Raw genomic sequence first — 57,671 nt, forward strand, 5'->3', positions numbered from 1 at the left:
GACCGCGCAGGAGGTCATGGCGAAGGCGTGGCTCGGCGGCTGGGAGGTCCGCAAGATCGCCATCCAGGGCATCGAGATCACCGACAAGGGTGTGACGAAGGTCGACTGCCCCGACAAGTACATGACCGTCCGCACCAACCCGGCCACCGGCGCCACCGAGTACCTCGGCGTGGTCGGCGAGGACTACAGCGTCGTGCAGAACGAGCAGGTCGCCGAAACCCTCAACCTCCTCGTGGACGAGTCCGGCGCGCATTTCGAGACCGCGGGCTCGATGCGCAAAGGCCGCTCGGTGTTCGTGACGATGAAGCTGCCCACCGCGATGCAGATTGCCGGCATCGACGACATGGACCTGTATTTGGCCGCGAACACGAGCCACGACGGGACCGCATCGCTGCGCCTGGACGCGACCCCGGTGCGGATCGTCTGCCGGAACACGCAGCGGACGGCCTACCAGCAATCGCGCGGCTCGTACACGTTCCGGCACACCTCCAACGTCAGCTCGAAGATCGCGGAGGCGCGGCAGGCGCTCGGGCTGATGTGGCGCGCGTTCGAGGCGTTCGAGACCGAAGCCGAGAAGATGATCAACGAGGCGTTGACCATGGGCGAGTTCGAGAAGATCGTCGCCGAGCTGTGGCCGCTCGCCGACGACGCCTCCGACGTGGCGAAAAACAACGCCAAGCAGCGCACCGCCACGTTGCGGTACCTGATCCGGGACGCGGACACCCAGGCGGCGATCAAGGGCACCCGGTGGGCCGGCTACCAGGCCGTCACCGAGTACCTCGACCACTTCGCCCCGGCCAAGACCGACGTAGCGCGGGCGACGCGGGCGCTGACCGGTGCCGGCGCCGAGTTGAAGGCCCGCGCGTTCGAGCTGCTGGCCGTCTGAGATGGCCCGGCACGAGGGCCGGCGCGGGGACACCCCGCCCGGCCCCGGCGCGGGGGAACACCCCGCCGCCGGGACCGCACCCGTACCGACCCCGTCCGCCGTCGCGCCCACCGTGACGGCCACGCACCCGCCAGCGATCACGGTCGAGGCGATGATCGCCCTGGCCAACGAGGTGTGCGGCCTGTACGCGCGGGCCGAGGTCGCCCGCGCGATGGCCGCACATGCGGCCAGCGAGGCCGAACAAGTCACCTTGACCGCCCACGCCGGGGAATGGGACGACCTGGTCAACGACCGGTGGACGGCGCTGGTCGCCGCGATCCAGACCGCACTGCCGGACACGGCCCGCATCGAGCCGTTCATGCCGGTCCGGCCGCTCAGTAACGGCCACGTCGAGCTGCACGCCCACGACACCTCGGCCCGCCGCCTGGTCGTGCTGCTCACTGGTGTGCAAGCGCTCGCCGTGGGCGCGCACTTGACCGCCTACGGGGCGGTCAGCCTCGACCGCACCGGCCAGAAACTCGACCGCGGCCTGCCGTCCGCGAGACCGGCATCGCCGTTCACCACGGCCGCGTCGATCGATTCCGCTGAACCGACGGCTGCCCGGCCATGACCGCCGCCGCGTCGGCCGTGCCGCCCGGGACTTCTTTCCCGGTCGTACGGCCCTCGGCAACCCCTTCTCCAAGACACGCTTTGGAGCACCAGGATGACTCCTGATCCACTGTTCGACCTCGCCGCCGAGTTCGCGCAGGCCACCGGCAACGCCGAACGCCATACCGCCTACGCGGCCTGCGCCACCGGCGACGAACACATATCGCAGACCGAGAAGGCCGCTACCTGGACCGCCCTCGCGGCCCGCCGACGTGAGGAACTGCGCGCCGCTTTGCGCGAGACGCTGCACGGCACAGTGCGCGCCGTTCCCGACCAGGCGCTACCCGTCGCCACCTGGCAACGCGGCCGGGTCGAGGTCCGCGCCGTCACCACCGACGGCGCCCGCACGGTGCGGGTGCGATACACCCCGGGGCAGGCCCTGGAAACCGGAGCCGCGCTGATCGCCTGCGCGGCCGCCACGGACGAACGGATCGGCGGCACGCTCACCCGCACTCTCGCCGCGCTCCCATCCCACCTCGACACCGAGCCCACCCCAACCGCGCCCGTCGGCGAGGAGCCGACCGCCGACAGGCCCACCGGCGCGGGGAGGGAGGTCAGGGATGCGTAGCCTTCCGCGAGGCTGGCGCGGGCCGAGACCGTACCCCCGCCTCGACCTGACCGGCGTCCGCCTCCCCGACCTCGTTCTGGTCGGTACCGAGGGCCGCGCGGCCATGGTGAAGATCGCGCGGGAGCACGGTTACCTGCATCGCACCGTGACTCCGGCGTTGACCCGTTTCGGCCGGGTGTACGTCATCCAGTTCGGCGGTAACCCGCAGGCCGGCACCGTCGTGCTCGCCACCAAAGATGGCCGCGACGTGGTCGTGAAGCTGCCGGTCGACGTGCGGTTCCGCATCGTGCCCGTCACCCGCACCGAGGCCATGCTCGCCGGCATCGCGGCCGAGTACCCGTCCGGCACCCCGACCGCAGCGCTGGCCGAGGCGTTGTCGGCCGTGCTGCACGTGTGCGACCGGCAGTACGCCACCGGCCAAACCACGCTTCCGGTCCAGGTGGTGACCGAGGCCCTCGCCACGCCACTGAACGCCTTGTTGCGCCCGTGGGACGACGAGGCGGACGCCGCCGCGGCCGAGTCCGTCACCTCGTGAAGGAGACCTGCTGATGCTTGCTTACCCGCCGCACCCCGACGAGCCGATCACGGCCGTCTGCGCGGCCACCTACTACGCCGACCTGATCCCAGCCTTCGCCTTCATCTTCCGCGTAGAGAACACCGGAACCCGGTTCACCGTCTACGCCACTGAGCAACACCGCTGGCTGATCAACAGCACCTACACGCTGACCATCGCCGAACACAACTCCGAACCCGGCCGCGTGCCGCTGCGGCTGTCCACCGACGAGGCCGGCTTCCTGCACCACTGCCTCGGCCTGCTCGCGCAGCGCTGGCAGGACGCGATCACCGAAGCCGAGGCCGGCGCGCAACACCCGGCGACTGACGAGCCAGCGAGCCCGGGGCACCTGAACATCGAGCCCACCCCGGCCGGCTACCAAGCGATCGCCGGAAGGTTCCGCGACGAGCTACACCGGGTCCAGGACCTGTTGCGCCGCCTCGACCAACTCCAGCCCACCACACCGGACACCGGGACGCAGACGGCGACCGACGCGGATGCAGGTGCCTCATGACCACCGTCGACCCGGCACGCATGCTTACCCGCCAGGTCCGGGAGTTGGCGGTCAGACGAGCACGGCTGCGGCGCCGTCGCGCCGAGGTCACCGGCAATCCAGCCCACCTCGACTGTCTGGACGCGGCGATCAGCCGGCTCGGCGACGAGATCGACCACCGGCGGGACCACCGGGCCATCGTCGCCTCCACCGGCAGCTACCAGCCGTGGACACAGCACCACTTCCAACTCGGGGACTTCGCCCGGATCGGCGGCGCCTGGTACCCGGTACTGCACGCCGGCTGGGCGGCGCTGACCGTGCCGCCCCTGGACCTGCTCGGCGAACGCCGCCACCACCCCAACCCGGAACACGGGATCGACACGCAAAGCGTCGCCTATGCCCGGGTATACGGGCGCCGCCGCGCCGGCCGGGTACTGCACACCCCGCCGCCGCCCGAGGACGCGGCCTGTACCTGCCGCGTCACCATCCCGACCTTCAACCCGGAGTTCGTGCCTGAGCAGGACGCCGGCCCGTGCACCCGGCCGCCGGTGGCGCGGCTGACCATCCGCCACGACGGCACCGCATGCGGCTGCCACGGCCTGTGCCTGCTCGCCGACGCCGATGCCGGGTCGCGTCCGCCCTGGGTCGAGGTCGTCCTGCTCTGCGACGCCCACGAGCAAACCGCGGTGAGCGCCGCGACCGCAACGGCCGCGATCACCTTTCGAGGACCTGACGTGACCCCTGACCCGATGCACCGAGAACCGGCCACCCCACCTGCTGACCGAACGGAGTCCACAATGGATCTGAACGACACCGCGCGGGTGCGCCGGCCGCGCGACGCCGTGGAGTACCGCCTCGGCACCGTCACCGATATCACCTACGCGCCGCACTCCACCGACATCCGGCGGCTGCGCCTGCGGTTCCCGACCGGCGACGAGCGCACCTACACCGCTGACGAGATCACCCCGTCCACGCGTGACGACGACCGGGCCGCCCTGGAAACGGCGTTCATCGACGCGTGCGCGGTACTGCGGTACGCCTGCCGCATCGCGCACGACTACGACGAGGCGCTCAGTACCGACCTCATCGGGCTCCTTCTGGCCCTCTACGAGGCGGCCCGGACCCGGATCGGTTTGACCCTCGACCCCGTACGCGTGCCCGAGTACGGCAACCACGCGCCGGCTGTCACCCCGCCGCAGGGGCAGCCATGACCACCAGCCCAAACCCCGCCGAGATCCCACCGGTCGAGGTGATGTACTGCCGGCGCTGCCGCCGCGCGGTCAACACCCACACCGGGCCGAGCGGCGTCACGTATGTGCACGCGGTCGAGGTACGCGGCGAAACCGTCGATCACCGCCCCGACCCGGCACCGGTCACCGAGATCGCCGATCCGCTGATCGAGTGTGACTTCTGCTCCGCACCGGACGCGGCGTGGATCTATCGGTGCGCCGACCAACGCACCGACGTGCGTAGAGTCACCGCCCGAGTGGTCGACGCCGCCGACTACCAGGACCGGCACCACGCTGCGCGGACCCGCCGCACCGAGACCGAACACGGCATCACACAGGCATGGGGCGAACGCTGGTCAGCCTGCCAGGGATGTGCGGAGCGGATCGAGGCGCGGGACCTGTACGGGCTGATCCGCCGGGTGGTCGAGGCGATGCCAGCCAAGCTCACCCGAGGCAACCGCCTCGTCCGGGTCCGCGGTCACCTGCACGCCACCTACACCGCCGTGTTCGACACCCTCGCCCCCGGCCGAGGCCGCATCGAGCCCGGCCACCCGCTCGGCGTGTGGCCAGTCCCTCCGGACATGCAGCCGGACGGTACGCCATGACCGCGCGGAGGCATCCCGCGTACATGCATGCGAAGGCAGTCCACCATGCCGGCCCGGTGTGTGGAGCCGACGACGGCCCGCTCACCCGTGTGACCGAGGACCCGCACCTCGTCACGTGTCCCGACTGTCCCGACCTGGCGTGGATCGAGGCCCTGCCGGACGACGCGACCGCCGGTGACCCTCGGGTGATCGAGTTGCTGCGCGAGGCGAAGCGGGGCGCGTTCCGCAAGATCGACGGGGTGGTCGTGGACGCCACCACCGCCGCCGCGATCCTAACCGTGTACGACGCGTTGAAACCGGCCGCCCGGACCAAGTTCGCCGCGCTGCGGATCGACCGGATGGCCCAGGTGGCGTGGCGGCTGCTGCGCCCGTACCTGTAACCGGAGCAGTGTGAAGCAGGGGTCGGGGCGGTGGCCGGCGGGCACACCCGAGGGGGTGCGCGCAAGCCCCGCTGGCCACCTCGCCCGCTTTCCGGGTCAACCCGCGGACCGCAACGAAGCCGCACGTCCCGGAGCCGGGCGTGTCGCCGATCCTACGGCCAGACAGGTTTTCTGCGCGCCGCTACGCGGCCGAGGGCCGGACAACGGGCGGGGCGGCACGTCGGCCGCGCAGCGGCGCGGACCTTCGGAGAGGATGTCTGCGTGGCCAGACGCTCCATCGACGGACGGACGGCGCTGGACCGGTCCGGTGTGGCCGCTCACCTGCGCGTCGCGTACACGACGGTCAACAACTGGCACCGCCACCGCACCCGATTCGGCTTCCCCGACGGGTTCACCCACGACGGTGCGGAGTGGTTCTGGCTCGATGACATCGACCGCTTCCACACCGCACACCTGAAGGCGAAACGCGCGGTGCTCACCAAGGTCGACCGGCGCGGGCGGCCCGACGACCTGGTCGGCTCCGGGACAGCGGCGACGATCCTGGGCTACCGCTCGTACCGCAACCTGCCCGACACCCTCTACGACCAGCCCGACCGCATCCAACAGCTAACCGACGGGCGGGTCCGCCGCCTATGGTTTCGGCGCACCGTGTGGGCGGTCGCGGACGCCCGCACCGGCCGGCAGTCCACCGGCCGCACCCCCGGCACCACCGGCGCCCGCAAACCCCACCCCTACGCCGACGACCCCCGCCTCCAAGCCGCCCTCGCACTCCTGACCGAGGTAGGCACCAACGGCCAGAACCCGCGCGGCCTCGGCGTCGAACTCGCCCGGCGGCTCGGACTCGGCGAACGCACCGCGCAACGCCTCCTGACACAAGCCCGCCTCATCGCCAACCGGCCGCCAGACAGCCCGCCACAGGCCACTATCCCGCCAACCGGCACCACCCATCCCACACCCGCCGCCCGTACGGCTACAGCACGGTCCCGCCGGATGTCCGAACAACCCGGCGGCTGACCGTAGGCGCTGGCAGCAGGGCCGCATTTTCGTCGCAGAAACCTTGACCGAATCGTCCGGATCGGCTTGATCCGACCGTCGAGGTAGGCATCAATGTTTACGACGGCAGCACCCCTGGAATCGGCTGCCTCCCGCTTGCCGGAACCGGTGCACCACCAACAGATCGGCGGAAGGAGTGTCCACAGTGGCACATCTGCTCGAACCTCTCACCGTCAGGATCGGGCGTCGGCGTGTCGAGGCGTCGCCGTGACCGCCGGAGGGGACGCCGTGGGCCTACACCGGTTCGGATTGATCCTCGACCGCCCGCCGGACCGCTCACAGGCCGCCTCGGTGGTGGACACCCATCCGGATCTCGACGTGCGTCCCTCCCGGCAGATGGTGACCGCGCGGCGCCGCAGCCCCAGCATGGCCGCCGCCGTCGTGTCGGCCATCGTTGACCTGGAAGCGTTCGACCTGCACCCGGCCCGGGTGTGCGCCGATGACTGGGTCACCCTCGCTGACATCGGCGAGCGGATCGGCCGGTCTCGGGAGATGGTCCGCCAGTGGTCGACCGGCCAGCAGGGACCGGGAGGCTTCCCGCCACCGGTCAATCCGGGCCGGGACACCAAGTTCTACTCCTGGACCGAGGTCGCACTCTGGCTTCGCGCCCACCGCGATTTCTACCTGCCCCGCCCAGATGGCCTGCTGGTGGTGGCGAACCTGCTCCTACAAGCCAAGCGACTCGCGCCGCTCGTCCGTGACAAGCAAACCCTGACCGGCCTGCTCAGCCCCTACCAGCCAGGTCACGGCGTCCAGCCGCCACGCGCAAGGGAAGGACTGACCACGCGATGAAGGCAGAGGTGTACCACAACGTTGCGGTCGACGACGGCGGGCGTCATCTCGGACTCCTCGATGGCTACCTGCCGGGGCATCCGGTGACGCTCGTCTTCTCCACCGAGATCCCGGAGTGTAACGACCTGGACGCGTGTGAGCAGCTCTACCGGCTACTCAACGTCGGTCACGACCCGGACTTCGGCGAGCCCGACCCCCGCGCCACGCAGTACCGGGCACGCGGCAACCGGTCGCTGTCCATGGGCGATGTCGCCTGCATCGACGGACGCTGCTACGCCTGCGCCCGCTTCGGCTGGCAACGACTGGACCACGAGCCGTCGATCGTGCACGTGACCGGCATAGCCGGCACGACCCCGATCGCCGAAGAGGTTTAACCCGTGCACGGCGAACAGCCGCTGCCATCATCCACAGTGGAGTGTGTCTCAATATCGGCGCGCCAACGTTCAAGAGGGAGTAGAAGATGGCCGTGCAGACGCTGGCGGAGTTCATCGCCACGTACGGCAACCCGGACAAGCCGCTGCCGGTGATCGAGGCCGGTCCCGAGGCGGCGCAGTGGCCCACGATTCTGGTCAAGGCTGGCGACAAAGCCGCCATCCTGCAGTTCATGAACGTCGGTGCCGACAGCGACGGCCAGCACCTGTGCATCGACGTGCACGCCTTCGTCGCCGGACGGACAGCGCGGGCCAGCGTGTTCGGCATGGAGTCCGGGCGGCGCCTGGAAGGCTTCGCCGACACCGACGCCGCCGGGACCTCGCACGGCGTGCCGGCGGCCCGCCTCGTCGCCGTGCTCATCGGCGCGCAAGCCGAGACGGGCAGGCAATGACATGGCCGACCTGACTCGCCTGCACGAGCAGATCACCACCGTTGAGCGCCAACTCGCCGCCATGAGAAGTCAATCGGCCGAGGGCACCAGCACGCGGCGCATGGCCGCCCGGCGGGCCGAGGTCGCCAAGCAGCAGCGCTACCTCGACGGGCTCCGCGAAGCGCTCACACTCCTCACCACCGACGGCCCGAACCAGGCGGTCATCGAGATATCCGCGCACCCGTCGACCTGGGCTACCGTGCTCCGGCTGGCCATCACCGGCAAGACGGCCGATCAGACCACCATCGAGCGCGGCGTGAACAGCGGCACCATCCGGCTCAGCGAGGCCGCAGCATGGAGCGCCGACAACAACCGCGCCATCGAGCCGATCATCCAGGCCGTGCAGGCGGCCTGCCAGGCCAAACCCCACTGGCGACGATTGTTCCCGGACGCGCTGTTCAACAACCTCGCGGACGCGGACGAGTGTGCGGCCGACAGTTGACAACACCGGTGCGACCACCGCCACCGCGCCCCGAGCCGAAAGGGCGGACGCCGGCACCGCGGAGTGCGGTGCAGTAGGCGCGCACGAAGGCGCCGCCGGTCACGCTTGACCGGCGGCGCCGCACCCCCTTGTGGAATCAGTCGTCGTCTTCGTCGCGGTCCTGCGGCGCGGCTGCGACGGCCGGGACTTCGAGCAGGTAGAGCAGGGCGCCGTTGATGTCAGTGTCTCGGCTGGCGGCGGTGCGGGCTAGCACGTCGTACGCCTCGTCACTGATCTCGATCTGCCGGGTCGCGGGTGTGGGGTTGGTCATCGCGTTTCCTCCATGGCCGGTTCGGGTCCTGCCCGGGGAATTCCGGGCACCCGCGCCTATCCACGTCCACCTCCGCGCGCCGATCAAGCCGGCCCGGCCGGCACATCGCCGGGCGGGGTCGAGGCGCGCGGCGGTTCTGTCCCACGGGGAGTGATCGTGGTAGGTGCCCTGTCGGTGGTGTCGGAGGCCCCGCAGAAGTGCGGCGGCGAAGGCGCGGGCCTGGTCCGGGCTGAGGCTCAGCTGGAGCGGGAGGTCGGTGGGACAGTGACCTCCACGTATGGGCCTTCCAGGTCGGCTGGGTCGGTGCCGATCCAGCCTGGTGCCTTGGCCCAGAACGCGGTCCGCACCAGGGCGGGCAGCGCGCGGGGTGCGGCGCCCGCGCCGCACCCGGCGGCAGCGGCAACTTGTGCACGGGCGGCCTCTTCAAAGGTGTGAGCCGGATGAGGGCTGCGACGCAACGTTAGGCCGGTGTGGTGGGACGGGAAGCGTCGGCTGAGGGCGCCTCCTGGCGTAGCGCGGCCAGCAGCTCGGACACGCGGTTGTTGCGGATGGAGTGGCCGTTGCGGCGCAGCCTGTGGGCGAGAGCGTCCCGGCTGACCGTGTGGCCTTCCTGGACAAGCTCGTCACGGGCGGCGCGCGCAGCCGGTAGCAATGGCACGAGGTCCGCGGCCAGTTCCGCGCCTTGGTCCCGCTCGTGTCTCACGTCGTCGTACTCGTCGTCAGGGGTGGTGTCGTCGTAGTCGGCGTCTACATCGTTCCTGTCGAGTGCGGTGCCGAGAACGTCCCGGTCGGCAACCGTTTCCGGGTCCGCCACATGGCGGCCGTCGTGAGCAGTGGCCATCTGGGGCTCGGGCGACCCGGCCGGTGAGGCATTACCGTCGGGGACCGGCGTCAGCTCGGTCGGCTCGCCGGGTGCTGGTTGGCCTGATGGTGGCGTGGTCGGTGCGGGCGCCGGGGCGGTGATGGCCGGGGCCAGCCGGTCGGCCCACGCGCCGTAGTTCACCCGGGCCGCGAGTTCGGCGGCGAGCCGGTCCAGGTCGAGGGTGCGGACAGCGATCTCGGCCATCCGCGGGTCACGCTGGTCGGCGCGGATCACCTGTTCGACGGCGTGGGCGATGGCGGGGCGTCGTTTCTCGGCGCGGGTCGCCAGTTCGGCGGCGCGCAACGACTCGAACAACCCCAATGGCCGCCACCGGCCGCTGTCGACGTCAACGCGGCCTTCGCGGGCCAGTTCCGCGGCTCGGGCGGTCCAGATCGGATGACGCATCCGCCGCCACAGCCCGTAGTCCGGTGCGGGGTCGGCGAGTTTCCCCGCCGCGCGCAGGGCGTCTCGGCGGCGGGCGGCCGAGTGCAGCAGCCACAGCGCGTATGCCGAGCCGGACAGCACCCCGAACCCGGCCGACCAGTACAGGTGCGGCCAGTGCCCGGCTACCAGGATGCCGACCGCCATCATGGCGACGAGGGCGGAGAAGGTCCGGAACCCGTAGGCCCGTTCGCCGAGCCGCATCCGCTGGTCGGCCATCGCGGAGAGGGTCATGGCCAGCAGCTCCAGACACAGAGCGAAGGGCAATACCGCCGCAACTCTCCCTATCGCCGGCACGCCCGGTGGCCAGGGCGCGTGGGTGACCGCGACCCACGTTTGGCCGATCACCGCACCGGTCGCGGCCACGGAGTAGAACCAGTACGCCAACCGTGCCGGCGACCAACTCGGCCGCGCCTCGGCGGACGGCATCGGCACGGCGGCAGCTTCCCGATCGTGCGGCTTGATCGCCGTCTGGGACACAGCCGTCATCCCCTCTCGGCGCCCTGGTCAGTGCCGCCGGCGAGCCGCAGCAGGTCTTCGCCGCGCAGCTGGGCCGGGTTCATGGCCGTGCTCGGCTGGTCGGGGCGGCAGGCCGTAGTTGGCGTTCGGCGACGCGGCGGGTGGCCTGCGACGGTTCGGCATCGCCGAGGTCGGCCAGCCGCTCCTCCAAGCGGCGCAGGGTGCGCCGGACGGCGTCGGGCCGGTGCTGCCGGCCGTGGATGCGCATGATCCGCTGGTAAAGCTCCTCATTGACCGGGTCCAGCTCGACCGCGGTCTCCAGGGCCGCGACGGCCTGGTCTGGGTGGTCGGGCTCGAGGACTTCGGCGATGCGCGCGTACACGGTGAGGGTCTGGTGCCGGTAGGCGGTGGCGTAGTCGACAACCCAGGTGCGGTCGTGGCCGTCGGCGAAGTCGCCGCCGTACAAGTCGGCGGCTTGCCGCAGCGCGGCGAGCGCCGCCGTGTCGTCGTCGGCGGTGTTCGCCGTGTCGATGGCGGTGAGCATCTGCCACAGGTCCACGGCCACGGTTTCGGGGTCGAGGCGGTACCGGCCGGTGGTTTGGTCGTAGACGATGAACATTGGCTCGTCGTGGCCGGTTGCGGCGCGTAGCACTCGCCGTGTGGTGGTGATGTCGGTGCGGACCCGTTTCACGGCGATGTCTTTGTCGGTGTCGGGGTGCAGGGCGGCGGCGAGCTGGTCGAGGGTGCGCCCGGCCGGGTGCGCGGCCAGCAGCGCGAGGGCGGTGTATGAGCCGCTGCGCATCCCGGTGGCGATCGGCCCGGTGTCGCTGGTGACGGTGACCGGGCCGAGGACCCGCAGCTGGACCAGGGCGGAGCCGTCGCGCGGCTGGACGGGTACCGGCTCGCCCGGCTCTGTAGATGCCAGTGCCGGCTCGGCGGGCGGGTCGTCGATGTCGGTGCCGGCTTCCGGGCGGGCCAGCGCGTCGGTGAGCATGCCGAGGACTCCGGCGAGGTCGGCTGCGCCGATGGTGGACAGCTGCCGGACCGGGTTCGGCTCCTGGCTCGTGACGGCGCCGTCGGAGTCGACTTCGACGGTGGGCAAGCCGTTCAGGGCGCCGATGATGACCGGGTGCAGGTCCAGGGCGGCGCGGTGCGTGGCGACCGCGCGGAGCCGGCCGGCGTGCCGGTCGGTGGCCTCGATCAGTAGCACGTACGGCGGCTGCGTCTCGGCGTGGTCGGTGCGGGCGTTGAGATCGGCAATGGTGTCGGCGGCCAAGGTGTTTAGTAGCCGCCGTCGGCTGATCATCTCCTCCTCGGCATGTGTTACGGCGGCGGCGGTGTCGGCCAGGACGATGAGTCGTTCTCCGTCGTAGGTGGTGCCGCCGGGGTCCAATCCGATGGCCGGAGCGCCTTCGGGCAGCAGCCGGGCCAGCAGGTCGCCGGTGGTCGCCACGACGGGGCGGGCGTCGACCGTGTCGGCTGCGCCGGTGGCCAGGGTGGCGGCGAGCACAGCGCGGGCGGCTGGGACGGCTCCCGCACCGTGTAGGGCGAGGCCGGCACCGGGAAGGTCGAACAGGCTGATCTCGGCGCCGCCGGCGCCGTGGCCGATCGGGGCCGGCACGGCCGGTCCGGAGGGCTGGTAGTCGGCGCCAGTGCGGTTGAGGTGGCGGCGGCCGATCCCCTCCACGCGGGCCAGGGATGGCGGCACTGGGGCTGGCTGCGGCGTGGTGCTCGCGGGCGTAGGGAAGGTCAGCTGGGCGCGGCGGCGCCGCTGCAGGCGCAGGATGGCTGCGACGGTCGCGATAGCGGCGGCCAAGCCGAGGCTGACCCACCCCTGGACCGGCAACGTGATCCCAGCCTCGTTGCGGCCGTCGCGCTGCGGCTGGGTGTCGGCGTCACCGGTCGCGGCACTGCGTGACGGGGTGTCTGCCGGCGACGGGGTCGATGCTGAAGCGGGGGCCCTGGAGTGTTCGACGCGGAGGTGTGAGGGGCTGGCGTGGGGTGACCGATGCCGTCCGAGTTTCGCGGCCCGGCCGGGTCCGGTGGGGGAGCGGCCGGTCGGGGAGGCTGGGCGGGCACGGCAGCGGCTGGTGGTGTGGCGTCGGCGGGAAGGCGCAGGTCCCAGCCGGGGTAGATGAGGTCGCAGTCGCGTAGCGTGCCGCCCACGGTCGGGAAGTGACGGTGGCGGTTCAGGCGGCAGATTTCCGGCCACCGGTCCGGGCTGCCCAGCCATTGACGGGCGATGGAGGAGAGGGTGTCTTTCGGTTTGACGACGTACCGGTAGCTGGTGGCGCCAACGTGGACGGTCATCGGCGCCTGCCGCACCGCCGTGGTGTCACGGACGCTGGTCGCGGTGAGCAGGTTGTCGGTCAGGGTGACGGCCGGGCTACCGGTGTCCGCCACTGCGGTGTCGGTGGAGCTGACCGCGGCGGCGCCCATGAGGGTGGCGGTGAGTACTTGCGCCGGTTGCGGTACCTGCAGTCGGGGCAGCCGGCGACGTCGGATAACCCAGCGGCAGGCTTCGACGGCCGCGATGGCGACCAGGATTAGCCAGGTTAGCCAGATCAGCGCCACGACCGTGGCGGTGATCGAGCGGTCGGCGAGCGGCTCGGCCACCCATGCGGCGAGGTCAGTACGGGACGGCATCCGGTGCGGCCAAGGCCAGCCGACCAGGCGGACCAGCACGACCGGGATGCCGACCAGCAGCAGGACGGTCCAACCGTCGATGGGTGCTGACCGACGCATCCCAACCTCCCCGCCCAAATAGCCATTGTGGGATGGCTTCGACGGTAGGGCCGAACCCTGCCAGCAGGACAAGAGGTTGCGGCCTCACACGACCTGACACAAACCTCACACGACCTCACAACTGCTGGTCAGAGACCTGTCATGGGTTGGGTGGCGGCGAGGTGTTGGGCGTGCTCGACGACAAGCGCGGCGGCCGTGTCGTGGTGGCCGGCGCCGGTCAACGCGTGGACGGCTCGCTGATGCACATGCTCGTTGACCGGATCCACTACCTGCGCGGCGGTGTGCCACAGCGTTGCTGCCTCGTGGGGATGGTCGGTGGCCAGCCGGGCATAGGTGTTGATCACCAGGCGGCGCAGCCGTTCGCGGAGCGGGGTCAGCCACGGCCACGGTTGCCCTGCGGCAAGCTCACCCCGGTACAAGCCGACGACCTCCCGCAACGCGGCCTCCGGCAGCGCCTGGCGCGGGAGCCGTGGTCGTCCGTCGTGCTGCGGCCAGAAGCCGGGCAAAGTCGGTGTCGGTGATGGTGTGGTCCAGCTGGTACCGGTCGCCGCCATGGGTGATGGCCTCACGGCCGCCGGTAGCGGTGTGCAGGGTTTGGCGCAGGTGGCTGACGGCGGTGTAGAAACTGCCGGCGGCGGCGTGCGGGCGCCGATGCGGCCAGATCGCCTTGCACAGCTCGTCGGTGGTGGCACCGGCCGGATGCACGGCCAGGTACACCAGAATCTGCATGGCCGCTGTCCGGCGGAAGGTCACCGGCCGCTGGGCGGCGATGACGGTGACCGGGCCGAGCAGAGACAGCCGAATCAGCGCCCCCTCGCAGCGGCCTGCCGACTCGGGGAGGGCGGTGGCGGTGCAGGCGCGGCCGGATCCTCCCGGATTTGCAGGGCGGCAAGGGTGAGCAGGTCGTTGGTGGCGGTGCTGGTGAGCGTGGCCAGCCGGCCCGGCCGGGTGTCGATGCTGCCGTCGGTGTCGATGTGCCAGGTGGTGCCGTGTGGCCAAGGGCCCAGGATCAGCCCGGTCAGGTTGTGCGCGGCGCCGAGGGTGAGCAGCGCCGCCAGCCGCCGCACCAGACCGGGATCATCGGGTATGGCGGTGAGGATGGTGACCGGGCGTCCCGGATGGTCGACCGCCATCGCATCCATGGCCGCGCACGCCTCGGCCAGACCGTCCGCCACGTGCAGCCCTGGTATTCGTGTCTGGACTGTGTCGGCACCGCCGATCAACACCTCTAGGTCGTCGTTGGTGGTGACGACCCGTGGATGACCGGACCGGTGGGTCAGCAGCAGCGAGACCAGGGCGCCACGGGCGGCGGCGGCCGCACCCGGACCGGTCAGGCCCACGCCCCGTGCGGGCAGCTCGAACACCGCTGCGACCGGGCTGGTGGCCGGAGCGGCGTCGGCGAGGGTGGCCTGCACCGCGGCGACGGTCGCCGGTAGCGGCGTTACACCGGCGTCATCGGTGTCAGGGTGGTAGAGGCGGCGGCGCCGCCACCACACCGCTGCCGCCGCCGCGTTGACCGCGTCCGCGACCGAGATCGGTAGCCACCCGCCATCGGGCAGCTCCACCCCGACTGCCTCGCGCGCCATACGGCTGCTCGTCGGTGCGGTGTCGTCCAGAGTGGACGCAGCGGCCGGCGGCGCAGCATCGGTCGCCGTTGTGGAGGTGGTGACGGCGATGGCGCCGAGCATCCCACCGGTAAGCCCTTGGATAGCAGTGGGCAGCGGCAGGCGGGGAAGCCGACGCAGCCACCGCGCTGCGCGTCGTGCCCGGACCCACGCCTCGGCGAGCGCCGCGTAGAGCAGCCCGGCCCAGATCAGCCACGCCACCAACGCGATCGCGGCGTACACGTTGTCCTCGGCGAGCGGCTCGGCCACCAGCGCCGCCAGGTCCCGGCGGGCCGGCAGCGGGTTCCCGACCATGACGACCAGCACCACCGGGACGCCGACCAGGAGCACGGCGAGCCAAAACCCGCTCCATAACCGTTTGATCATTGGCCGTTCACCGGGTCCCGACCAGTCGAACCCACGGCGGGCGGGTCATGTGCCGGGAAGCCAGCGCTGCGGGGGCCGCTGCCACAACTGCCACACCCTCTGCAACCACCACAACGTGACCGCGGCGATGTAGGCGGCGGCGAGCACGCCGATCGTCCGGTAGTCGGTCAGCGCGGCGGTCACCGCACCGACCGGCCCGGCCAGTACCAGCCGCCACAGCCACGGCCGCACCATCGTCCACGCGATCCCGACGCCGACCAGCAGGCCACCGAAGCGTTCCACCAGGTTCGGCAACATGTGGTCGCCGTAGTAGGCGTTGACATGATCGACCAGCAGCATCCCGACCGCGACCGGGATCGTTGCGATGACGGGAAACCCCAGCCAGCTGTGCCAGCCCTGCGCCGGCCGCCGTCCCCACCGGGCCACCAGCGCCGCGACCGCCACCACCGTGGCCACCAGTGGGACGATCGGCAGCAGTGTCCACCGCAGGAACGGTTCGACAGGCGCCCCGAAAATCAGCGACGGGCCGACCGCGTACACCCCCGCCACAGCGGCCCCCAACCCGGCAGCCACCAACAGCCCACCGGCAAGCTGACTCGCGTCCGAACCCGCCGGGGTACGGGGATGCGTCGGCATCGGTAACACCGAGGCGATCATCGTGGCGGCGGACAAACACGCGACCACCATCAACAACGCCGCCTCCCCGATCACCCGCCCAGCCAGAGGCATACTCGCCCCACCCCCGACCATAAACACCCCCGCTAACCGGTCCGGGGCCAAATCGGCGGCGGCGACCGCCTCCACCACCAGCCGTGCCGCCCGCTCCAGCACCGGCCGCGCCACCGCCTGCACCTGCCCGGCCGTCCACACCACCGGCGGCGAACCCACCGTCACCGTCGGATGTATCGAGGCGGCCTCCTTCGCCGCCCGCACCGCCGCCACCACCGGCCACCGCCCACCACCAAGCGCCTGGGGGTCTGGGCGATGACCGTCCAGGTGGGCAACGAGCAACTCATCGATCCGAGAGCCACCGCCGTGCTCATCGGCCAACGTGGACAAGATCTCGAACCCGGTCGGGCCGCGGCGCAGCACACTCGCCTCGACCCCACCACCCAGATCACAGACCGCCAGGTAGGAACCCACGGGCAGCCGCACCTCGCTCGCCAGCAAATGCTGGCCCACCGCGACCGGCGCCGGCACCAATGTCACATCCTCCAAACCGGCCAACCGTGCGGCGTGCCGCAGCCGCGTCGACCGGCGCGGTCCCCAGCCGGCCGGCACCACCAGCCGAACGTCCCGCACCGGGCCCCCCGCAACCCGGTTCGCCTCGTCCACCACCAGCCGCAGAATCGCCGCCACCAACTCCGCGGACGATATCTGCACGCCCGACACCAGCAGCCGATCCTCACCCCCACCGTGCACCGGCCCAGGAACTAACCCGTCCGGTGTGGACTGCGCCGCCAGCCACGCCCCCTCACCCGCGGTAATCCGACCATCCGCTGAAACGTGGACCGCACTCGACAACCACGGCCACCCACCCCACTGCAATGGCAACCAGCCGTCATCCCACGCCAAAACGGCCACGGTCGTGACCGAACCGCAGTCCACCGTCAGCCGTAGCTCCCCGTAACGCATAGATCACAGTCATACCACTATGGGCAGAGAGCGTCACCCCACCAACCGACGCGGGGTACGGAGAGACTGCTCATGACCATGAACGAGCGCTGCCGGTCGCTGGCTGGAGCATCTTCTGGCGCTCCATTTGGACGGCAATCTCTGGCCGGCATCGTTGGGGCAGTCCAGGACGTAGGTACACAACGCGAGGACCGCGGCGCCGTGCGAATGTCGCGGAATCCGGTGCCGAGCGATTGCCAGGCGTGCTGCCACGACTCACGTGGTCAAAGGGGTTTGTACTCGCTGTGCGGGGTAGCGAGCGCCCAAACGGCCTCGAAAGCTGTTCGGCAGAGCTGCACCGCCGCCGGGTCGGTTGTTAGCTGCCGCTCGGCCACGTCCCCGACGCCGTTGAAGACTGTGAACAGTAGGGTCTCGTCGTCAAAGAGCCAGAAGTCGTTGCCAGGCAGCGCGATGTTCGATGCCAGGCGACGCGGCAGCCAGCGGACATCTTCACCGGCCGCGACGATGTGAGCGGTGCCAGCCCACTCATAGCGGATGTACTCCGTTACAGGCTCGGAGACGACGCGTGCACGGCGCACCGTTCGGCTGTCCTGGGTGACGCTGCGGATGAGGTCGGTCCAGGGCCGGACATCCGCAGCCTCGGCCTTCAGGTCGCGGTAGCCCAGCTTCTTGAACTTGTCGAAGCGCTCTGCGTCACCCGCGACGCTGTAGAAGTCGCGCAGCTCCAGGTGTACGGCCTCGCTCTTGCAGACGGCCAGCAGCAGATCGCGTTCAACAGCGGTAACCAGTCGCACCGTGCCCTCCAGGAGTACTGTCAACGCAGCCTTGGAAAAGCTTGACGGCGTTCTCGTGCTCAGCCGTGGCCGTCTGCGTCGCCCATCATCGTTGGCCAGGCGTGCCTGGCTTCCGTGAGGTCGCGCATCGTTTCCGTGATCAGCGCCCGTGCCTCAGGCCCGTGTACGGCTTCGTCTTGTAGCCGCCGGAAGGCTTCCGCGAAAAGCCTGATCTCCTGCGGCTGCGTCACCTTGATTTCCGCGCTCGTCGTTTCGATGACAGCCAGGTCGTCGTCGAACAGGAAGAATCCTTCGCCGGGCCACATGCGGCGAACCGTGCCCGGAGGAATCACGCCGAGTGAAACGCGGGGTAGCGTGGCAACCGCGAGCAGGCGGTCGAGCTGTCCGAGCATGACGTCGACCCCACCGAAGATCGTTCGCAGCGCCCATGCCTCTACCACGAAGAGAAACCGCCGTTCGCTCTGGTAAAGGAACCGCTGTCGGTTCATGCGTGCCTCGACAGCGGCGGATATGTCGCCGTCTGTGCCATAGAAGTCGGCGGCGATCCGCAGTACCGCCTCACAGTAGCCCGCCGTCTGAAGGATGCCTGGCACGACAATCGATTCATAGGAGCGTACGACGTTCGCTCGTTGATGATGCCGGTCGAACGTCTCCTGCATCCGTTTTAGCCCGCCCCGAAGTTGCCGTTTCCACTCCAGCCACATGCCCTCGATACCGCGAAGCGTGGCGATCAGTTCCAGCGCCTGGTCCTCGACGCGGCACGCCCTGCACCAGCGCCGGATGTCGTCCTCTGAAGGGCTCTGATTGGCGTGCTCGATACGGGATATTTTGCTGACGTGGAGGCCTGTGGCAGCAGCCAGGGCGCGCCCGGAGAGATTCGCGTCTTTGCGAATCTCACGCAGGCGCGCTCCAAAGGCTTGTTTGGCCTGGTGAACCTGGGGTGACATGCGGCGGGCTATGCAGTAGGCCGATAGTCGCGGTGCGGGATGCCGAGCTGCCACACGGCCATGAACGCAGAGCTGCACAGGTTGATGTCAGCGGCGTTGGTGGAGGTCTCGATGCCGGTTGACGCCCCGTTCCCGGAGTAGTGCATCCACACAACGAGCGCGCCGTCGATGACGTAGGCATCGTTGCCGGGTAAGGCAATTGATGAGACCAGCCGCCGCGGAATCCACCGGATGTCTTCGCCGGCGTCCACAAGTGGCTGTGTCGTGGTGTAGGCCCAACGCTGATACTCGCTCAGCGGTTCAGATACCACCAGCGCACGGCGGAACTTCTTCCCACGCGCGGCACCCCGCCGCAGCGTGTCGCACCAGCCTTGTAGCCACTCCAGATCGTCCGGCTCACCGACCTTCCACTTCGCCAGCTGAGGGATTTCTGCTTCCGTCCCGTAAACGTCACGCATCTCCAGGTGGAGGACCTCGCGCTCGAAGTCCTCGAAAAGGGCGTCGAATTCCGCACGACTCAGGTCCGCCACCTAGCGCTCCGCGTCCTGACCCTCGGAGAAGAACGGGATCATTCGATCAGGGATCTCAACGGCGGATTCACCTTCGGGGATGTTCATCTCAGCCAGCACATCAGGATCGGTGATGTTCCAACCCTGCACCAGCCACGATTCGCGGTCGGTGCGGTACAGCGTCGGCGAGCCGTTCGGGCGGGAGTCGGGGTCTTGGGCGATCTTGCGGATACGCATCGGTGGCACCTTCCTCACACTGCGGCCTGCGTTTTTGCGCAGATTGCACGGACGGCATCGAGTGTTGGGCCTCTTTCCGGCTTGGTCAAGGGGCGTTGCAGGAGATTGCATCCATATAGCATCGGGTGGTGACAGCCGGTTCGTCCCTCGCCGGGCGGCCTAGCAACTGCGGGCATCACGCCTGAACTGGGCGAACATAGCACTCAGAGGCAAAAGGCTAGCCGCTGATCAGTACGCATCTGGCTGACCGACGTCCTGCAATCTTATGCAATTTCCTTTTCTTCGGGTTCGGTCCTACTGGATGGTGGAGCGACCGGGGCGCTTGTCTGCCGTACCCCAACGGCGATTGCTCGGTCTCGGCGCATTGGAAGGCCCGGCTGGATGTGACGAGGCTTCCGTCGGGCTGGGCGTTTGCGAAAGGAGAAACGTGTCCTGGCTGCGAACCACCGAGCCGTCGCTGCGTTCCTGCTGGTTGGGCCGACAGCTGCGTGAGCTGCGACTGGGCTCCGGCGTTTCGCTTCGGTATGCCGAGGGTGTGACCGGCGTGCCGTGGGGGCAGATCAAGGCTGCTGAGCAGGGGACGCATGTGCTTCAGGTGGGTCGGGTTGGTGCGTTGTTGGCGTTGTACGGCGTGGGCGACAGCGCGACGCGTGAGCTGCTGCTGGAGTTGGCGCGCGACGTGCGGTGCCTGCACCGGTGGGAGTTCCGCGCGGATGCGCCGCCGTTAACTGAGGCCGTGCTGGACTACCTGTGGCTGGAGTCGCATGCCCGGCACATCAGGTCGTATGACCCCACCGTGGTGCCTGACCTGTTGCAGCTGCCGGAGTATGCCGAAGCGGTCGCTCAGCAGTCCACTAGTCCGGTGGCGTGGCAGGGCTGGGCGTGTACCGAGCGGCAGCAGATGCTTGACGGCCCGCCGCAAATGCTTCACACCGTCGTGGCCGAAGCGGCGCTGCGCCGCCCGCCAGGTCGTTCGGCCGCAGTGCTGCGACAGCAGCTCTACCACCTAACCGAGCTCACCGCGATGCCGAACATCACGGTGCAGGTGCTGCCGGCCAGCGTCCCGCCTCTACCCGGAGTCGACGGCTCGTTCGCCTCCTTCGACCTCGGGCCGCCCTACGGGTTGGTCGCAGCGGTCCACGACTTGGCCGATCCGGTCATCCACGAGTTGGAGGGTGCCGAGCGGTACGCCGGCGTGTTCGAGCAGTTGTCTGTGGCGGCGTTGGACGAAGCCACGTCCGCCGCCCTGATCACCGAGGCCGCGAAGCGGTCATCCAACAGAGAGGAGTAAGGCGATGCCGACTGTGCGGGAGCAGTTCGTGCAGAGCATGCGTGCGCAGTGGTTGGGCGCCCGGATGCGGGATCTACGCCAGGAACGCGGCCTGACGCTGAAGTACGTCTCGGCGTACCTCGGTGTGGAGTTTTCCACTCTCGCCCGCTATGAGCGGGCTGAGTGGCCGTTCCGCCGCGACCACGTCGTCGCACTGCTGGACGTCTACCACGTCTACGACGAGGCCGAGCGTCAGGTGCTGGTGACGTTGGCGCACGAGGCGTGGCGGATCCACCAATGGGAGCAGGACGGCTTCTTGGGCCCGGCCAGCCTGACCGTGGTCGATCACTGGTGGGTGCAGCAGCGCGCCGTGGAACTACACGTCTACGCCACCATGTTCGTCCCGCCGCTGCTGCAGACGCGCGACTACGCCGAGGCGGTCATCCAAGCCGCCGCGGGAACCTCACCATTGCCGATGTCGAAGGTGGACACACTGGTGCGTCAGTGCGTTGACCGGCAGCAGGTCCTGGACGACAAGCCGCCGAAGCGTCTGGAGGTGTTCCTGGAGGAACATGTGCTGCGCAAGCCGGTCGGTGGTCGGGCGGTGCTTCGCGCACAGCTGGAACACCTGGCGGGCGTCGTCGAAGGCCGGCCACACGTCAAGATTTGGCTCGTGCCAGCGGCCGGCTGGCACCCGGGCATGTACGGCGCCTTCACCACCTGCGTTATGCAAAGGCCCTATCCGTCGATCGTGCTCCTGGAACACCTCGGCGGACGCCTCGCCCTCGAAGCCCACGCCGCAACAGCGTACGAAAAGGCGCTCGACCGTATCCGCGAGATCGCCCTCGACCCGTACGAGTCGATCAACCAGATCGCCAAGACCGTTGAAGAGTTGGCCTGAAAGGGGAGGACGCCATGGAGGTGTACGACTTCTGCTTGATCCTGGCCAGTCCGCCGGAACAGCGGCGTATCGCGCAGGTGCGTGGCGTTGAGCCGCATCTCACCGACCAGCCGGACAAACGCCAAGTCATCGCGCGCCGAGAAGCGCCCAGCCTCGCCGAGGCCGTCGTCTCCGTCATCCAGGAGCTGGAGGCGGTCAACCTCGCACCCGTCCGAGTCTGCGACAACGACTGGCTCACCCTCGCCGACATCGCAACCCGAATCGGAAAGTCCAGAGAGATTGTCCGGCTGTGGTCCATCGGCAAGCAGGGACCAGGCGCATTCCCACCACCGCTCAACCCCGGCTGCGACACCCGGTTCTACTCCTGGACCGAAGTGTCCCACTGGCTACGGCGACGCCTGGGCTACCAACTTCCAGATCCAGGACCGGATCTCGTCGTGGCGAACCTCCTGCTACAGGCCCGGCGGCAAGCGTCCCGGCTCCTCGACCCCCAGGCCCTCAGCGTTCTACTCACCTCGTATATGGCGGCAAGCCCGACCGGCGTCGTCCAGCCACGGCCGTACGCCGTCGGCGATCAGAGCTGGCCAAGCCGGCCGGCGGTTCGGGCGCGTGCGGCCGCGTAGGGCGATGACTCCCTCCGCGTTGAGAGCGAGCCGTGGATCAGCAGCTCACATCAGCGCTGGTCACCGCAGTCACGAAAGGTTGGCAGGGCTTGGCCGTCTGGAGACCGTCCGACCCGCGGAGCGCCGCCATCACGAGCCTGGGTGAGCGTACGGCGACTGCGGCACTCGTGTCGACGCAGGCAAGATGGCGGTGTTGGGGGTCTTGAGCCAACACTGCTCCGCCGGGAGGGTCAGCCCATGACCCAGACGATTCCCTACGTGCGGGACCTCCGCATGACAGCGGCAACGATCGCGGCGCAGCACATCAAGGCCAGCTGGCACGACCGTGGCAAAGCCATCCCACACGCCGTGGCTGAGGCTGCCCTCGACGCTGTCGCGCCCATGCTCGTCGACGCCTACCGCATTGAGAAGGTGATCGCAGACGCCGACGAACATGCAAAACACGACCCGTACCGATACCTTGCGGAGCAACAGCGTAAAGGCGAGCTGAGGCTTCAAACACTGCAGGCCGACGAGGACGACTCACCCGCCAGACCGTAACCGACGTAGAGCAGCAACACGCGGCTCCTCGATGATCACCGGGGAGCCGCCCATGAGCCTCTCCCCGGAGCCCGGAGGACGAGCCCCATGTGGCGCGCACTACCAGAATCAACTGCCTGTGCGGTGCTATCACCGCCGACCAAGTCAACGCCTCCGTCGTGGCGAGGAGCGAGGAGCGAGGGACTGTACTACGAACGTTTGACGCGTGATCCTCTCCCTGGGCGGGCGTGCTCACACGTGCGTCTGCTGATCGATGGCTGCCTCGTAGAAGGCGTCCGCGAGCGCCATGATGACCGCGCGGATCGATCTCCCTAACCTCCTCCGCGGTCAACACAGCCCTGAGCTTGGAAGATCTGCCCGGACTGCGACGAGTGCGCCTCAGCGGCGATCACCGCGAGCCGCCGCTCCTTCAACGCCGAGTCGGCCCGGATCTCGCCGAGGGCGAACGGAAAGGTCTGCACCGTCACCGCGACAATCAATTCCCCATTCTTCAACGCGGGCCGCCAGCAACCCGGATTTCAACCTCGTCCCTGCTTTGCGGACGTCCTCCGGGCTGATCGTGGCCACACAATCTTCCCCGAGCCGTCGATCTGCCGGATCGCATCCTGGAGTTGCCCGTCGAGTACGTTGCGGTCCACGACTACGATCACCGAGTCGAAGACCTTCTCGTCGGTCAGGTGCAGCCACGCCAGCCGGTGCGCGGTCCAGGCGACGGACCAGCATAGCCCTGTACGTGCGGGCTTTCGCCGCGGCTGCCGTTCCGTTCTGTCGGGATCGGATCAGCTTGACAAGGCGCGTCACTCTGCGCTTGGACTACGGGATGACGGCAAGGTACCTGAGCAGCGAGATTCCCAGGCTGGGCTGTGGTTCTTGGTGGACTGCAGTCCTACTCGGAGTTCATCCTATGTGGAACGCCAACCCACGCCCTCGCTGATCAGGACCTGTGCCGCCCGCCCAGGATGAAATGCCTCTATGCTGACTGCCTGGGTTGAGGGGTGATTCGGTTGGCTAGAGAGAACCGTGTGAGACGGGGCACAAGCTCCGGTGATGGACGACCTAGTGGGAAAGAATCAGTGAGCCACGCCATGACCAAACCGCTGATGCTTACCCGATACCAGGCGTGGTTGACCAGTCGACAAGGCTCGGCGATCGGGGAAAAGCACGAAGCGTTTTTTACGAAGGGCCTCGTTGTACTCGATGCAAATGTCTTGCTAGACCTGTACCGCTACACAAGGGAGCCGCGCAATCAGGTGCTCGCCGCCCTCCGCATGGTCGCCCACCGGCAGCTACTTTGGTTGCCCCACCAGGTCGGCCTAGAATTCGTGCGAAATCGCGCCAAGGCAGTTGAGGGACGACTAAGTCGCCTTCGCGCGGTGGGTGGAATTGTGGACGAGCGCTTCCGGTCGGCGGCGAGGCAAATCGTTGAAGCCCGGGATGAGGTAGTCGGCCTACTCCGAGACATGGCCCACGACGATACCACTGCCGATGGTCTCGTTCGTCGAATCGACGAAGGTATTGTAGTGTCCGCAATGAAGGACTGGCGTAAGGAACTCTCGGACCATCTGGCCGTACTCAGGAACGCCGAGAATGTAACCCCGCAGCACATCGCCGCTAACGACCCTCTAGTCCCTGAGATAGCGGCACTCTTTGGGAACCGAATCGGTGATCCTCTTGATGAAGAGGAAACTCAACGACTGGTCCGTCACGCCGTGAATTTTCGATTTCCGAACCGGATTCCTCCCGGCTTTGCCGACCAAGGCAAGGGTACCGACCTTGCCAAGGCGGGCGACTATTTGTTGTGGGAGGAGATTATCCGACATACCGCAACTCTTCCCACGCCTCGCCGCGTACTCTTTGTCTCCCGAGATACAAAAGAGGATTGGTACGAACAGAACGATAAGGGTAAACCTCTTCGTCCATTACCCGCATTATATGATGAAATGCTAGCTCGATCAAAAGCCGAACTATTGATTCTCACACCAAAAGAGTTCCTGCATGGTGCTCAGATGTTTCTTGGCGCTCAACTGGAAGCTGGTACTTACGAGGAGGTGGACCGAGTTTCTGACGAGGTCGATCGGCAGCCGCGACCGATACAACCGGTAGAGCCAGACATGCTGTTGGCTAGCTTCTCCGAAGCCGAACCGTACACGTTCGAAACTGTGGCTAACGCTCCTAGTTCGCCGGGCGTGCACATCGTTCTTGTTGGGGACGTTATCGTTTATGTCGGATCAACGGGCCACCTGCGACGGCGGCTCCGGCAACATCTTACTGGCCATCGGGGTTCGTCTGTATTGCATGACCGGGTTGGCCAACTTCTTGACACTCCGGAAAGTGCTGCTACGCCCGCGGATGTGGCGGCCTGGTTAGGTCGGTGTACGGTCGGTTGGTACGAGACGGATGAGCCTGCGATAGCGAAGGAAGCGCTCGTCGTGGCGCTAAACCCCCGTTTTAACCGTTAAGGGCGACGCACGAGCTCGCGAGCTGCTCCAGTTGGCGACGCACGAGCTCGCGAGCTGCTCCAGTTGGCGACGCACGAGCTCGCGAGCTGCTCCAGTTGGCGACGCACGAGCTCGCGAGCTGCTCCAGTTGGCGACGCACGAGCTCGCGAGCTGCTCCAGTTGGCGACGCACGAGCTCGCGAGCTGCTCCAGTTGGCGACGCACGAGCTCGCGAGCTGCTCCAGTTGGCGACGCACGAGCTCGCGAGCTGCTCCAGTTGGCGACGCACGAGCTCGCGAGCTGCTCCAGTTGGCGACGCACGAGCTCGCGAGCTGCTCCAGTTGGCGACGCACGAGCTCGCGAGCTGCTCCAGTTGGCGACGCACGAGCTCGCGAGCTGCTCCAGCTGGCGACGCGGCGTCCTCGATGAGACTTGCGTGGGGGCACGGGGAGCACCAGGTCGCCACCTGAGCTGAGCGGACAGTTGACTCCAAGATGCGCTACGGGTCTGCCCGAACATCTACTCGTCACATGCAGGCAGTGGATGGGTGGAACGGCGTCGACCTCCCCGACGGGCCATAGGCAACTGTCGTACGCGGGTACTAATTTGACCACGGGTTGGTGACGGTCCTCAGGGTGCTGCTGGTCAGGGCTTGGGTCTGCTGCCGTGCTGGCAACTGTCACCGTGGCGAACTCGATCTGCGGCAGTTTCTTGGGTAACGTCACGCACGGTGGTGCCGAAAACTACACCCCTGTAGTTCGCGTTGCGGCATCAGTTTCTCATAGGGGGTTCCAGCGATGGGCGAGTCGAAGGCAGTAGTCCTGCTCAGCGGAGGTCTGGACTCGACGACAGTGTTGGCCGTTGCCGCCAGCATGGGCTTCGAACCTTATGCCCTAAGTTTCCGCTATGGACAACGTCACACGGTTGAGTTGGAGGCGGCGAGTCGTGTCGCGCGGGCCCACGGGGTGCGTCGTCACGTGATCGCCGACATCGACCTACGTGTGTTTGGCGGCTCGGCGCTTACCGACGAGGCCATCAGCGTGCCGCACCACGGCAGCGTCGAAGAGCTCAACTCCGACATCCCGGTGACTTACGTTCCGGCTCGTAACACCATTTTCCTGTCGTTCGCGTTGGCTTGGGCGGAGACGCTCGGCGCGTCGGACGTGTTCATCGGCGTGAACGCCCTGGACTACAGCGGCTACCCCGACTGCCGTCCCGAGTACATCGAGGCCTATGAGCGGATGGCGAATCTGGCTACCAAGGCCGGAGTCGAAGGAACGCAGCAGTTGAAGATCCACACGCCGTTGATCAGTCTGACGAAGGCAGAGACGATCAAGCTGGGTATGGAACTCGGCGTGGATTACTCGCTGACCCACAGCTGCTATGACCCGGTCGGCGACCGTGCCTGCGGAACGTGTGACTCCTGCCTGCTGCGCGCCCGCGGTTTCGCCGAGTTGGGGTACACGGATCCGGCGCTCGTTCCGGCCAGTTGACGTGTACCGCGTCAAGGAGATCTTCTACACCCTGCAGGGTGAGGGGAGCCACGCCGGCCGCCCCTCGGTGTTCTGTCGATTCACGAACTGCAACCTGTGGACCGGTCGAGAGCACGAGCGCTACCGCGCCATCTGCCAGTTCTGCGACACAGACTTCGTCGGCACCGACGGACCTGGCGGCGGGCGGTTCGCCACCGCCGACGACCTCGCCGCCGCGGTCACGAAAGCCTGGCAGGGCCTTGAGCACCCACGCGCGCGGCGTTACGTCGTGTGCACTGGTGGTGAGCCACTGCTGCAACTCGATCAGCCAGCGGTGGATGCACTCCATGCGGAAGGGTTTGAGGTCGCCATCGAGACCAACGGCACCCGCATCGCGCCGGCCGGCATCGACTGGATCTGCGTGAGCCCGAAAGCGGGAGCCGATCTTGTCTTGACCGCCGGCGATGACTTGAAGCTGGTGTACCCGCAGCCGGGAGCGATGCCCGAGCAGTTCGAGCACCTGGCCTTCAGCAGGTTCCTTCTACAACCGATGGACGGGCCCGACCGGGAAGCGAACACCGCCGCAGCGGTCCGGTACTGCCTGGAACATCCCCAATGGCAGTTGAGCCTGCAAACCCACAAGTACCTGGGAATCGCATAGTGGAAATCTTTCGCGAGTTCACCTTCGAAGCGGCACACCGGCTGCCGCGTGTGCCTGAGGGCCACAAGTGCGCTCGCCTACATGGCCACTCCTACCGGCTCGAGGTCCACATCCGTGGCGAGGTCGACCCGACGGCGGGCTGGATCATGGACTTCGGCGAACTCAAGGCAACGGTGAAGCCGGTCATCGACCAACTCGACCACTACTACCTCAACGAGGTGCCCGGGCTGGAGAACCCCACGAGCGAGAACCTCGCCCGCTGGGCCTGGGGGAAGCTGGCCGACGCCCTGCCTCTATCAGCGATCGTCGTGCGCGAGACGTGTACCTCCGGCTGCGTTTACCGAGGTGAATCATGACCCTGATCGACGTTCAGGCACTTGCTGACACCCGCGGCGTCACGCTCGACGAGGTCGGCGTTGAGGGCCTTCGGTATCCCGTGCTGGTCTGCGACGGGCAAGGCAACAAACGCGACACAGTCGCAACGCTGGCAATGTCCGTCGACGTCGCCAGCGACGTCAAGGGCGCGCACCTGAGCCGATTCGTTGAGGTGCTCCACGCCTGGCGCGACCAACTCAGCGCCGCCAGCCTCGTGCTCATGGCCGATGACCTCCGTCATCGGATGGGCAGCAACCGAGCCACCATCGCGGCGTCATTCGTCTACTTCCTTGAACGACAGGCACCGGCAACCGGAGCCATGTCCTTTATGGACTATCCATGCACCGTCTCTGCAATCGCCGGTCCCGGTGGCGCCGTGATCCGGCTACAAGCGGAGGTCGCGGTCACCAGCGTCTGCCCGTGTAGCAAAGCCATCAGTGACCGCGGCGCGCACAACCAGCGCGGCCGCATCACGATCGACGTCGAGTTGGCCGACCCCGACAGCGACATCTGGTTGGATGACCTGATTGGCATCGCTGAGCAGTCAGCGTCCTCGCCGCTGTACGCGCTGCTGAAGAGGCCCGATGAGCGACACGTGACGATGGCCGCTTACGACAATCCGGTGTTCGTCGAGGACATGGCCCGCAATGTGATTGTCGCCATCCGCGATGACAAGCGTGTTGCTTGCGGTCGCGTCCGGGTCGTCAACGACGAGAGCATCCACAATCACGCTGCGTTCACCCAGGTTTCCTGGACCCGGCAGCGATGAGGACGCCGCGATGACCAACGCTGCCGACGAGCCCGTACACATTGTGGTTACCTGCACCAACCGCAAGCGATATCCTGTGCCGCCACAGTTGCGCATCAGCAACCTTGCCCACTTACGACCGGGCACCAGGTTCAACGAATGGACCGCGCGGCTCGCCGACAGTTCCCACTCTCGGTACCCGGCTGCGGACCTCTACGCCGGAGAACACTGGCAGGTAGCCCAGAAGCTGACCGAGGCCCTCGCAGCCAAGACGGCGGTGTTGTGGATCGCGTCAGCCGGCTACGGCCTCGTCGCGGCAGACACAGCAGTCTGCGCCTACGGGGCCACGTTCTCTGCCTCGGCCCCCGACGCGGTCGGTGCCAGCCTCGCTGACGTCACCGACTGGTGGCGTCGACTTGGACAGTGGCCAGGACCAGCACGTGAATCTCCGCGGACATTCGCCGACCTGGCACGTCGCAACCCGCAGGCAACGATCGTTGCGGTACTGTCCGAGGCCTACCAGCGGGCGTGTGTCGATGACTTGCTAACCGCGGCGGCGGTCCTCGGCCCCGAGGCTCTATCCGTGGTGGGACCGCCGGACGCCCAACCCCGGCTAACTGATTTGCTGGTGCCGGTTACCGCGCCGATGCGTCACACCGTCGGTGGAAGCCTGCAGGCACTCAACGTCCGCGTCGCCAGGCACCTGCTGGAGCACAGCGTCGGTCTTCAGCGCGCACCGTTGCGTGAAGCTGCCGTCGCCACTATCCCCCGAGGCCACCGACCCCTCGGGCGGCTGGGGAGCGTATGTCCGATACCGAGCTCCGTGCGTACATCCAGATGCAGGCGCACACCAGCGCCACCAACCTGCTGCGCCAACTGCGTGCCACCGGCCGCTCTTGCGAACAGGGCAGATTCGGGCTCCTGCACGCGCAGATATGTCGCGCCGATGGATGTCAGCGGGTGAGCCGATCATGACTAGCAAGGCGGAGTTGGTGCGGCGCGCGCTGAGGCTGGAACAGACGGGTGGGCACCCGCTGTACCTCTTTACGCTCACCGCCGCCGAAGTACTACAGGTCGCGGACGTGTCGAGGGTCAGCCGCGACGAGGCCGGCACACTTATCGGCTACCAGCGCCCCGAGGTACAAAGCCACGTCCAGGACATCATCGACTACCTCGACAGCGACCCCGTCATCTTCCCCAACGCCATCATCTTGGCCCTGTCCTCGAAGGCAAAGTTCGTCTCCAGCCGCGGTCCCAACGTCGGCGACGGACTCGCCACCTCCGGCACCCTCACCCTGCCGCTACCCACGAACGACCGGCGGAAGCCGGCGTGGATCGTGGATGGCCAACAACGCGCCCTGGCATTGTCTCGCGCCACCCGCACGGATCTCCCGGTTCCCATCACCGCGTTCGTCGCTGACACCGTCAGCCTTCAACGTGACCAGTTTCTGCGGGTCAACAACACCAAGCCTCTGCCACGCAGCCTCGTCACCGAACTCCTGCCAGAGGTTGACAGCCCGCTCCCGACACACCTGACGGTCCGCAAAGCCCCCTCCTACCTGTGCGACCGACTCAACAACGACCAGGACTCACCCTTCTACCGCATGATCAAACGTGCATCTACCAGCAAGAAGGACGCCGCCAGAGCCGTGATTGCCGACAACAGCGTCGTCCAGATGCTTCAAGAGAGCTACCGGCACGGCTGCCTCTACCCATACCGCAACCTCAGCACCGGGGACACCGACGTCGACGGCATACACCACGCCTTGTGCATCTACTGGGGAGCCGTCCGCGACGCGTTCCCCGAGGCCTGGGGGAAACCCCCACCAACAGCCGGCTCATGCACGGCGCCGGCATCCGGGCAATGGGTCGCCTCATGGACCAAGTGCTCGGCACCATCGACGTACACCAACCCGGCTCCGCGGCCGAGATCCGCAAGCACCTCGACCTGGTCGCTCCACACTGCCGCTGGACGTCAGGCACATGGGACGAGAGCGGCCTGCGCTGGGACGCGGTCGAAAACGTCCACCGACACATCGAGAAGCTGTCGAACTACCTCATCCGCGTCTACCTCACCGCGAGGACCCAGCTGCGATGAAGTTCTTTTTTCCCGACAGCCAAGACCAGGTCGATCCCAGCTTCGACTTCATCACCGAAGAACGCGACCCCTTCCGGGTCCGCCAACGCGACGACCTATACGCCCACGAAGTCCTGCAGCCCGCACCGTTCGACGGGCTCCTCGTGTCGAAAGCGATCGTGGACGGCACCGCCGCTGCCAGCACCGGCAAGTACACCGTTGCTCAGCGTCACCGCCTCTACCGGCAAGGCGCTCAGGCTTTCTTCCGGCTCAACACCGGCAGCACCCAACTGAAGATCATGGGTGACTGTGGTGCGTTCTCCTACGTCAACGAGGAATATCCGCCCTACACCGTTGACGAGGTGATCGACTTCTACGACGGCTGCGGCTTCGACTACGGCATCGCCGTGGATCACGTCATTTTCCAATACGAACCGACCGTGGTCCGAACCGACCCCCGCGCGGCCGAATGGGTACGACGCCAAGAGATCACCCTGACGCTGGCTGCGGACTTTTGGAAACGGTGCAGCGCCCGGGACGTCCACTTCACGCCGGTCGGTGTCGCCCAAGGGTGGAGCCCAGAATCCTACGCAGACGCCATCACTACCCTGCAGCGCATTGGCTACAAACGCATCGCCCTTGGCGGCATGGTCCCACTCAAGACGTACGAGATACTTGCCTGCCTCCGCGCTATTGACAACGTCCGCAACCGAAACACCCAACTCCACCTGCTCGGCGTCAGCCGCTACGAAGACATCCCCACATTCACCAGTCACGGGGTCACCAGTTTCGACAGCACATCACCGTTCCGGCAGGCGTTCAAAGACGACAAGGACAACTACTACACCCCTAAGCGCAACTACATCGCGCTACGAGTACCGCAAGTCGACGGTAACGCCAAACTCAAAAAGCGCATCCAGTCCGGCGAGATCCAGCAAGACCAGGCCCTGCGCCTGGAGCGCACGGCATTGCAACTACTGCGCCAGTACGACACAGGTCAAGTCGACGCCGATCCCGTCCTGGAGGCACTGCAGGCCTACAGCGCGGTGTGGGACGGCAAGTCCGACCGCACCGCCCAGTACCGCCAAACCCTCGAGGACCGCCCCTGGCGCACATGCGGCTGTACAATCTGCGGCACTGTCGGCGTCGAAGTGATCATCTTCCGCGGATCGGAACGCAACAAACGACGTGGTTTCCACAACCTGTATGTTTTCGGACAACGCCTACGTGCCCAACTGGGGAAGGACGACTCGTGACCCGCATACGTGCCACGGCCCGCGCTGCTGACAAAAACACGCCCGCCGGCGGCGCCGTCCAGCTTCTCCGCGTGCCAGCGTTGGAAATCCGACAAGGACCAACGCGGAGGCTCTATACCTTCGCCATCGACGGTAAAAAGGTTCCGCAATTTGCCGCTGTGTCTCGGGTTCGTCGTGACGAACAGAAGCAGTTGCACGGTTACCAGCGCCCCGAAGTCCTCAACCATGTCGCCGCCATCCGCCGCTACATCGAATCCGACGACAACCCGCTGCTCCCCAACGCGATCGTGATCGCCTTTGACGAGCGGGTGAAGTTTGTGCCTGCCACGACTCCTGGGAATGAGCCCGAAGGTACGGGCTATGTGCGTACAGGCACGCTCCAGGTCCCGATCAATCACCTATGGGAAGACGTAGACAAGCCCGGCTTTATCGTCGATGGGCAGCAACGCTGCGCGGCAATCCGCGACGCCAGCGTCGATGCCTTCCCGATCTGCGTAACTGCATTCATCACAGGAGAGCACGCCGACCAACGATCCCAGTTCATCCTAGTCAACTCGACCAAGCCGCTGCCGAAGGGTCTCATACACGAGCTCCTACCCACCGCCTCCGGAGCGCTGCCCACGCCACTGCGGGTACGGCAACTGCCCGCCACTGTGCTAGAGCGCCTCAATTACGACGAGCGTTCCCCGCTCCAGCACATGATCCAAACGCCAACCAATCCAACCGGGGTCATAAAAGATAACTCGGTCCTCAAGATGGTTGAGAACAGCATCTCCGACGGAGTGCTTTACCGGTTCCGCGGGGACGACGCACTTCCGAACGTTGGACTCATGTTCACCGTCCTGGCCAACTTCTGGACCGCGGTCCGGGACGTTTTCGGAGAGGAAGCCTGGAACAAGCCGCCACGCAAGTCGCGGCTCATGCACGGTGCGGGCGTCATCAGTATGGGCTTCCTCATGGATGCCATCGCTGACCACCATGGGCCGGGCGAGGACCTGCCCGACGCCAACGAGTTCGCCGCCGCCCTCAAGACCGTTAAAGACGACTGCCGCTGGACCGGTGGCACCTGGGACTTCGGCGACGGCGTCGTATGGCGCTGGAACGACATCCAAAACACTCCCCGTGATATCCAGCGAGTGACCGACTTCCTGTTGGGGCGGTACCGTGCGAGCCTCACCACTGGAAACGGGCGCAAGGCGAAGCGCCGACGGTAGCCAACGCGACCCCACGGCGAACAACTGCAAGAGGGATGGGCTACCCTCGGCAGCTTCGTAGTCCACCAGTGGAGCGCGCCTGTTGTGCTGTCGGCATTTGGCGGCTGAGAGGGCGTCGGATGGCGGCAGCCACGTAACGAGGGGGATCTCCCAAGCAAGGGGCCGGATTCCCCATTGGCGGCTGACCGATCGACCCATCCGGCCCGGCGGCAACCCGCAGCTCATGCGCATCAAAGGTTTCACTGAGTCATATCGACGGCGCCCTTTGCCGGTGCCGCAACGACGAGGCCTGCCCCCTCACGGGCCAGGGGTCCACGTTGTTTATGCAAGGGCCTGGGGTGCGAGGGGTCTTCCGGCCGGCTGGAACAAGCGACGTGCAAGTCACCGCTGGCGCATGGTGCCGGGCGAGTTTTTCCATGGACTACCTGACGGACGCGATTCGCTGGCGCCCGCCGCTGGACCGAGGGGAATGGATCTTCAGTCGCGGGCCGTGCATGGATGGAACGGCATCCGGAACACACGACCCGTGACCGCCTTTCCCGCACGACTACCGTGCCATCGCCCCGTAAGTAGCGAGCGCTGCAGGGCCGAGAAGGTAGGCGAGAGGTATCCAGTCCAGCGTATGGCGCGACGCCGGTCCGGAGGTGCCTGGCCTCCGTTTGTGTCTATTTCCCGACTGACCTATCCATTTGGCCCACACGAGATCCTCTTTAGTTTACTCGCAAGGGGCTGTCGGTGGGGTGAAGAATGTCGGTGGCGGTAGATATCCTGCGTGTGTGGCTCCTCGCATCCCTTCGACGACATTGGCGATCGGCCAGTTCGTGGAACATGCTTGCGTGCCTGGGACCGCCCAGGTTGGGGAGCGCGTCGGCGGCCGGGTACGGGTCGACGCGTTCGAGTCGGTGGCTTCGTCGGTCGCCGCGTCGTGGTGGGTGCCGGCCGAGGAGTGTCAGCCGGTGCGCCTGCTAGAACAAACGCGGGTGTACTGGCACGATCCCGACACCGGCCGCTGGTCGGCCGGACGGGTGATCGGCGGCGGTCCGGATCTGTACTTCGTGCGCATCCCGAACCGTGACCGCGACTTCCAGGTGCCGCAGGAGGACCTGCGGGTGCGGTGGGATCGCCCGATCCAGTCTCCGGTGGAGGTCCTGACTGCAGGCGCTCACGAGTCGCCTTACTTCCGGGATGCACGGTTGCCCATGCTCGGTAGCCTCGTGGCACAGCGGGCAGCTTGCGCCAGCTTACCGGCATTTCTCTCCGCAGGCGTCGAGATCTACATGCACCAGGTTCAGGCGGCCCTGACCGTGCTCAGCGACCCGGTCCAGCGGTACCTGCTGGCCGACGAGGTAGGACTCGGCAAAACCATCGAAGCTGGCCTGATCATTCGACAGCGTCTGCTCGACCAGCCTGCGTCTCGGATCCTCGTCGTCGCGCCCGACGTGCTGCGCCGGCAGTGGCAGGCCGAATTGAAGACCAAGTTCTACATCGACGACTTTCCGGCCGCCACCGTGCGGATCACCAGCCATGAAACCCCCGACCGGTGGACGGAATACCACGGCTTCGACCTCGTCATCGTGGACGAGGCACACCGCCTATGCCGCACCGACGACCCGAACCAGAGCCCATACCGCGACATGACGCTACTGGCCCACTCGACGCCGCGGCTGCTGCTGTTGTCGGCCACCCCGACCACCGCCCGCCCCGAAACGCACCTTGCCCTGCTACACCTGCTTGACCCCGACCTCTACCGATGGCAGGACCGTGCCCAGTTCACCACCCGGTTTGAGGATCGCAGAACGCTGGCGAGGGCCGTCCATAGTCTCGATGCGGACTTCGAACCACTGATACCCAGCGCCATCGACGAGATCGCGGCACTGATCCCGGAAGACACTGCCTTCAGGCGGCTCGCTGACGACGTGACTGGACTGCTCACAGCCGATGGGGACCTGCAGGATGAGACCCTCCGAGCCGTGCTGCGCGTGCGGGTGGATGGCCTTCGTGCGCACATCAGCGAGACCTACCGGCTACACCGCCGCGTCATCCGGCACCGCCGCCACAACGTCCTCGCCGCCAGCGCCGACACCGAGGCGCTACCGTTCGAAGTCACCGGACGTCGCCGACCGGACCCTATCGCCATGCCAGCCGGGCGCGCCATGCGTGCTTGTGACGTCCTGCTGTGGTGGCAACAGCAGGTGAGCCACTGGCTGCTGGATCAGGGCGCAGAGCAGTACGCCAGCGCCTACGGCCGGATCCTGGCCGTCCTGTCCTCGCGCGTTGACGACCTGAGCCAGGACCTGCACGATGCGCTGCGCTGGCGGGTGCACCGCGACGAGGCCGCCGCCACCCGCGCCGGCCTCACTGCCGACGAGCGTTACCTCCTCGCCTCGCCCGTAATCCTGGCAGCGGACGAACTCGCTCTCGACAAGCTCGCCGACGACCGCAGCGAAACCGAGTTCGACCCGCGCCCGCTGACGCGTGCGGCGGCCCAACACCTGCGAACAGTGATCTTCTGCGGCGCCGGTAGCCTCGCGAGCCGACTCGCGAGCTGCTTCAACGGCCGGGCCAGCCTCAACATCCACGAGCATTCTCAATCGCGCAGCGCAGTAGACAACGCCGCCGCCGTCGACCAGTGGCGCGCACACGGCGGCGTCCTCGTGGCCGACGATAGCGCCGAGGACGGGGTGAACTTGCAGGACGCGGACGCCGTCATCCACGTAAGGCTGCCCTGGTCACCGAACCGGTGCGAGCAGCGACTCGGCCGGGTCGACCGGTTCGCCGGGGTCTTCGGCGCGGTGCGGCAGCCGGCACCGCAGTTCGTAGTGCAGGTCGGAGTCGACGACCAAGACTTCACGGCGGGCTGGTCCACGCTGCTCACCCACTCCATCGGGATCTTCGACGACTCGGTCTCCGCCCTACAGGAAGCCTTGGACGGGGTCGCCGAGTCGATTTGGGAAGCGGCCCTGTGCGATGGCCCTGCCGCTATGCTCCGCGCCGCAGGTAGCGTGACCGAGACCCTCACCCGTGAGCGGCGGGACATCGACGGTATGGACATGCTTGAGGCTGTGCACGAGGCTGCGCTCGGTCGCAGCGTTGCGGAGTCCACGAACGCCCTGGAAGCCGAATGGCGGCAACACGAGCGAGCGATGCGCGGCTACGCCGGCGACAACCCGGGCGGGCTACGCTTCCGCTGTCGGCCTCGCGTGGACGTCCAGCATGCTCTCCGGTTCGAGCGTGGTGCGCTACTGGTGTCCCCCCGGCTGCTGTCACTAAGCGGGCATGCTGTGCCCGCAGCGGCGATGGAGGGAACCTTCAACCGCAACACGGCGCTTCGCCACCCTGAGCTTCGACTCCTGCGGTTGGGTAACCCGTTCGTCGACGTGCTGGCCCGCGTGGTCACCGTTGACGACCGTGGGCAGGCAACCGCGTACTGGCGGCGCGGGTATCGCAGTGACGCCCCGCAGCCACACTTCGGCCTGGACTTCCTGGTCGAGGCCGACATCGATCCGGCGCTAGAGACAGTTGCGGACCGAGCCGATGCCCAGCGGGCACTGCGCCGGCAGGCCGACGTGATTTTCCCGCCGTTCCTGCAGCGCGTCTGGTTGCCGGCAGGTAGCGAGGTCGCCATCGTGGACGGACCGTTGCTGGGGTGGCTCGACGCCCGCTACAGCCCTGAGCGCGGAGACGTCAACCTCAGCGACGCCCGAGTCAACGCCCTGTGGGAATGCTTCGGCGGCCCCGAGGCGTTCGCCGCCGCCGCTCGGCAAGCCGAACAGCACGGACGGATCGAACTGAGCCGCTCGGCAGACCTGCTCGCGCGCGGGCAGCAGGCGCGGGCGGAGGCAGAGCGGGCTCTGGCGATTCGGCAGGCGCAAGCCCGGGCCAGGCAAAGAGCGGGCCACCTACTGTCCGATACCGAGAGTTATCTCGACGATGTCAATGCGACCGCCGCGCTGGTCGCCGGGCTTGGTCGGCCCCGGATGCGGCTGATGGCGGTCACTTGTCTCGTCGGTGGCAGATTGCCGTCGGAGCCGCCGAGTGTCTGACGCCTGGGCCGACGCGCAAGCATTGTGGTCGCTGTGGCCCGACGCTGATGCCGCCAACTCCACGGATGGCACGGTTATCCGGCTCCGCGACGCCCTGAGCGGTCTGGCCAGCGGTGAGACGGGTTGGCGTGACGCGGCGACCCTTACCCGCCAGATCCTGCTGGAGCAGCAGGCACGCCGCCACGGCATTTGGCCCCTGGAGGTCCCCACCGGCCCGCCGTTGCCCAGTCGAGAACAGTGGGAGCAGGCTGGCTGCCAGGCGTTGACCACACCGTCCGGGCTGTCGCTGACCGCCCAGGCATGGCATCCGCGCACTCCATCGGCGGAAGTGAACCGGGCCGTCGATCAGGAGATGACCGAGGTCTACGCCGGACAAGCAGCCACGCCGCCGTCGCATCCCGCCGATCCCTTCTGGACGCGAACCCTCGGCCCGCGCTACCAGCACTACACCTCCGTTGGACAACGCGAAGCAGCGCGCTCCATCGTGACGGCGTCACCGGGCAGTTGCCTCATCGTTTGCCTGCCCACTGGACAGGGCAAGACCGAGCTGGCCTGGGTGGCAGCGCTACCCGCGACACGCCAGCGTGGTGTGGCCGTCATCGTCGTGCCCACCGTCGTGCTAGCCATGGACATGGAGCGCCGACTCCGCGGATTGCTGGCCGAACGCAGTGAGCAGGCCAGCCCCAGTGGACACTACGCCTACACCGGTGGCCTCGCCGACGACGTCAAGCAGGCCATCCGCCGAGACATCCGACAGGGCCGCCAGCGAGTTGTCATCGCAGCACCCGAGGCATTGCTGGGTGGCCTCAACTCCGCCCTTGAAACCGCAGCGCGTCAAGGCCATCTCACTCACCTCATCATCGACGAGGCACACCTTGTCGAACAGTGGGGCAACGAATTCCGCCCCGAGTTCCAGGCCATCGCCGGACAACGCCGCACCTGGATCACACTCGCGCCGCCGGGGCGCGCGCCGGTCACCCTGGCCATGAGCGCCACCTTGACCCGCCAGCAGATCCACACTCTCCAGCACCTATTCGGTACAGCAGGAGAAAGCGAACTGGTATGGGCCGCTCAGACCCGGCGCGAGCCCAGCTACTTCATCGACGAGTACGAGACGGAAGCCGCTCGCAACGCAGCAGTCCTGCAAGCCGTCAGCGCCTTGCCCCGACCGATGATCCTCTACACCACACGTAGGCGGGACGCGCAGGCATGGGCACAGCGGCTGCGCGATGCCGGCTTCCGCCGCCTGGTCGTAGTCACCGGCGACCTCGATGACACCGCGCGCCGCGACGCCGTGATGGGTTGGCGTGGCGAAGACGCCGACGGCCGCCTAGCGCGCACCCGCTACGACATCGTCGTGGGCACGTCTGCCTTTGGACTCGGGCTGGACATGGCCAACGTCCGCACCGTTATCCACGCCTGCGTACCGGAAACCCTCGACCGCTACTACCAGGAAGTCGGCCGCGGCGGCCGAGACCGCCGCCCCGCGATCGCCTACCTCGCCAGCGCACCCACCGACTACCCGCTCGCCACCAGAATCAACCGAGAGGTGGTGATCAGCGCAGACAAAGGGTGGGACCGGTGGGGCAGCATGCGCCGATCGGCGAACAACCTGGGCCACGGCACCTACGACATCAACCTCGACACCCTACCGACCTACATTCCGGAGGAGTCCGGCCACAACCGCCAATGGAATGTGCGCACACTCAACCTGATGGTGCAGGCCAGGTTGATCGCTCTAGAAACGCCGCAACCCCCGACGCGGCAGCCCGAAGAACCCGAGGAACAGTGGCAGCGGCGGCTCGACGAATACCACGAGCGCTCAGACGACCGCGTCATCGCGCATGTGCACGACGGGCGCACCAACGACCACGCCTTCTGGCACCAGACCTTTGAGACGCAACGGCGGCTCGTGACAACAGAACAGACGGCGGCGTTGGCCTACCTACGTCGGGTGATCAAGGGCGACCAGTGCGTCGGTGAGATCCTTGCCGACTACTACCGGTTATCGTGGCGTGGCGGCACCCTCCTCACCACCATCAACTGTCGGGGCTGCCCGGCGTGCCGACGGCGCATGCCCTCGCGAAACGCTGGCGGCAACTACCGCAGTGCCAGCGAGCCACTGCCGGGCATGGCGTGCTGGCCGAACCAGCCCGACCCTCTCAAACACCTTCGGGGCTCGAGCAGTTGGATGAGCCTGTGGTGGCGCGACGCCGCCATTCGCGAGGACCTTCTGCCGCAGTTGCTGACACAACTCGCCCGCCGCGGCATGTCGGTGATCGTCGGACCCGGCGCAAGCACGGAGCTGACCGTGGAGGTACAACGCGGTGCTTGGCCGATGCCCGTCATCGTGGACAGCGACGTCAGTTTGGTCGACGGCTATGGCGGACCGCTGATCTGGGTCAGTGACGGGCGACCAAGCCTTCCGCAGGAAGTCCAGGCCCGGTTATCGGCCCGAGCGCCGACGTATCTCGTGCACCCGCGCGAGCTGCCGGATCCCGAACGTCCCCACCTGCGGCTGTGTCAAACCTGCGACGTGTCCCTGCCGATCACGACCGTAATCGGAGCGCTGTAAATGCCGCTGCTCAACGATCCGGCTTCCTTTCCCACCGCTATGTGGATCGTCACCCGGTACCTCCTGGGCCGCCCTGGACGACGGTTGAACCGTCAGACCCTCAAAGCCACGGTAAGCCCGGCCAGCCTGCTCCCTCCAGGCAAGCACGACAACGACACGACCTTCGACTACGCCGTGAAGACCCTCATCGACCTCGGTATCGTCGCCGAAGACGGGGAGCAGTTCGCGCTCACCGACGTGGCGAAGAGCCTCAAGCCAGATGATGTAGCCGCTTTCGACGATCTTCTACGCCGGCAGGCGCTGGCCCCCATTCGGAACGAGAACATCGCAGACAGCGCCAACCAAACGGGCCCCAAAGATCTCGTCCGAGCGCTGTCATGGTTCCTCACCCTGGATCCGTATACGGCAAAGAGCCACGACGACATCGTTCAAGAGCAACGTGGAGCGTTCACCGAGAACCTTGGCACCCCCTCGTCAACGACTTCCGATGGAATCGGTTCACGTACTGGGCCCCCGCACTGGGCTTCGTTGCACCACCGCTCATCCCACCCGAAGGGACGAGAAGTCAAACGCTAGCCCCGACTGCACGACCGCAGTGCGGCGAACAATGCAAGCCAAATGGTCGCCCGGCACGCGCCTACCCGCACGTGACGCGGTCGCCGCCGTCATCGACGAGTTGCCCGTCCTGCCGGGCGGGCGCTACAGCGTGGCACTCGGCCTGGAAGCCGACGCTCCCGACGTGTCCGCGACACTATCCTTTGCGCTGCTCTGCGCCGACGAGTACGGATGGCTGCAACTGCATCGCCGCTCCGACGCTGACGACGAAGTCCTGCTCGTCGACCCCGACCAAGCAAACGGGACCCGGCGGGTGACGCACCTAGACATCCTGGAGCCCATCGATGAGTGACTTCCGGCAGTATTTGTGCTGGTCCCCCCTCACCGCAGGGCACACCATCAACACCGAGGCGGTTTCACCGTCTCGGGCCGTCTTCTTCGCCACCCACGCACCACTGCGTATCCGGCGGCGCCACCCCGAGGGCCGCGCCGACGCCCGCACTACCGAGGTCACCGAAGAAGAGGTTTGCAGCGACTTCTTGAACCGGCCGACCGCCAACGGAGTCCTGTTCATGCCAGTTGTGGGCGAGTCGGGCGCCGGCAAGTCTCACCTGGTGCGATGGGTCCATGAGAAGACGCCTGAAACCCCCACACGATCTATCGTCTACTTGCCCAAGACCAGCACCAGCCTCCGCGCCGTCGTCCGGACCTTGCTCGATAAACCCGACATCGACAGCCCCGAAATTGCTCGGCTGCGCGCCGACGTGGATCGGATGAGCACCGAACTGGACCAAGCCGCCCTCGAACGCCGGCTGATTAACGAACTCTCTGAAGCAGTGAGCACTGCGGAACCCAAACCAGGCCATGCCAGGATGCTTGCAGGACCTAATCGGCTTGCCGCCGTGCTGCTCGATCCCTACATTCGTGACTACCTGCTACAACCCGGCAAACTAATCCCACGCCTAGCCGCCGCGCTCCTGTCAGACCAGCACGACGGACTCAACGACCGGCCGTCCCACTTCACTATCGATGATCTTCCCCTTGATGTGGCCGATATCAAGCTGGCCTCGGACAAGGCTCGCCAGGTGTTGGGACATTTATATGGAAAACCTGAGTTGCAACCCGTCGCGGCAGAGATCCTCACCGAACAGTTGCCGACGGCTGTCACTGGGGCATGGAACATTGGCGGTGGGCGCCTTCAGGAGGCGATGCTCGAAGTTAGGCGACAGTACGCCCTCCAAGGCAAGGAACTGCTACTCCTCATCGAGGACTTTGTGGTCCTACAAGGCGTTCAACGGGACCTTCTCGACGCCCTTATCGAGGTTGGTATACGCGACGGCAAGACCGTGCTCGCCCCCGTACGCACGCTGATGGCCGTCACCCCGGGCTACTTCGACCGACTCGAGGAAACCGTCCTAACACGTGCAAAGGCAGCAACGCCCTACATCTACGATCTCGACGCTGTCTTCGATGTGTCAGAACGAGGAGAAGCGGAGGTTGCCGCCTTTGTGGGGCGCTACCTCAACGCAGCCAGGGTGGGCCGCGAGCGGATCGAGGAGGTCGGCGTCGGGGCGGGTGCCGACGTTCCCAACCAATGCGACGATTGCCCGTACAAGCAGCCTTGTCATTCGACGTTTGGCGTCTCGACCGCTGGACACGGGCTATATCCGTTTAACTGGTCTGCGCTGCGGCGGGCAATACGCGCGCGGCCAGCACACAAGAGTCCAAAGTCTTTCAACCCTCGCGCCGTTATCGGTGAAGTCATTCGACCAGTACTTTTGGAACACGCCGAGTCGCTCGCGGCGGGAACGTTCCCAGATGCGAGATTCCGCGAAGACTACCCTACCGCAACGGGATTGGGAGAAACATTCCTTTACGGCGCTGTCAAAACACAGATCGACGAACTTGATCCAACCGGTAGTGAGCGCCGGCAGACCCTCTTGGAGTTTTGGGGCGACGCTCCCAAGGAACTCGTCAATCTTCCACCCGACCTACATCACGCCTTCGGTATCAGCCTACTTGACCTCGCCGAGCGACCAGATCGGATCATCCGCGAACCGCAGCGTCCAGCCGCCGGCAGATCAGCTACCGAACCCGCGGCGGCCACGCATCCCTCGGGACTGGATTCGCTGCCGCCTCGGGTGCGTAAAATGTGCGACGACCTAGAGAACTGGCAAGGCGGCGAAGGAAAGCTACTGCAAGGCACGGCGCTGGAGTTGCGAAGGATCATCAAGCAGGCGGTGGTGAGCCAGTGCGCGTGGAATGAGCCGGTGATGGCTGAGCCACTGGCCGCACAACTGGATAAAGCGTGGCCATCACGCTCCACAGTGGTGTCGATCAAGGATGCCGAGGGAGAAGGCATGGTCGGCACCACCGACGCACCGATCAAGTTCGACCGAAACGCGCGCAATGCCACCTTCTTTCAGCAACTACTCTTGGCTGCCAACGGCATGACCGTCGGGAACGCGGGTGCCATCCGGCGCCTGCACCGCATCGCGAGCCGGCATCAGCGAGACCTGCAGCGCGCCGTAGTCCGGGCCAGGTCATTCTCCGACGAGGATCTCGTCACCGCCATGCGCGCCTCTCTGCTAGGCGCTGTTCTCTCTGGCCGTGCATGGCCAGAGATGGCAAGTCCTGAATTGCTTGACGCTGTCCTCGACGACGGCGCCTCGTGGAAACGCAGCGACGTGGACGGCTGCGTTGCGCCGTGGGTGGGGTTGTGGGAGGCCCACCGGGCTGCACGCCTCGAGCTCGTTGCGAGGCTCCGCGAGAGCGTTGGCTATCGCCGCGGTACCCGAGGAGACGTACGCGTGGTGGACGCGGCCCGGGTTGTGCCGTTGCTTGCTCGAGCGGCCGAGGAGTGGGTCTGGCGACCCGACCGGTTGCCGGAATGGGTAGCTAAGGAGGCCGTAGCCGGATTCGCCAAATTCGCCGGCCTCGTCGAGGCGCAGGCCGCGCGGCTACGCGAGGAGCTTGGTGACATCCGGCGCGGACTTCCCACTGGCGTTAGTGGCAGCGACACCATGACCGCGGTCGAGCAGGCGCTTGACGACGGCCTTCGCGAAGGGCTCGGACCCGACGATCTCGCAGCCTTCCGCAACGTCGTTGAGGCCGCTCGTCGCTGCGACTGGCGTCGAATTGATCGACTCGAACGTCATTTGGGCCAAATCGAGTCGGAAGCCGATACAGATGCCCGGTACCGGGCCACGCTGAAGCTGGTGACAGCCTACAGAGGACACGATCTGGCAGTCATCCGTGAGTTCCTGACCGCAAGCGACACCTGGCTGACGCAACAACTTGCCACAGCCAAACAGCGGGCTGGCGGATCTGGCGCGATCGCCGCCGTGCGGGTGCAGGAGTTCCTCCGTCGCTGGAGCGCCCTTGGTGGAGGTGTGCAGTGAACCCCGGATCGGTGTTGGACAAGGCCCGGGATTTGAGCGCCCAAGCGGAAAGACTCCGAGTTGGCGCAGCGGGGGAGGAGAACGCCAAACGGATCCTGACCAGGCTGGACGAACTTAACGCCCTCCTTGACGAGGTCGAAGCGGCATCGGGTGCATCGGATCGCCTTCGTGAACAGGCCGTGGACTTGCCTCCAGTTCGACTCGACCAAGGACGTGAGGCGCTCGAACGGTCGGCCGGGGACGCCGGGCTGCCCACCGTGCGAGCCCTCACAGCCGCAAAGGAGAAAATTGAGGCGGTCCGCCGCGACGTGCAGCTCAGCCTGTCGCAGGCGTGGTCACAATGGACTACCGCGCGAATGGCGGAACTAGCACTGCACCGCATGGTCATGCTTCCCCCCGTGGAGCGGCGCACGGAGGAAGCGCGGTTGGGTAGACTGAATAAGCTCAGCAAGGTCGGCAAGAACGATGTCCCCTCTCGCTCCGACGTGGTCGAGTTCGTCGCGGTCTACGCTGGGCTTAAGGAAGATCTTGATGCGCTCAAGGATCCGGCACCCGAACTGCAAACGCTGCTGACTCGCCTCGGGCAGCGGACGACGCTGGCCCACCTGTCGGACGACGACATCGCGCTGCTGCGTCGGTACGAGGTCGCCGATCAGATCGAAGTACAAAGGAGAAGTGGGTGACACAGCGGCGTGACGGTCGCTTCCTGTCAAGGATTCTCGATGACTTGGAAGACCTTGAACTGCCGCTACTGACGTGGGGCGTCACCACGGGCAGTTTGGCTCACGACGAGGTCATGACCGTTATCGCCGAACGGCTCGGCGACGCGGACGCACCCACCGACACCAGCGTCGACCAGGTCCGCGAGGCTCTGCTCGACGCCGCGCTGCTGTTCTCGGTGCCCAACACATCTCCGAAGCGCTACCGCACACGCATGGGCGAGACGGTCCGGCTCACCAGCCGACTCCGGCAACTGTTTTCACTGCGTCAGCCCGCCGCTCCACCGCCACGGTGGTGGCTGAACGGCCGGACACTTGTCGCCGACTTCCGGCTGCAGGTCAGCCGGCGCCGCTACCCGAGTCGCAACGTCCCAGTCGACGCCGCGCTGACCACACTCGCCGGGCTACCGGCCTGGTCCGACCACGACGCCGCCATCGCCCGAGCACAGTTGGGCGACCTGGCCTTGGCCCGCTTCCAGGTCGACGGCACGACAGCGATCATGAGCGCTATCAGAGCCGGCCGCAACGCCGGAGTCATCGTCGGCGCGGGCACCGGTAGTGGAAAGACGCTGACCTTCTACCTACCGGCCTTCCTGGCGATGGCAGGCCGTGCCTGGGCAGGTGGCACCGGCGTGCACACCCTTGCCCTGTACCCCCGCATCGAACTGCTCCGCGACCAGCTCCGTGAGGCAGTCAAGGCCGCGATGCGCGTCAACGCTGCCCAGGAGCAGCGCGGCGCTCGCCCCCTGCGGATCGGCGTCCTCTACGGCGACACCCCCCAAAGCCTCCAGCAACTCGAGTCCGGCACCGCGGCACATCTCAGGCGCGGCTGGGCCGAGCGTGGCACCGACCTGCTCTGCCCCTACCTGAGATGCCCCGCATGCGGCGGAGAACTGGTGTGGAGCAGGCAGGACCGCGGGGACAACCGCGAGCGGATCCAGTGCACCACGGCGTCGTGCGGCACCACGATCTCTGATCTGGTCCTCACCCGCGACACGCTTCGGCAGTCGCCACCCGACCTGTTGTTCACTACCACGGAAATGCTCAACCGCAACTCCACCGATCCCGGCCTCGGGCCCCTGCTCGGCTGGTTCGGACCACGGCGGCCCAGCCTCGTCCTGCTCGATGAGGCCCACACCTACACCGGAATGCACGGCGCCCAGGTGGGCCTGCTGCTACGCCGATGGCGCCACGCATTGCGTGCCCCGGTGACGATCGTCGGGCTCAGCGCCACCCTCCGCGACGCCGCCGCGTTCTTCGGGCAACTCACCGGTCTGCCCGACGCGTCGGTGGACTACATCACCCCCGGGGCTAACGATTTCGAGGAGGAAGGACGGGAGTACGCCATCGCGCTCCGCTCCGACCCGGTGTCCGGCGCGAGCCAACTGTCCACGTCAATACAGACCGCAATGCTCTACGGCCGAGTCTTGGACCTGCCCGGCCGCGAGTTCCAGCACGGGTCGAGGGGGTTCCTCTTCACAGACGACCTCGACGTGACCAACCGCTTCTACGACGACCTGCGCGACGCCGAAGGGCAGCAGGGCGGCCGAAGCACACGTCGAGCCGGCAACGTGCTGGCAGGGCTGCGGTCGCCCGACGCGCAGCACTGGAGCGAAAGGTACACCGACGGCCAGTCGTGGGATCTCGTTAAGCAAATCGGCCGAGACCTCGACCCGATGGCCACTGTCGGCGAACTCCAGATCGGACGCACCTCCTCGCAGGACGCCGGCGTCGACCAACACGCCGATCTCATCGTCGCCACCGCGTCACTCGAGGTTGGATACGACGACGACCGCGTTGGACTCGTCCTTCAACACAAGGCCCCGCATGACGCCGCCGCGTTCATCCAACGCCGCGGCCGGGCAGGCCGCCGCCGCGGCACACGGCCCTGGACTGTGGTGACCCTGTCCGACTACGGCCGGGACCGACTGGCCTACCAGGCATACGATTCGCTGTTCTCACCCGAGCTCACCGCCACCCGCTTGCCCATCGGCAACCGCTTCGTCCTGAAGATCCAGGGCACGCAGGCCATGCTTGACTGGCTCGCCGCCATGCTGCGCCAGCACCACGTCGATGTGCGCCGTGTACTGACCGCGCCCGTGCCCGGCGGCCGGCCGATACCGGACCACTACGTCACCCCGCTGGCCAACCTTCTGGAGCAGTTGCTCACCGACGCGGCGCTGCAAGACAATCTGATCAACCATCTGCGTCGCGCTCTCGACATCAGCCAGGACGAAGCCCAAGCTCTGCTATGGGAACAGCCCCGTGCGCTCCTGCTGGGAGTCGTGCCAACCGCGCTACGCCGACTGCGCTCGGCCTGGAGGCCCGCAGCAGCCGTCGATCCTGGCGCGCACCCGAGAAGCCTGTTGCCCGAGTTCCTCACCGGAACACTGTATGAACCACTCAACGTTCCCGAGGTTACCCTCGAAATGCCATTCACCGACGAGGAGGAAACCCTCTCGATCGAACGGGCACTTCGCGAAGCCGTGCCCGGCAAGGTCAGCCGCCGCTACGGATACCGTCGAAGCGACGACAGAACCTGGGTAGCGCTACCCGACGCATCCGCAGGCGGAAACCTCGACATCGGAAGGTTCGTCACCGCATTCACCCCACAAGGTGTCTGGAGCCCAGACGGCCACCCACCGGTCCAGGTGCTACGACCCCACGTGATCGCTCTGCGTCGACCACCAGCCGATATCGACACCCGATCACAGGGCATCCCGAACTGGGCCTCTCAGGTGCTCGCACCTACCAGCGGCATGTTCGCGGCCGATGTCCCGCAGCCCTCCGCCTGGGGCACACGCATCAGTTCCGTCGGGTTCGCTACCAGCGCCGCCGGCAACTCGGCAGAAGTCCGACGCATGACGATCGGCGCCGAATGCGATACCACGTACACGCGCCCGAACCGTACTGAAGCCAGCAGCGTCCGCTACACCTTCGACGGCCAACCAGCCGCCCTCGGGTTCCGCCTCACCGTCGACGCGGTCAGCTTTCGTCTCGCACCCCTTGACTTGCAACGCGACACGGTCATCAACTACCTGCGCTCACCGCAGTGGCGCCTACTCGCATTCACGACAGCCCTTGCTGAGGACACTGAACTCGACCAAGTCGCGAACACCTTCCAACGCACCTGGCTGAGCTTGGTCTACACCACCGCGTACGCACTCGCCGCCACACAACCTCACCGCGCCGACCAGAGCAGCGAAACAATTCACTCCGCGCTACGCGGCGGAGCGTGGCGAGCCGACATCGACGAGATCTTGCGTGTGCTGTACCGAGACGCCACCCCTGGCAGCACCGCGCCCGAGCGGCTCGTCACCACACTGACCGAACTCAGCCACGACGCCAGGGTCATCGAGCGGTTGGACCACCATGGACGGTTGCTGTGGGCGGCCGACGTCACCGCCAGCAGCGCAAACCTCGCCCGCAGGGTCTACCAGGACACCATCGCCGCCGCGATCCTCGCCGCGGCGCAACGCGCCTGCCCCGATGCCCAGGACCGCGACCTCATCGTTGACATCCAGGGAACGGCCCAACCCGACGCTGCCGCTACGATCTGGCTCAGCGAGACCTCACTCGGCGGCCTAGGCATCGTTGAGCAGTTCGCCATCTACTACGCGCAAGATCCGCGCCGTTTCTGGGCGCTCGTCGACAGCGCACTCGGCCCCAGCGACTACGAACACGTGCACGAGTCACTTGTACGCCTGCTCGAGCACGTCGTCACCCACCCCACCGGTGCGGCAGCGCAGGCCATGGACTCGCTCCGCCAGGCGCGATCAGCGCACGACGCGGACGCCGCCCTGCGCCAGTTGCGTGAGGCGTGGACCGCGCTCGACGGTTACCCCCGCCATCAGGCGGTCGCCGCCCTCTCCGCGCGACTGCTGCGACCAGGCAGCACCCGCGCCACGGACACCACCACCCTGGCCCTGGTACGGGAATGGGATGCGCTACAGGAGCGACTCGGTATCGAGATCGACGCCACGACATTGGCGTACCTGGTCGGTGCCGGCCGGATGACCCTGCCCGGTCTGAGCGGGCCAAACCTCACCGCCGACCAGGTCTTCAGCCTGCTGTGGCCCCGCGGCAACCGTGCCCGCGCCCAGCACCTGCAGCACTACCAGCCCTACGCCGGGCCACCGCTGATCGACCGGCTTCTGGTCCAGGCCGCCCACGACGAACGGCTGCCCACCGTCGAAGTCACAGACCCGGAATGGTTGAAGCAGTACACCACCGAAGTCGGTAAACGTGGCGCCCTAACTCTCGTCGCACCGGCTAGTCACGCACGCGAGTTCAGGGCCGCCCTGCAGGCCGTACCCGCGGTCGCGATCGACCGAGACGTGCTGCGGGTATATGGGGAGGTCACCACCGTGGTCCGCGATGCCGGCCAACTCCGGGCGAATATCGAGATCCGCGAGGCACTACAGTGATGCTGGAACGAGTAGTGCGTACCGGCCGGACCACAGGGTTACGCATCGACAAGATCCTGACCACCGTCCTCGTCGCCGAACTTGTGTCGCCCAGCAGGATCCTGTGGCTGGTTTCGCCGTGGATCAGCGATGTCAACGCCATCGACAACACCACCGGCGGATACGACAGCGTCTTCATCGAGGCAACCAACCGCATGTATCAACTGTCAGAGGTGCTCGCACTGCTGACCCACAGCGGTGCGACCTTAAATGTCGTCACCCGTCCCGATGCCCACAACGACACCTTCCTGCGCCGCCTGCGGCGCCTAGCAAAGGCCGAGAACGTGTACGTCGTCCAGGACGACGACGTACACGAAAAGACCTTCTGTGGCGACGACTGGCTACTCACTGGATCGATGAACCTGACGGTCCGCGGGATGCAGATCAACGATGAGGCGGTCACCTACAAGATCAACGACCAGGTCGCCGCGAATACACGAGTTGACCTGCGTCGACGCTTCGGAGCCGACGCATGAACACCGAACCCAACGTCGGCGACTACGGCCACGCAGTCGACATCTTCATCGAAGCCTTCTTCGGCCCCGCCAATCCGGTGTGGTCGGATCGCGACCCGAACTCGGCCATCGGCCGCCGCCTAGCCCCGTACCTTCAGGTCCTTCGCCACGGCGCCGGCGTTCCCATCGTCCTGCCGCGACAAAACCCGCAAACGCGCCAGTGGGCCGCGTACGTCATCCCGCGGGATGCCCGTCACGCCGGCGCAGTGTCCGAACTGCTTCAAGCATTCGTCGGTCCCACCTACGCGCGGTTCGATGGCCTACCGACACAGTTGGCTGACGAGGACCCAATCGATCAGGCCGTCGTCCGTTTCGCTGGCCACCGCCTCATCTTCGTCATCGAAAGCCCACGGGCTGTCGAAAAGAGGATGTGGGACGCCCTACGCCTAATGCAGCAGACCCTCGCCGTGCGGCCACACCGATCCTGGCACGCACCGGTCCCGGTAGGTCGACTCCTGGCACAGTTCGAGATCGCGCTGGCCTCAGGTGCCAACGCCGCCTCCGCCGAGGTCCTCGACCAGCTCACCGCAACCGGGGGGCTGAACGCCAACAACCTTAGCCATCTGAGGATCAAGCGGCTCGCACGACTTGGGAGAAGCAGCGAGCTACTGCGGTTGCCCGATCTTGTCGACGTCGCCACCACACGGCCACCCGTCCCAGTGCGTAACGCGATCCTCGGCGCGGTGTACGCAACGGCACTCGCTGAACCCCTGTCCACCGGCGACCTGCAAACGGCCAGAATGCGTCTCATCGAGGCAGGAACCCTGGTGCCGGCGCTGATGGAAGGAGCCCTTACCGACCTCAGCCCAGAATCTCTGACGGTGCTCGCCATGGCCGCCTGGATCGCCGACAGTACCCCGATCGGCGAGTTCCTCCGCCAGAGCCCAGAAATGCTCGCCGCGGTGGAGCGGTTGGCTCCCGGCCTCGCTATTCACTACCGGGAGCCCTTAACAGCCCTAGAAGCCGACGGCCTGCCAGATGGCGACCAGGCCGAACCTGATACCCCAGCCCTCCCCAAGTCCTGGCTAGCGTGCATCACCAGCCTCGCCGGGCAGGAAGCAAACCGCGAGATCATCGACCAGGAGTTGTGGCGCTCCTGGCCCGCTGCGGCCGACGCCGACGCCGACATCGCCGCCGCCCTCGAGCAACTCGATGACGAAGCGGCGGGACACGCCTGGCACCTGGTCGGCGCCTTCGTCGATTCGGATCAGTACCGACGACCAGCCGCCAAAACGGCCCGCGAGTTCCTCAGCAACGCCCTCACACATGATCGCTTCAGCCCAGGTGATCTCGCCGGCATCGTTGCGCTGGCGGAGATATTCCTCCGGGCCAGCCCAGACGCTTCGACCTATGCGCGGCTGCTCGACGACCTGGCCGCCGAAGCAACCCGGTGGGTCGGACCCGACCGCGCCACAGTTGTGCTCGACCTCGCCGACCTCCTAGCCAGCGCCCCCTACCCGGACGAAGAGGCGAGGCTTCGGCTTGCCTACCAACTTCTACGGCCACTGTCTGACCATCCCAAGCGGCTCGATGCCGATCAGTTGACCTTCGCGGCACGGCTGAGTGCAGAACTGGGCGCAACACTGACCTGGCCTCGGCAGGATGATCACGGCACGATCAACCTTCTACCGGACGTACCGACACAAGAACTGCTGCTGTACTCCCTCGACGAAAAGGTCCTCGATCGTGTGCGCGCAGAACTCCAACTGCAAGCCCCCAAGTCACCGTGACCGCAAGTCACGACCACGTCGGCAGCCGGCAGTTCAAACAATGGATCCGCAAGGCCGACGCCATCGTCATGGCCACCCGATGCGCCACCCACGCCGCGACCGGATTCATCCGCGCCCACTGCAGGCCAGACGCCATAGTGCGGGAAGCCGACGGCAGTGGATCAGCATCGCTGCTACGCGCTGCCACGCTAGCCATCACTCGCCGACAGACCGAATAGCCAAGTGTCGATGTCGGCGGGCTCTGAGGCTGCCGGATGCGTCAGCCAACCCAACACAGTCCAGTGGATTCGACTCCACGCGCTATACGAAAGATGGTGCTCCTAGGCACGCCTGTGGCGCGGTAGGTAGTGTAAGTGCATGACCTGCTACTTCCGATTTGGTGAAGGGGTGCTCAAATGGGAGACGTTGCCGCAAACCATTCGAACTCTTCCGAAGTGCCGCTTGCATGGCTTGCGGATGCACCGCTTTTCATAGATTCGGAGCAAAGTTTCGGCCTTCTATGATGCCGTCGTAATGCCCGAGAGTGAAACTGATAAAATATCGATCTCCACCAAAGATATGAAGCTTAGCAAGACGAGCGTAACCGGTAAGGCGGGGTTGCGATTGGGAACGTCCGCCTTGCTTGCGACCATCTTCCCGTTTCTTGATGCCCGAGCAAATGTGGAGGGTACGCGCGGTAAAGAGCGCTCCACTCAAGAGGAAAGAGGCGATGTCATTGAACTTCGTCCGATCAAGACCCCCCATCGTCAGTTGATCCAGCTTGCGTTGCACTACTCGGCGAATCTCCCCGACAGGGTTTGCTCCATCGGGGCTGACGACTATGGGCCTGTGCTTGACGCAGCCTATGTTACTCAGTTACCCCGTGCCCTCGTGTTCTTCGAGGTTCCTGCCGGGCTGCCAATTATTCCTCTTGCAGTCGAGCATGCTAACGGAAAAGTTGTCACGCTGTTCGACGAGTTGGCTGGAGGAATTTCTAAGACGGTTCGGACCTTGCCGCCGACGTATCCGGCAGAAGATGATTCGAACGCTACTCGTGAATACTGGAAATGGTATTCCAACAACTACAAGCCCATCGTCGCAATGAATGTGCTCGAGTCTGGTATCGGGGAGGGTGGGTTGCCGCGATGGGTAGACTATCGGCTACCGATGACCGAGCATGAATCTCTTCACCTTTCGGTACGTGGTCGCGGGCGATACGAAACCGGAATCTATGCGTACTCCACCGTGCTTAGGGGACACGAACATGGCTTGCGCGTCGTCGGTACGTTGAAACGCGGTCCGGGACTGAATATCCTGGCAATCTTTGAAAACTAGGCCTGTCGACGTCGGTCAACTGGTGGGGCAGTTTTTTCTGCTCGTCGGCATCCATTCTTCGCATGCCTGTACCTCGCAGCTCTCCGCCCGGGCGAGGCGCCGGGTATCGGCAACGTGCCTTCAGTCTCCCCGCTGAGGGCTGGGGCCATCGCATGGTAGAGAAGTCTCGGTCGGCGGCAGGCAAGCGCTACACCGACAGCGGTGAGGTCCACGAACGACCGCGGCCTCAAGCATCGAGCCGAGACGGAGACGCGGGCGGTGCCCATCCCTCCCGAGCCGGTGGTGATCCTCCACGAGCACATCGAGCGTGTCGGCGTCGCCGACGACGGCCGGCGGTACCGCAGCGACCACGGGAACGTCGCCGCCGCCTCCACGTACTCACGCGTGTGGGACGACGCATGGGCGCTGGGCCTGCCGCCGGATCGGGTGGAGTCGCCTCTCGCCGGTCGGCCGATCCTCGCCACGCGGGCTGGTTCTGACCGAGTTCGTTGGCCCCACCGGGACGTTGATGTTTGGCCCCGGTTTTGTTGATGGCTATCTATTGGTGTGACGGTCTTTGTTGGCCCCGGTCCTGGTCTGCTGGTAACTCGTGACGGTCATGTTTGGCCCCACCCGGGTGACATGGGCGCTGTTTCGTGACAGTTGATCCTGGCCCCACCGTCAGGCTGAGTGTCTGCGATTTCGTGTCGGTTGGTGGTTGGGGGCCTGGTGAGATCCCGGGTGGAGCTGTTCGAGGCGATCCGGCGTGACGCACGTCGGGAGGATCTGTCGATCCGTGCGCTGGCTGAGCGGCATGGGGTGCATCGGCGTACCGTGCGGGAGGCTTTGCGGTCGGCGGTTCCGGCGCCGCGGAAGCCTCGGGTGGCTCAGGCGCCGAAGCTTGATCCGGTCCGGTCGGTGATTGACGGAATGCTCCGGGTCGATCTTGATGCGCCGCGCAAGCAGCGGCATACGGCTCGGCGTATCCATGATCGGCTCCTGGGCGAGCATGGGGTGACTGGGCTGTCGTACTCGGCAGTGCGTGATTATGTGCGCCGGCGTAGGCCAGAGATCGCCGCCTTGGCCGGCCGGGCGCGCCCGGCGGCGTTCATCCTGCAGTCGCACGCGCCCGGTGCGGAGGCCGAGGTTGATTTCGGCGAGGTCTGGGTCGAGTTGGCCGGGGAGAAGACGAAGTGCTTTCTGTTCGCGTTCCGGCTGTCGTTCTCCGGCAAGGCCGTGCATCGGGTGTTCGCCTCTCAAGGGCAGGAGGCGTTCATCGAGGGTCACGTCCACGCGTTGACCACGATCGGCGGGGTGCCGACCGGGCAGATCCGCTATGACAACCTGCGCTCGGCGGTGTCGCGGGTGCTGCTGGGCCGCAACCGCACCGAGTCCGAGCACTGGATCGCGTTCCGTTCGCACTACGGCTTCGACCCGTTCTACTGCATCCCCGGCATCGAGGGTGCGCACGAGAAAGGCGGCGTGGAGGGCGAGGTCGGCCGGTTCCGCCGCACCCACTTGACCCCGATGCCGGTGATCGACAGCCTGGCCGTGCTCAACACGGTCATCGACGAGGTCGACGCCGCCGAGGACGCGCGGCGGATCACCGGCAAGACCAGCACGATCGGGCAGGACTTCGCCGTCGAGGTGCCACTGCTGCGCCCGCTGCCCAGCGACGCCTTCGAGACCGGGCAGTGGCTGCAACCGCGGGTCGACCGCTTCGCCCGGGTCACGGTGCGCTGCTACTACTCGGTGCCCGCTGGGCTGATCGGCCGGCAGGTCCGGGTCCTGCTGCGCGCGTCCGAGTTGGTCATCTTCGACGGCCGGCGGGAGGTGGCCCGGCACGCGCGTTCGGTGGTCAAGGGTTCCCAAACGCTGGTGCTGGATCACTACCTGGAGGTGTTCACCCGCAAACCCGGTGCCTTGCCCGGCGCGACCGTGCTCGCTCAGGCCCGCTCCAACGGCTGGTTCACCTCGGCCCACGACGCGTTCTGGGCCGCCGCCCGCCGGGTCCACGGTGACGCCGGCGGCACCCGGGCCCTGGTCGAGGTGCTGCTGCTGCACCGCCACCTGCCCCACGCCGACGTTGTCACCGGGCTGGAAGCCGCGCTGCGCGTCGGCGCGAGCACCGCTGACGTGGTTGCGGTCGAGGCCCGCAAACGCACCCAGCAGTCACCCCGCCGGACCCAGCCGCTCTGGCCACCGTCGGATCAACCGGTCGCCCAGGTCGTGAGCCTCACCGAACGCCGTCTGGCCGACCCGGCCGCGGTGATCGGTGGCCTGCCACCAGACCCGCGGCCGCTGCCCAGCGTCGCCCGCTACGACGAGCTGCTCACCTTGCGACGCGCTGGTGGCGCGCCGCCGTCCACCGGGAGAGTGTCATGACCGCGACCCGCGCCACGACTCTGGCCGCCGGCTTCGCCCAACGCGGCCGCGGCCTGACCGAACAGGCCGCCGACGCCGCGATCGACTCAGCCTGCCGGGCACTACGCCTGCCCACGCTGCGCGGCCGTTTCGGTGACGTCGCCGACGCCGCGAAACGCCAGCAGCTGACCTATCGCGGGTTCCTGGCCGAACTGCTGCTCGCTGAGTGCGACGAACGGGACCGGCGCCGCTCTGAACGGCGCATCCGCGCCGCAGGCTTCCCCCGTGACAAGTGGCTGCAGGACTTCGATTTCGAAGCCAACCCAGCTGTCAACCCCGCGATGATCCACACGCTGGCGTCCTGCGCCTGGGTCCGCAACGGCGAACCACTCTGCCTCATCGGCGACTCCGGCACCGGCAAGAGCCACCTACTCATCGGCCTGGGCGCCGCCGCGGCGATGGCCGGCTACCGGGTCCGCTACGTGATGGCCGCCAAACTCGTCAACGAACTCGTCGAAGCCGCCGACGACAAGCAGCTCACCAAGACCATCGCCCGCTACGGCCGCGTCGACCTGCTCTGCATCGATGAACTCGGCTACATGGAACTCGACAAACGCGGCGCCGAACTGCTCTTCCAGGTTCTCACCGAACGCGAGGAAAAGGCCTCCGTCGCGATCGCGTCCAACGAGGCGTTCTCCGGCTGGACCAAAACCTTCACCGACCCAAGGCTCTGCGCCGCGATCGTTGACCGGTTGACCTTCGGCGGCAACATCATCCAGACCGGCACCGAGTCCTACCGCCTCGCCCGCACCAGAACCACCATCGTCGAACAGACCCAGCCTCGCCACTGACAACAGCACCACCCCTGGCCGCGGACCGCAGCATGAGTGACACACCCGGCGACCTCACCATCCCCGGCCCAGCCGAACGCGCGAGGCGCAACGCCGCCCTCGCCGCCAACGGCACCGAGACCGGCTTCTGGGACGACCACGGCCGACCCGCCCCCTGGCCCGAAGACATCGATCACTGGCACCCCGAAACCAGCGAACCCGCCACCCAGAAACCCCGAAAACAACCCTCCTAACCCCCACCCGGGCCAAAATCAACCGCCCCACATATCAGCCTTCATCACAACACCCGGAACGCGCGCACCGTCACCTCGCACCAACCGTCCACGACCACCGGGGCCACCCACCACTGCCCCGACGGGGCCACCAATGACCGTCACAACCACGCGGGCGTCCCGGCGCCCGACGCTGAGCGAGCCGGGCACTCTGCCGACGTGCTGCTCCGGGTCTACGCGAGGTGCATCGACGGGAACCGGGGAATCATGAATGGCCGGATCGAGGCGGCTCTTGCGCCGTGCGGTGGACGGGGTACGGGGCCGTCACCTGCCGCGGCTCCGTATCGCATGCACTCTGACCTGGGAAAACTTGACCAAGATCATTGCACGTATTTGTGGATGGGCGGCTAACGGCGGCCCGGGCGGCACATCACTGTCTACGATGACCGATCGACCAACTCAAGTAAAGCCAGTTCAGAGGCCATTTGCTAGACCAAAGGAGTGCCCCGGCAAGATTCGAACTTGCGACACACGGTTTAGGAAACCGATGCTCTATCCCCTGAGCTACGAGGGCGCGGCTCCCTAGGCTACCTGCCAGCGTTTGCTGATGGTCACCGGGGAGCGACAAGCGCCGACGGCCGCGGACCGTCCCACCGCCGACCGGCGGAGCACGAAACCGGTCAGGCTGATGACGCCAAGACGATCTTGGATCTGGTGCCAATCGTTGCGGATCGTCACCGACGGCCACCGGTCGGCGCTGCTCTCCATTGCCGCTGCGTCCGAGCACACGTGGACCTACTGCTTCGACGAGGCACTCCTTTGCACGTGTCGCCGAACCAGAGCGGGCGCGGTATGCCGGACTCCGACCGAGCGGTTCCGGCGACGTCTCACCGAAAGGCTCTGCAGCCGCCGGACGCCCATCGATTACAGCCGCGTGTCCGAGTCCCCGCCCGCCGGCGGTGGACTATAAAGCTCGTGTGGGCGGCAGTGGAGATCTGGACGCGCAGCTGCGCGCGGCGATGTTCGCCCATCTGGCCCGGGTCAGCGCCGCTCACCCGGACGGCGTCCCCTCCGATGTGATCAACTCGTTCAGGTTCGCGGACGCCCCGATGCGGCTGATCGTCCAGCCCGGCATCCGCAAGCCGGCGCAACTCGATGCGGCGTTGACTATCCGCACCACCTGGACCCCGCCCGGTGCTGCGGCACCCTACGCCGACGAGGTCGGCCCAGACGGCAGCCTGCGCTACAAGTGGCGCGGCACCGACCCGAACCACCCGGATAACCGGGCCCTGCGTGAGGCGATGCGACGGCAAGCCCCGCTGGCCTACTTCTATCCCGTCGCCCGCGGCGTCTACCAAGCCATCTACCCGGTGTACCTCGTGGACGAAGACCAGTCGGCACACGAGTTCGGCGTCGACCTCGGCCAGTACCCCAACGACGAGGACGACAGTGCCGAGACGCCACTGGACCGCCGCTACACCCGCCGGCTGACCCTGCAGCGGCTACACCAGGTGCTGTTCCGTCCCAAGGTCCTGCGCGCCTACGAGTCGCGGTGCGCGTTGTGCCGGTTGCGGCACGCGCCCTTGCTGGACGCCGCACACATCCTGCCCGACCATCACCCGCACGGTGAGCCGGTCGTCCCTAACGGGTTGGCCATGTGCAAGATCCACCACGCTGCATACGACGCCGACATCATCGGCATCCGACCCGACCGCGTCGTGGAGGTCCGCCAGGACATTCTTACCGAGATCGACGGGCCGATGCTGCGCCACGGCCTGCAGGAAATGCACGGCGCCAAGATGTTTCTGCCCCGCTCCGGCCGCGACCACCCCGACCCCGAGCGGCTGGAGGAACGTTACGTACAGTTCCGCGCCGCCTGACCCACGACGCCGACGAGCCCGCCGTCGTGTGCCGACATCGGGCGCCACAGGC

General features: G+C 66.8%; 48 protein-coding genes, 1 tRNA gene and 4 pseudogenes (1 of these 53 only partly in view). 40 read left to right on the forward strand and 13 right to left on the reverse strand.

The window, feature by feature from the left end; genetic code table 11:
* The 13 genes and pseudogenes from Phou_RS43890 to Phou_RS43950 form a co-directional block, all read left to right on the forward strand.
* Nucleotides 1–886 carry the 3' portion of a DUF932 domain-containing protein gene (locus Phou_RS43890; protein WP_173069775.1) on the forward strand. 101 nt of this gene lie to the left of the window's left edge, so the window shows 886 of its 987 coding nt (coding positions 102–987); its start codon lies off the left edge, out of view; the stop codon is at nt 884–886.
* A gap of 1 nt (nt 887) precedes the next feature.
* Nucleotides 888–1,496 carry a hypothetical protein gene (locus Phou_RS43895; RefSeq protein WP_246274553.1) on the forward strand — a complete coding sequence of 203 codons (609 nt, stop codon included), beginning with the start codon at nt 888–890 and terminating at the stop codon, nt 1,494–1,496.
* A gap of 93 nt (nt 1,497–1,589) precedes the next feature.
* Nucleotides 1,590–2,102 (forward strand): hypothetical protein, encoded by a 513-nt coding sequence (locus tag Phou_RS43900; RefSeq protein WP_246274560.1) that lies wholly within the window; start codon nt 1,590–1,592, stop codon nt 2,100–2,102.
* Nucleotides 2,095–2,637: a hypothetical protein gene (locus tag Phou_RS43905; protein WP_173069777.1), complete on the forward strand. Its 543-nt coding sequence runs from the start codon at nt 2,095–2,097 to the stop codon at nt 2,635–2,637. The genes Phou_RS43900 and Phou_RS43905 overlap by 8 nt, the downstream gene beginning before the upstream one ends.
* Before the next feature lie 13 nt (nt 2,638–2,650).
* Nucleotides 2,651–3,169, forward strand: a complete 519-nt coding sequence (locus tag Phou_RS43910; RefSeq protein WP_173069779.1) for a hypothetical protein — start codon at nt 2,651–2,653, stop codon at nt 3,167–3,169.
* On the forward strand, nt 3,166–4,359 hold the full coding sequence (locus Phou_RS55185; RefSeq protein WP_308785025.1) for a hypothetical protein: 1,194 nt from the start codon (nt 3,166–3,168) through the stop codon (nt 4,357–4,359). Before Phou_RS43910 ends, Phou_RS55185 begins: the two co-directional genes overlap by 4 nt.
* On the forward strand, nt 4,356–4,982 hold the full coding sequence (locus Phou_RS43920) for a hypothetical protein (protein WP_178135013.1): 627 nt from the start codon (nt 4,356–4,358) through the stop codon (nt 4,980–4,982). Before Phou_RS55185 ends, Phou_RS43920 begins: the two co-directional genes overlap by 4 nt.
* Nucleotides 4,983–5,005: 23 nt before the next feature.
* Nucleotides 5,006–5,362 carry a hypothetical protein gene (locus tag Phou_RS43925; RefSeq protein WP_371872268.1) on the forward strand — a complete coding sequence of 119 codons (357 nt, stop codon included), beginning with the start codon at nt 5,006–5,008 and terminating at the stop codon, nt 5,360–5,362.
* A 261-nt stretch (nt 5,363–5,623) separates the two neighbouring features.
* Nucleotides 5,624–6,241: pseudogene (locus Phou_RS43930) on the forward strand (hypothetical protein); the annotation flags it as partial.
* 381 nt (nt 6,242–6,622) lie between these two features.
* The gene (locus Phou_RS43935) at nt 6,623–7,207 is read left to right on the forward strand and encodes a hypothetical protein (RefSeq protein WP_173069782.1); all 585 of its coding nucleotides are present in this window, start codon (nt 6,623–6,625) and stop codon (nt 7,205–7,207) included.
* Nucleotides 7,204–7,581 (forward strand): hypothetical protein, encoded by a 378-nt coding sequence (locus tag Phou_RS43940; RefSeq protein WP_173069784.1) that lies wholly within the window; start codon nt 7,204–7,206, stop codon nt 7,579–7,581. Before Phou_RS43935 ends, Phou_RS43940 begins: the two co-directional genes overlap by 4 nt.
* An 86-nt stretch (nt 7,582–7,667) precedes the next feature.
* Complete coding sequence (locus tag Phou_RS43945; RefSeq protein ID WP_173069786.1) at nt 7,668–8,030, forward strand: hypothetical protein; 363 nt, start codon at nt 7,668–7,670, stop codon at nt 8,028–8,030.
* A gap of 1 nt (nt 8,031) precedes the next feature.
* Nucleotides 8,032–8,511, forward strand: coding sequence for a hypothetical protein (locus Phou_RS43950; protein ID WP_173069788.1), 480 nt, complete (start codon nt 8,032–8,034; stop codon nt 8,509–8,511).
* Between the two features lie 136 nt (nt 8,512–8,647).
* Here the strand turns inward: Phou_RS43950 and Phou_RS43955 are convergent, their stop codons facing one another.
* From Phou_RS43955 to Phou_RS44005, 11 genes and pseudogenes are all read right to left on the reverse strand, one after another.
* Nucleotides 8,648–8,821 carry a hypothetical protein gene (locus Phou_RS43955; RefSeq protein ID WP_173069790.1) on the reverse strand — a complete coding sequence of 58 codons (174 nt, stop codon included), beginning with the start codon at nt 8,819–8,821 and terminating at the stop codon, nt 8,648–8,650.
* 460 nt (nt 8,822–9,281) lie between these two features.
* Complete coding sequence (locus Phou_RS43960; RefSeq protein WP_178135016.1) at nt 9,282–10,613, reverse strand: DUF4153 domain-containing protein; 1,332 nt, start codon at nt 10,611–10,613, stop codon at nt 9,282–9,284.
* Between the two features lie 70 nt (nt 10,614–10,683).
* Nucleotides 10,684–12,962 (reverse strand): annotated as a pseudogene (locus Phou_RS43965) (BTAD domain-containing putative transcriptional regulator); the annotation flags it as partial.
* A gap of 494 nt (nt 12,963–13,456) precedes the next feature.
* Nucleotides 13,457–13,765 (reverse strand): AfsR/SARP family transcriptional regulator, encoded by a 309-nt coding sequence (locus Phou_RS43970; protein ID WP_173069792.1) that lies wholly within the window; start codon nt 13,763–13,765, stop codon nt 13,457–13,459.
* Nucleotides 13,734–14,057 (reverse strand): AfsR/SARP family transcriptional regulator, encoded by a 324-nt coding sequence (locus Phou_RS43975; protein ID WP_173069794.1) that lies wholly within the window; start codon nt 14,055–14,057, stop codon nt 13,734–13,736. The genes Phou_RS43970 and Phou_RS43975 overlap by 32 nt, the downstream gene beginning before the upstream one ends.
* 74 nt (nt 14,058–14,131) lie before the next feature.
* A complete protein-coding gene (locus tag Phou_RS43980) occupies nt 14,132–15,319 on the reverse strand; it encodes a hypothetical protein (protein ID WP_173069796.1) in 1,188 nt (395 codons plus the stop codon).
* Between the two features lie 45 nt (nt 15,320–15,364).
* On the reverse strand, nt 15,365–16,954 hold the full coding sequence (locus tag Phou_RS43985; protein WP_173069798.1) for an Hsp70 family protein: 1,590 nt from the start codon (nt 16,952–16,954) through the stop codon (nt 15,365–15,367).
* Nucleotides 16,955–17,217: 263 nt separating this feature from the next.
* Complete coding sequence (locus Phou_RS43990; protein WP_218579584.1) at nt 17,218–17,748, reverse strand: DUF6879 family protein; 531 nt, start codon at nt 17,746–17,748, stop codon at nt 17,218–17,220.
* 59 nt (nt 17,749–17,807) lie between these two features.
* On the reverse strand, nt 17,808–18,695 hold the full coding sequence (locus Phou_RS43995; protein ID WP_173069800.1) for a helix-turn-helix domain-containing protein: 888 nt from the start codon (nt 18,693–18,695) through the stop codon (nt 17,808–17,810).
* A gap of 8 nt (nt 18,696–18,703) precedes the next feature.
* Nucleotides 18,704–19,225 carry a DUF6879 family protein gene (locus Phou_RS44000; RefSeq protein ID WP_173069802.1) on the reverse strand — a complete coding sequence of 174 codons (522 nt, stop codon included), beginning with the start codon at nt 19,223–19,225 and terminating at the stop codon, nt 18,704–18,706.
* The gene (locus Phou_RS44005) at nt 19,226–19,441 is read right to left on the reverse strand and encodes a hypothetical protein (protein ID WP_173069232.1); all 216 of its coding nucleotides are present in this window, start codon (nt 19,439–19,441) and stop codon (nt 19,226–19,228) included. It abuts the gene before it with no gap.
* Nucleotides 19,442–19,868: 427 nt separating this feature from the next.
* On the opposite strand from Phou_RS44005, the gene Phou_RS44010 reads away from it, so the two are divergent.
* The 4 genes from Phou_RS44010 to Phou_RS44025 all read left to right on the forward strand — a co-directional run bounded on the left by Phou_RS44010 (nt 19,869) and on the right by Phou_RS44025 (nt 22,775).
* A complete protein-coding gene (locus Phou_RS44010; RefSeq protein WP_173069804.1) occupies nt 19,869–20,732 on the forward strand; it encodes a helix-turn-helix domain-containing protein in 864 nt (287 codons plus the stop codon).
* A gap of 4 nt (nt 20,733–20,736) precedes the next feature.
* The gene (locus tag Phou_RS44015) at nt 20,737–21,612 is read left to right on the forward strand and encodes a helix-turn-helix domain-containing protein (protein ID WP_173069806.1); all 876 of its coding nucleotides are present in this window, start codon (nt 20,737–20,739) and stop codon (nt 21,610–21,612) included.
* Between the two features lie 14 nt (nt 21,613–21,626).
* Complete coding sequence (locus tag Phou_RS44020; protein ID WP_173069808.1) at nt 21,627–22,235, forward strand: hypothetical protein; 609 nt, start codon at nt 21,627–21,629, stop codon at nt 22,233–22,235.
* 237 nt (nt 22,236–22,472) lie between these two features.
* Nucleotides 22,473–22,775 (forward strand): hypothetical protein, encoded by a 303-nt coding sequence (locus Phou_RS44025; protein WP_173069810.1) that lies wholly within the window; start codon nt 22,473–22,475, stop codon nt 22,773–22,775.
* Nucleotides 22,776–23,086: 311 nt separating this feature from the next.
* Here Phou_RS44025 and Phou_RS51765 read toward each other — a convergent pair whose 3' ends face one another.
* Nucleotides 23,087–23,242 (reverse strand): hypothetical protein, encoded by a 156-nt coding sequence (locus Phou_RS51765; protein WP_218579585.1) that lies wholly within the window; start codon nt 23,240–23,242, stop codon nt 23,087–23,089.
* A 618-nt stretch (nt 23,243–23,860) separates the two neighbouring features.
* On the opposite strand from Phou_RS51765, the gene Phou_RS44035 reads away from it, so the two are divergent.
* The 22 genes and pseudogenes from Phou_RS44035 to Phou_RS44130 all read left to right on the forward strand — a co-directional run bounded on the left by Phou_RS44035 (nt 23,861) and on the right by Phou_RS44130 (nt 55,760).
* Nucleotides 23,861–25,234: a PIN-like domain-containing protein gene (locus Phou_RS44035; protein WP_173069812.1), complete on the forward strand. Its 1,374-nt coding sequence runs from the start codon at nt 23,861–23,863 to the stop codon at nt 25,232–25,234.
* A gap of 775 nt (nt 25,235–26,009) precedes the next feature.
* A complete protein-coding gene (queC, locus tag Phou_RS44040) occupies nt 26,010–26,705 on the forward strand; it encodes a 7-cyano-7-deazaguanine synthase QueC (protein ID WP_173069814.1) in 696 nt (231 codons plus the stop codon).
* A 1-nt stretch (nt 26,706) separates the two neighbouring features.
* Nucleotides 26,707–27,345, forward strand: coding sequence for a 7-carboxy-7-deazaguanine synthase (queE, locus tag Phou_RS44045; protein ID WP_246274564.1), 639 nt, complete (start codon nt 26,707–26,709; stop codon nt 27,343–27,345).
* Complete coding sequence (queD, locus tag Phou_RS44050) at nt 27,345–27,701, forward strand: 6-carboxytetrahydropterin synthase QueD (RefSeq protein WP_173069818.1); 357 nt, start codon at nt 27,345–27,347, stop codon at nt 27,699–27,701. Before queE ends, queD begins: the two co-directional genes overlap by 1 nt.
* On the forward strand, nt 27,698–28,489 hold the full coding sequence (gene folE2, locus Phou_RS44055) for a GTP cyclohydrolase FolE2 (protein WP_173069820.1): 792 nt from the start codon (nt 27,698–27,700) through the stop codon (nt 28,487–28,489). Before queD ends, folE2 begins: the two co-directional genes overlap by 4 nt.
* A 950-nt stretch (nt 28,490–29,439) precedes the next feature.
* Nucleotides 29,440–30,237, forward strand: a pseudogene (dbpB, locus tag Phou_RS44060) (DGQHR domain-containing protein DpdB); the annotation flags it as partial.
* A 107-nt stretch (nt 30,238–30,344) separates the two neighbouring features.
* Entirely contained in the window at nt 30,345–30,566 is a 222-nt protein-coding gene (locus tag Phou_RS54020; protein ID WP_246274834.1) for a hypothetical protein, read from the forward strand.
* Nucleotides 30,563–31,801, forward strand: a complete 1,239-nt coding sequence (dpdA, locus tag Phou_RS44065) for a tRNA-guanine transglycosylase DpdA (protein ID WP_173069822.1) — start codon at nt 30,563–30,565, stop codon at nt 31,799–31,801. The genes Phou_RS54020 and dpdA overlap by 4 nt, the downstream gene beginning before the upstream one ends.
* Nucleotides 31,798–33,015, forward strand: coding sequence for a DGQHR domain-containing protein DpdB (gene dbpB / locus Phou_RS44070; RefSeq protein ID WP_173069824.1), 1,218 nt, complete (start codon nt 31,798–31,800; stop codon nt 33,013–33,015). Before dpdA ends, dbpB (Phou_RS44070) begins: the two co-directional genes overlap by 4 nt.
* A 776-nt stretch (nt 33,016–33,791) precedes the next feature.
* Nucleotides 33,792–37,058, forward strand: coding sequence for a protein DpdE (dpdE, locus tag Phou_RS44075; RefSeq protein ID WP_246274566.1), 3,267 nt, complete (start codon nt 33,792–33,794; stop codon nt 37,056–37,058).
* A complete protein-coding gene (dpdF, locus tag Phou_RS44080; RefSeq protein WP_173069826.1) occupies nt 37,051–39,633 on the forward strand; it encodes a protein DpdF in 2,583 nt (860 codons plus the stop codon). The genes dpdE and dpdF overlap by 8 nt, the downstream gene beginning before the upstream one ends.
* Nucleotides 39,634–40,209, forward strand: a complete 576-nt coding sequence (locus tag Phou_RS54025) for a hypothetical protein (RefSeq protein WP_246274568.1) — start codon at nt 39,634–39,636, stop codon at nt 40,207–40,209.
* 31 nt (nt 40,210–40,240) lie between these two features.
* A complete protein-coding gene (locus Phou_RS54030) occupies nt 40,241–40,540 on the forward strand; it encodes a hypothetical protein (RefSeq protein ID WP_246274570.1) in 300 nt (99 codons plus the stop codon).
* A complete protein-coding gene (gene dpdH / locus Phou_RS44090) occupies nt 40,533–43,589 on the forward strand; it encodes a protein DpdH (RefSeq protein ID WP_173069828.1) in 3,057 nt (1,018 codons plus the stop codon). Before Phou_RS54030 ends, dpdH begins: the two co-directional genes overlap by 8 nt.
* Nucleotides 43,586–44,272, forward strand: coding sequence for a hypothetical protein (locus Phou_RS44095; RefSeq protein ID WP_173069831.1), 687 nt, complete (start codon nt 43,586–43,588; stop codon nt 44,270–44,272). The genes dpdH and Phou_RS44095 overlap by 4 nt, the downstream gene beginning before the upstream one ends.
* Entirely contained in the window at nt 44,269–48,735 is a 4,467-nt protein-coding gene (gene dpdJ, locus Phou_RS44100; RefSeq protein ID WP_246274572.1) for a protein DpdJ, read from the forward strand. The genes Phou_RS44095 and dpdJ overlap by 4 nt, the downstream gene beginning before the upstream one ends.
* On the forward strand, nt 48,735–49,250 hold the full coding sequence (dpdK, locus tag Phou_RS44105) for a phospholipase D-like domain-containing protein DpdK (protein WP_173069833.1): 516 nt from the start codon (nt 48,735–48,737) through the stop codon (nt 49,248–49,250). The genes dpdJ and dpdK overlap by 1 nt, the downstream gene beginning before the upstream one ends.
* Nucleotides 49,247–51,237 (forward strand): annotated as a pseudogene (locus tag Phou_RS44110) (protein DpdD). Before dpdK ends, Phou_RS44110 begins: the two are co-directional and overlap by 4 nt.
* A gap of 295 nt (nt 51,238–51,532) precedes the next feature.
* Nucleotides 51,533–52,333 (forward strand): hypothetical protein, encoded by an 801-nt coding sequence (locus tag Phou_RS44115; RefSeq protein ID WP_173069837.1) that lies wholly within the window; start codon nt 51,533–51,535, stop codon nt 52,331–52,333.
* 708 nt (nt 52,334–53,041) lie between these two features.
* Nucleotides 53,042–54,697, forward strand: a complete 1,656-nt coding sequence (gene istA / locus Phou_RS44120) for an IS21 family transposase (protein ID WP_173069840.1) — start codon at nt 53,042–53,044, stop codon at nt 54,695–54,697.
* Nucleotides 54,694–55,527: an IS21-like element helper ATPase IstB gene (istB, locus tag Phou_RS44125; RefSeq protein WP_173069842.1), complete on the forward strand. Its 834-nt coding sequence runs from the start codon at nt 54,694–54,696 to the stop codon at nt 55,525–55,527. The genes istA and istB overlap by 4 nt, the downstream gene beginning before the upstream one ends.
* A 32-nt stretch (nt 55,528–55,559) precedes the next feature.
* Nucleotides 55,560–55,760, forward strand: a complete 201-nt coding sequence (locus tag Phou_RS44130) for a hypothetical protein (protein ID WP_173069844.1) — start codon at nt 55,560–55,562, stop codon at nt 55,758–55,760.
* 480 nt (nt 55,761–56,240) lie between these two features.
* Here Phou_RS44130 and Phou_RS44135 read toward each other — a convergent pair.
* Nucleotides 56,241–56,314, reverse strand: a tRNA-Arg gene (locus Phou_RS44135).
* Nucleotides 56,315–56,716: 402 nt separating this feature from the next.
* Here Phou_RS44135 and Phou_RS44140 point away from each other — a divergent pair.
* The gene (locus Phou_RS44140; RefSeq protein WP_218579587.1) at nt 56,717–57,619 is read left to right on the forward strand and encodes an HNH endonuclease; all 903 of its coding nucleotides are present in this window, start codon (nt 56,717–56,719) and stop codon (nt 57,617–57,619) included.
* Nucleotides 57,620–57,671: the final 52 nt, after the last annotated feature.

This window comes from Phytohabitans houttuyneae (assembly GCF_011764425.1).
Lineage (GTDB): Bacteria > Actinomycetota > Actinomycetes > Mycobacteriales > Micromonosporaceae > Phytohabitans > Phytohabitans houttuyneae.

Coding starts and splice junctions, on each gene's coding strand:
- Phou_RS43895 (WP_246274553.1), top strand. CDS start 888: ATGGCCCGGCACGAGGGCCGGCGCGGGGACACCCCGCCCGGCCCCGGC.
- Phou_RS43900 (WP_246274560.1), top strand. CDS start 1,590: ATGACTCCTGATCCACTGTTCGACCTCGCCGCCGAGTTCGCGCAGGCC.
- Phou_RS43905 (WP_173069777.1), top strand. CDS start 2,095: ATGCGTAGCCTTCCGCGAGGCTGGCGCGGGCCGAGACCGTACCCCCGC.
- Phou_RS43910 (WP_173069779.1), top strand. CDS start 2,651: ATGCTTGCTTACCCGCCGCACCCCGACGAGCCGATCACGGCCGTCTGC.
- Phou_RS55185 (WP_308785025.1), top strand. CDS start 3,166: ATGACCACCGTCGACCCGGCACGCATGCTTACCCGCCAGGTCCGGGAG.
- Phou_RS43920 (WP_178135013.1), top strand. CDS start 4,356: ATGACCACCAGCCCAAACCCCGCCGAGATCCCACCGGTCGAGGTGATG.
- Phou_RS43925 (WP_371872268.1), top strand. CDS start 5,006: ATGCATGCGAAGGCAGTCCACCATGCCGGCCCGGTGTGTGGAGCCGAC.
- Phou_RS43940 (WP_173069784.1), top strand. CDS start 7,204: ATGAAGGCAGAGGTGTACCACAACGTTGCGGTCGACGACGGCGGGCGT.
- Phou_RS43945 (WP_173069786.1), top strand. CDS start 7,668: ATGGCCGTGCAGACGCTGGCGGAGTTCATCGCCACGTACGGCAACCCG.
- Phou_RS43950 (WP_173069788.1), top strand. CDS start 8,032: ATGGCCGACCTGACTCGCCTGCACGAGCAGATCACCACCGTTGAGCGC.
- Phou_RS43955 (WP_173069790.1), bottom strand. CDS start 8,821: ATGACCAACCCCACACCCGCGACCCGGCAGATCGAGATCAGTGACGAG.
- Phou_RS43960 (WP_178135016.1), bottom strand. CDS start 10,613: ATGACGGCTGTGTCCCAGACGGCGATCAAGCCGCACGATCGGGAAGCT.
- Phou_RS43975 (WP_173069794.1), bottom strand. CDS start 14,057: ATGCAGATTCTGGTGTACCTGGCCGTGCATCCGGCCGGTGCCACCACC.
- Phou_RS43980 (WP_173069796.1), bottom strand. CDS start 15,319: ATGATCAAACGGTTATGGAGCGGGTTTTGGCTCGCCGTGCTCCTGGTC.
- Phou_RS43985 (WP_173069798.1), bottom strand. CDS start 16,954: ATGCGTTACGGGGAGCTACGGCTGACGGTGGACTGCGGTTCGGTCACG.
- Phou_RS43995 (WP_173069800.1), bottom strand. CDS start 18,695: ATGTCACCCCAGGTTCACCAGGCCAAACAAGCCTTTGGAGCGCGCCTG.
- Phou_RS44005 (WP_173069232.1), bottom strand. CDS start 19,441: ATGCGTATCCGCAAGATCGCCCAAGACCCCGACTCCCGCCCGAACGGC.
- Phou_RS44015 (WP_173069806.1), top strand. CDS start 20,737: ATGCCGACTGTGCGGGAGCAGTTCGTGCAGAGCATGCGTGCGCAGTGG.
- Phou_RS44020 (WP_173069808.1), top strand. CDS start 21,627: ATGGAGGTGTACGACTTCTGCTTGATCCTGGCCAGTCCGCCGGAACAG.
- Phou_RS44025 (WP_173069810.1), top strand. CDS start 22,473: ATGACCCAGACGATTCCCTACGTGCGGGACCTCCGCATGACAGCGGCA.
- Phou_RS44035 (WP_173069812.1), top strand. CDS start 23,861: ATGACCAAACCGCTGATGCTTACCCGATACCAGGCGTGGTTGACCAGT.
- queC (WP_173069814.1), top strand. CDS start 26,010: ATGGGCGAGTCGAAGGCAGTAGTCCTGCTCAGCGGAGGTCTGGACTCG.
- folE2 (WP_173069820.1), top strand. CDS start 27,698: ATGACCCTGATCGACGTTCAGGCACTTGCTGACACCCGCGGCGTCACG.
- Phou_RS54020 (WP_246274834.1), top strand. CDS start 30,345: ATGGACCAAGTGCTCGGCACCATCGACGTACACCAACCCGGCTCCGCG.
- dpdA (WP_173069822.1), top strand. CDS start 30,563: ATGAAGTTCTTTTTTCCCGACAGCCAAGACCAGGTCGATCCCAGCTTC.
- Phou_RS54025 (WP_246274568.1), top strand. CDS start 39,634: ATGCCGCTGCTCAACGATCCGGCTTCCTTTCCCACCGCTATGTGGATC.
- Phou_RS54030 (WP_246274570.1), top strand. CDS start 40,241: ATGCAAGCCAAATGGTCGCCCGGCACGCGCCTACCCGCACGTGACGCG.
- dpdH (WP_173069828.1), top strand. CDS start 40,533: ATGAGTGACTTCCGGCAGTATTTGTGCTGGTCCCCCCTCACCGCAGGG.
- dpdK (WP_173069833.1), top strand. CDS start 48,735: ATGCTGGAACGAGTAGTGCGTACCGGCCGGACCACAGGGTTACGCATC.
- Phou_RS44115 (WP_173069837.1), top strand. CDS start 51,533: ATGCCCGAGAGTGAAACTGATAAAATATCGATCTCCACCAAAGATATG.
- istB (WP_173069842.1), top strand. CDS start 54,694: ATGACCGCGACCCGCGCCACGACTCTGGCCGCCGGCTTCGCCCAACGC.
- Phou_RS44130 (WP_173069844.1), top strand. CDS start 55,560: ATGAGTGACACACCCGGCGACCTCACCATCCCCGGCCCAGCCGAACGC.